Genomic DNA, 55,873 nt, shown 5'->3' on the forward strand with positions numbered 1-55,873 from the left:
GAGAAGGTCCGCCACACGCACCGCATCCATCACGCCCAGGTCATGCCCACCACCCGAGCACGGTCGGCACGCACCCCTCAATCAGCGACAGAGCCACTTTCCGTGCCAGGGCCACGGAGCGTCACCGGAACCGCGATCATGAACGATTGTGGCTGACGATCTTCTCCAAAACCTCTGGCTCCGCAGTGCCGACGTCGCGGTCAACACCCTGACCATCCGTGCCGACCGCGTGACCGTCCACGCCGCCACGACCGGCAGCGAGGCGGGCTGTCCGTCGTGCGAAACCGTCTCGACCCGGGTGCACAGCAGCTACGTGCGGAGGTTGGACGACAGTGCGGCGGGCGGGCGTCGGGTGGTGGTCGAGTTACGGGTCCGACGGTTCCGCTACGGTGAACGAGCTTGCCCCAGGGCCACGTTCGTCGAGCAGGCGGCGGGGCCGACCTTCCGTCACGGTAGTCGGAGCCAGGGCCTGCAGACCGTGCTGCAGCAGCTCGCCCTTGCCCTGGCGAGCCGGCTCCGGCTGTCGCCTTGGCGTCCGTCAGCTCCGAGCCCCGCCGGACCGGCCGGCTGTCCGACCGGGTCCGCGAAAAGCACGCCGCCGTCCATGCGCTCATCCAGGATGGGTTCAGCCTGCGCGCCATCGGCCGACGACGGGGCCTGGCCCGCAATACAGTCCGCCGGCTGGCCGGCGCGAAGGACCCGGACGAGCTGCTGGTCGGCCGCTGGACCGGACGCACCAGCATCCTCGACCCCTGCAAGCCCTACCTCCACCAGCGGTTGGCCGAGGGCCACACCATCGCCCGGCGCCTGTTCGAGGAGATCCGACAGCGCGGCTACCCGGGCCGAGGACTGGGGCCGTACCGCGCGGGTGGGTGCCGGGCCCGGATTCGATCTGATGCGCATGCGGTATCGGTGTGTTGATGGGACCGTCCCCAGAGAGCGCTGGCGGGCTGGGATACTCCAGGCATGGTGAATCGACTGGTGCACGCCCAGTCGCCGTATCTCCAGCAGCACGCCACCAATCCTGTGGACTGGTGGGAGTGGGGAGAGGAGGCGATGTCAGAAGCAGCAAGGCGGGACGTACCCATCCTCCTCTCGGTGGGGTACGCATCCTGCCATTGGTTACCGCTTCTGACGACAAGTCAACTGGCGTCCCGTGATGGCACACAAGTTGCGCCGCTCGGGGTTCGCGAGCCGAGGCGGATCGGGCCGGTTGGAGTTGGTTCGCCGACGGGCCGCAGAGTGCGGCTTGACCCGACGCGTGCGGTCTGGCGCGCAGGCGGAGTCTCTGGGACACAGATGGTCAGCTCGGGACGCCTGGTGATGGACGCTGAGGACTTGATTGCGGCTTCGCAAAAGCGCTCGGTTGGGAGACCCCGGTCGAGCGCGCAGCGGCGGGGACAACGGCGCACAGCTGACGACTACCCATCGTCACGTGGTCAAGAGTGCTTTGTGGCGGTTCAGGCCAGTGAGAGGTCCTGTGTCGAGATCGAACTCAGTGCACTCCCCTTTCACATCGCGAGCCCCAGGGCCTATCGACACGAGTCGGCCGAACGCGTTTCCGCAGGTCAGCGAAGCGCTGACCTGCGGAAACGATGAGAGATCGAACTGCGTTTCCGCAGGTCAGAGGGGGTTCTACAGGTCGTAGTACAGCTCGAACTCGTGCGGGTGGGGGCGCAGGGCGATGGGGGCGATCTCGTTGGTGCGCTTGAAGTCGATCCAGGTCTCGATCAGGTCCGGGGTGAAGACGTTGCCAGCGAGCAGGTACTCGTGGTCGGCCTCCAGGGCGTCGAGGACGGCCGGGAGGGAGGAGGGCACCTGCGGGACGTTGGCGTGCTCCTCGGGGGCCAGCTCGTAGAGGTCCTTGTCGACCGGCTCCAGGGGCTCGATCTTGTTGCGGATGCCGTCGAGGCCGGCCATCAGCATGGCGGAGAAGGCCAGGTACGGGTTGGAGGAGGGGTCGGGCGCGCGGAACTCGATGCGCTTGGCCTTGGCGTTGGAGCCGGTGATCGGGATGCGGATCGCGGCCGAGCGGTTGCGCTGGGAGTAGACGAGGTTGACCGGCGCCTCGAAGCCCGGGACCAGGCGGTGGTAGGAGTTCACCGACGGGTTGGTGAAGGCCAGCAGCGAGGGGGCGTGCCGGAGCAGGCCGCCGATGTAGTAGCGGGCGATGTCGGAGAGGCCGGCGTAGCCCTGCTCGTCGTAGAAGAGCGGCGAGCCCTCGGTCCACAGCGACTGGTGGACGTGCATGCCCGAGCCGTTGTCGCCGAAGATCGGCTTCGGCATGAAGGTGGCCGTCTTGCCGTTGCGCCAGGCGACGTTCTTGATGATGTACTTGAACAGCATCAGGTCGTCGGCGGCGTGCAGCAGGGTGTTGAACTTGTAGTTGATCTCGGCCTGGCCGGCCGTGCCGACCTCGTGGTGCTGGCGCTCTACTTCGAGGCCGGACTTGGCCAGTTCGAGCGACATCTCGGCCCGCAGGTCGGCGAAGTGGTCCACCGGCGGGGTGGGGAAGTAGCCGCCCTTGTACTTGACCTTGTAGCCGCGGACGTCGCCCTCGGCGGCGCCGGAGTTCCAGGCGCCGGCCTCCGAGTCGATGTGGTAGAAGGACGCGTTGGCGCTGGTCTCGAAGCGGACCGAGTCGAAGACGTAGAACTCGGCCTCGGGCCCGAAGAACGCGGTGTCGGCGATGCCGGAGGAGGCGAGGTAGGCCTCGGCCTTCTTGGCGACGTTGCGCGGGTCGCGGCTGTAGGCCTCGCCGGTGACCGGGTCCTGGATGAAGAAGTTGATGTTGAGGTGCTTCTCGACCCGGAAGGGGTCGAGCCGGGCCGTGGCGAGGTCCGGGACCAGGGCCATGTCGGACTCGTGGATGGCCTGGAAGCCGCGGATCGACGAGCCGTCGAACATCAGGGTCTCGGACGGGTCGAAGGTCGCCGCAGGTACGGAGAAGTGCTGCATGACGCCCGGCAGATCGCAGAAGCGGACATCGACGAACTTCACGTCGTTGTCCTGAATGAACTGCTTCACTTCGGCGGCGTTGTTGAACATCCATCCTCCTCGGCGTGCGAATGGGGCTCACCCTAGGAACGGGCCGTTTCCAGCCGGTGACCCGGTCGTTTCGTAAATGTTAACCACGCCCGCCGATCGGGTGGCAAAGACGTACGGGACGGGGCAAAATGCACCGCCGCCAGGCCCGGCTTCCCGCGAGTGGTCTGGACCACTCGGAAAGCTCCGGCGGTGCGATTCACCCGCCCGTGGCGTTCGGGGGAGGCGGTGGCGGTGCGGACGGGTCGCCCGGTTAATGTGGATTCGTGGACACCAGAGAAGCGTTGGGATCGTGGATCGACGGCCCGAAGGCGGCCGCCGAGAAGATGGGAGCCGACTTCGGCTACCGCGGCGAGCGCCTCGGCCTGCCCGAGGAGAGCCCCGGCTCGATCGCGGGCCCCGGCCGCCGGGTCGGCGCACTGTTCGTGGACGGCTGGCTGGTCGCCCTGATCGCCTACGGGCTGATCGGCAAGGGCAGCCCGGCCGAGGCGAACCTGTGGACCAGTCCGCTCTACTTCCTGGTCGCGGCGGTGCTGCTCGCCACCACCGGTACGACGGTCGGCAAGCGACTGTTCGGCCTCCGGGTGATCCGCCTGGACGGCGGCCGCGCGACCATCCCGCAGGTGCTGCTGCGCACCCTGCTGCTCTGCCTGGTGGTGCCGCCGCTGGTCTGGGACCGCGACACCCGCGGTCTGCACGACAAGGCGGTCGGCACCGTCGAGGTTCGGATCTAGGGCAGGTCCGGTGTCGCGGGGCCGGCAAGATCCGCCGGACACGCCCTGGGTCCGACGGTTCCCAGCGGTCCCACTGCTCAACAGCCGTGCCGCACAACGCTGAACGGCCCCGACGCGGGATCTCCGCGGCGGGGCCGTTCAGCGTTGTGGTCGGGGGAGCGTCAGCGGGCCTGGCCGCCCTTGGGCATCCGGGCGCCCTTGGGCATCGGGCCCTTGGGGATCGGCGCCTTGGAGAGCAGGTCGCCCAGGGCCCGCAGACGGTCGTTGGTCTCGGTGACCTGGGAGGCGGTGATCGCGCGGGGCAGTCGCATCAGGTGGATCTGCAGCTTCTTGAGCGGGATCTCGCCCTCGCCGGTGCCCACCACGATGTCGTGCACCGGCACGTCGCCGACCACCCGGGCCATCTTCTTCTTCTCGGAGGCCAGCAGCTGGCGCACCCGGTTCGGGTTGCCCTCGCCGATCAGCGCGATCCCGGCCCGGCCCACCGCGCGGTAGACCGCGTCCTGGTTGCGGGTGACCGCGACCGGGGTGGAGTTGGAGCTCCAGCCGCGTCGGATGTTGTTCAGCACCGCCGCAACGGCGCCCGGCTGCCCCTCCATCTGTCCGAACGCCGCGCGTTCGGCCCGGCGCCCGAAGACGATCGCCATGGCCAGGAAGGCCACGATGAAGCCCAGGATGCCCAGGTAGATCGGGTGGTCGATTGCGAAGCCGATGGCGAGGAACACGCCGAAGGTCAGCAGGCCGACGCCGGCGATGATCAGGCCGATCTTGGTGTCGACCTTCTTGGTCATGGTGTACGCCAGACGGATCTGCTTCAGTCGCCCGGGGTTCTCGGATGTTTCCCTCGCCATAACGCTCATGGTACGTGGCACGGGTGCGGGATATCCAAGCCCGGGTACCCGTTCGCCCGATCCGTAACCCGAGTGCCCTGTGTCGTCGCACACAGCGACCGGCGGCGGCGTCGACGGCGCCCGTCACCGCCGGGGTGGTGAGGTCCCCGCCGCCCGCGCGTCGTGCCGGCGGTCCGCCGCGTACCGGCGGTTCTCGCAGACCGCCGCCCAGGCGTTGCGCCGGGCCTGCCGCTGGCCGCCCGCCAGCAGGACGCTCTCGGCGAACCGCAGCGCGACCCCCACCGACCGGATGCGCATCCGCATGCCGAACAGCTCCCCTCGTGGCTGAGAAGAATCGAACGATCGCAACGAATCCATCGTCACCACTCCGTGTTACCAGGCGGTGACAGGCCAGTCAAAGCGCGGTGAAACCGAAAGGGCGGAGCCGAGGCCCCGCCCTTCGCCCGCATGCGGGTGGCTCAAAAGCGCCGGATCGGCCGGACCAGCCGACCAGCCCGATCGGCCAGATCGGCCGGATCAGCCGGATCAGACCGCCGCGGCCTGCTCGCGCCGCTCCAGCGCCTGCCGGTACAGCCGACCGGCCCGGTAGGAGGAGCGCACCAGCGGGCCCGACATGACCCCGGCGAAGCCCAGCTCCTCGGCCTCCTGCTGGAGCTCGACGAACTCGTGCGGCTTGACCCAGCGCTCCACCGGGTGGTGGCGCAGCGAGGGGCGCAGGTACTGGGTGATGGTGATCAGCTCGCAGCCGGCGCCGACCAGGTCGGCCAGCGCCTGGCTGACCTCCTCGCGGGTCTCGCCCATGCCGAGGATCAGGTTGGACTTGGTCACCAGCCCGGCCGCGCGGGCCTGGGTGATGACGTCGAGCGAGCGCTCGTAGCGGAAGGCCGGGCGGATCCGCTTGAAGATCCGCGGCACCGTCTCGACGTTGTGCGCGAGCACCTCGGGACGGGAGGAGAAGACCTCGGCCAGCTGCTCGGGCACCGCGTTGAAGTCGGGGATCAGCAGCTCGACGCCGGTGCGGCCGCTCTCGCGGTCGGCGGTCATCGCGTGCACCTGGCGCACGGTCTCGGCGTACAGCCAGGCGCCGCCGTCCGGCAGGTCGTCGCGGGCGACGCCGGTGATGGTGGCGTAGTTGAGGTCCATCGTGACGATGGACTCGGCGACCCGGCGCGGCTCGTCCCGGTCGAACTCGGCGGGCTTGCCGGTGTCGATCTGGCAGAAGTCGCAGCGGCGGGTGCACTGGTCGCCGCCGATGAGGAAGGTCGCCTCGCGGTCCTCCCAGCACTCGAAGATGTTGGGGCAGCCGGCTTCCTGGCAGACGGTGTGCAGCCCCTCCTTCTTCACCAGCGACTGGAGGGCGTTGTACTCCGGGCCCATCTTCGCGCGGGTCTTGATCCACTCGGGCTTCCGCTCGATGGGGGTCTCGCTGTTGCGGACCTCCAGGCGGAGCAGCTTCCTGCCGTCGGGCGCGACAGCGGACACGTGCGACTCCTAGAACTAGACGGGGTACCCCCAGGGTACGCCTGTGGTTGTACGGCCTTCGCGGGGCCCGTTGCCCCGCAATCGCAGGGCAACAGCGCTACTGGCCGGTAGATTCCCGGGAAATGTCCGGGTCGGGGGTCAGCGGGCGAGAGCCGGTTCGGGCAGCTCCGCGAACACGTCCGCGAGGTGGCGCTCGACCACCGGCAGCGCCTCGCCGACGGTGAAGTCGCGCCCCAGCTCGCCGGCGAGCGAGGCGACGCCGGCGTCCCGGATGCCGCACGGCACGATCCGGTCGAACCAGGTCATGTCCGGGTCGCAGTTGAGCGCGAAGCCGTGCATGGTGACCCCGCGGGCGACCCGGACGCCGATCGCGGCGAGTTTGCGGTCGTCGCCGCGCTGGCCGGCGTTGGACGGCGCGTACTCGGGGCCGGCCAGCCGGGGGTCGATGCCCAGGGGCAGGCCCATCCGCAGGGTCAGCTTGCCGATGTCCACCACCTGCGCCGGGTCCACCACGGCGTCCGGGATGGACTCGCCCAGCACCCAGACGCCGCTGCGGCCCTCGACCCGGGTGGTCCCGACGCCGAACTCGGCGCAGGCGCGGATCAGCGCCTCCTCCAGCCGGCGGACGTACGCGACCACGTCGATCGGGTCGGGCAGCTTGACGATCGGGTAGCCGACCAGCTGGCCGGGGCCGTGCCAGGTGATCTCCCCGCCCCGGTTGACCTCGACCACCGGGGTGCCGTCCAGCGGCAGGTCGGCGGGGTTGGTGCGCTTGCCCATCGTGTAGACGGGCTGGTGCTCCAGCAGCAGCACGGTGTCGGGGATCTCGTCCGCGACCCGCAGCGCGTGCAGGCGCTGCTGCTCCTCCCAGGCCTCCTGGTAGGCGATGGCGCCCTCGCCTATCCCCATTCGAACGAAACGCACGTTCTCGCTCACCGCTGCCGCTCCTTGCCAGGCGTTCGAGACCAACCTCGCCACTGTACGCCCACGCCCGTACGGACGGTTCAGCCGCCCGTACGGGCCGCTCAGCCCCCCCGTGCGGGCCCTTCAGCCCCCCGCGAGCAGTTGCAGCCGCAGCGCCAGCTGGAGTTCGAGCGAGCGCTCGGGGTGGTTCCAGTCCGGGCCGAGCAGCGCCTCGACCCGGTCCAGCCGCTGGACGACGGTGTTCACGTGGACGTGCAGTTCGTCCTTGGCACGGGTGAGGCTGCCCCCGCAGTCGAAGTAGGCGCGCAGGGTGCGGACCAGTTCGGTGCCGCGCCGGGCGTCGTAGGCGAGCAGCGGGCCGAGCGCCGAGCCGACGAAGCCGTCCACGTCGTGCCCGTCGCCGAGCAGTACCCCGAGGAAGCCCAGCGCGCGGGCCGAGGCGCCCTCCCCGGCGCGGCCGAGCACCCGCAGTGCCCGGACGCAGCGCAGGCCCTCGGCGTACGAGGCGGCCAGCGCAGGCGGGCCGGCGGCCGGGCGGCCGGCGCCCACGGTGACCGGGAACCCGGCCAGCCGGGCCAGCCGCTCGGCGGCCTGCCGCGCGGCCTCCTCCGGGTCGCCGGCCTCCGGGACCAGCAGCACCACCGCCTCGCCGTGCTCGGCGCTGACGCCCCGGGAGCCGAACAGGTACCGCCGGGCGGCCCCGGCCAGCCGGCCGCGGTCGGGGACGGGGGGCCCGGCGGGTTCGGCCGGTTCGGCGACCAGGACCAGGTGCGGGCGGGCGAGGTCGACGCCGAGCCGGCGGCCGCGCGCGGTGAGCCCGGCCGGGTCGCGGTCGGGGGCGGTCAGCAGGTCGGTGAGCAGTTCGCCGCGGACCCTGTTCTCGGTCTCGGCCACCGAGCGGCGCAGCAGCAGGAGCAGCGCGGTCACCACGCTGGCCCGCTCGAACAGCCGCCGGTCCGCGTCGTCGAGGCCGGGGCGTCCGCGCAGCACCAGGGTGCCGAGCGCGTCGTGCCCGGCCAGCACCGCGCACACCCACAGCTCGCCGTGCCGGACGGACCGCCCCTCGGCCCGGGACGCGGCGACCGCCTCCGCCAGTTCGCCGGCGGGCGTGGACCGCCCGGCCAGCGGCTCGCCCTCGGCGTCGAGTACGGCTATCTCGCCGCCCAGCAGGGCCGCGACGGCGGCGGCGACATCCGGCACCTCGGCGCCGCGCAGCACCAGGTCGGTGAGCCGGTCGTGGGCCTGTTCGGCGCGCTGGACGGCGGCCGAGTGGGCGCGGACCAGTTCGTTGGCGCTGTTCAGTTCGGCGAGCGCGGCCCGGGTGTCGGCCAGCGACTTGGCGGTGTCCAGGGCGATCGCGGCGTGCGCGGCCAGCGTGCAGAGCAGCGCGACCTCGTCGGGGGAGAAGGCGCGGGGTGAGCGGTCGGCGGCGAACAGCACCCCGATGACCTCGCCGCCGAGCAGCAGCGGCACCCCGATGATCGCCACCAGGCCCTCGTCCAGCACGCCCGCGTCGATCGTGCCGGTGTGGTGGAACCGTTCGTCGGTGCGGTAGTCGGGGGTGGCGTACGGGCGGGCGGTCTGCGCGACCAGGCCGCCCAGGCCGTGGCCGAGGCTGAGCCGCAGGGTCTGGAACAGGACGGAGACCGAGCCGTCGGTGACCCGCATGTAGGTGTCGCCGGCGGCCTCGTCCGGCAGGGTCAGGTACGCGGTGTCGGTGCCGAGCAGCATCCGGGCGCGGCGGACGATCGCCTGGAGCACGGTGTCCAGTTCCCGGGAGGCGGCGAGGTCCCCGGCGGTGTCGAACAGGGCGGTCAACTCGGCTTCGCGGCGCCGGTGTTGACGCAGCGTGCGGTGCACCCGGAGGGCCTGCCAGGTGGCGTCGTCGATCTCGGCGAGGACGGCGGCCGGCGCCCCGCGGCGGCGGGCGTCGGCCAGCACGTCGGCGAAGTCCTCGGTGGCGGCGCCGGAGGCGAGCAGGTCGAGCAGCCGCCGCAGCGCGGGCGCGGCGCTTTCGTGAGGGTCGTTCATGGTGCGTGCCGCCAATCGGCGTCGTGTCCGGCGCAAGCGCGATCGTAGCGGCTCGGCCGTCAGGCGGTGGCGGGCTTGGCGACCACGGCGGCGGCCTCCGGTTCCACCGCCCCCTCCACGTCCGTCAGGTCGGTGTTCCTGGTCTCCCGCCCGCACAGCACCGCCAGCACGGTGATCGCCGCCGCGATCGCCACGTAGACCGAGATCGGGGTGGCGCTGCCGTAGTCCTTGAGCAGCGCGGTCGCGATCAGCGGCGCGGGCGCGCCGGCCGCCACCGAGGCGAACTGGGCCCCGATCGAGGCGCCCGAGTACCGCATCCGGGTGGCGAACAGCTCGGAGAAGAACGCCGCCTGCGGTGCGTACATCGCGCTGTGGAAGACCAGCCCGACCGTCACCGCGACCACCAGCTGTCCGAACGACCTGGTGTCCACCAGTCCGAAGAAGACGAACGCCCAGACGCCCACCCCGACCGCGCCCACCAGGTACACCGGCTTGCGCCCGACCCGGTCGGACAGCGCTCCGAACAGCGGGATCAGCGCGAACTGGATCGCCGAGCCGATCAGCACGGCGTTCAGCGCGGTCTGCTTGGAGAAGTGCGCGTGGGTGACGGCGTACGTCAGCACAAAGGTGGTCATCACGTAGTACGAGATGTTCTCCGCCATCCGTGCGCCCATCGCCACCAGCACCTCCCGCCAGTGGTTCCGCAACACCGCCACCAGCGGCGGCTGTTCGACGACCGCCCGCTGCCGCTGGGCCGCCAGCGCCTGCTTGAACAGCGGCGACTCGTCGACCGCCAGCCGGATCCACAGCCCGACCCCGACCAGCACCGCCGACAGCAGGAACGGCACCCGCCACCCCCACGACAGGAACGCGTCCTCCGACAGCACCGCCGTCAGCAGCGACAGCACCCCCGCCGCCAGCAGGTTCCCGGCCGGTGCCCCGCCCTGTGGCCAGGACGCCCAGAACCCGCGCCGCCGCTGGTCCCCGTGCTCCGACACCAGCAGCACCGCCCCGCCCCACTCCCCGCCGAGCGCGAAGCCCTGCACCAGCCGCAGCACCGTCAACAGCACCGGTGCCGCCGCCCCGATGGAGCTGTAGGTGGGCAGCACCCCGATCAGCGTGGTCGACCCGCCCATCAGCAGCAGGCTGACGACGAGCAGCTTCTTCCGTCCGACCCGGTCCCCGAAGTGCCCGAACACCAGCGCCCCGATCGGCCGCGCCGCGAACCCGATCGCATAGGTGAGGAAGGACAGCAGCGTCCCCGTCAGCGGATCGGTGTTCGGGAAGAACAGCTTGTTGAACACCAGCGCGGCCGCTGTTCCGTACAAGAAGTAGTCGTACCACTCGATCGTGGTCCCGATGAGACTGGCGGCCACGACCCGTGGGAGTGAGCGGGTGGCTGCCGTGGCTGGTGCGGAGGCGTTCATGGTCACCACTTCCGGGCCGGGGGGAGGATGTCGTCACAAGGGATGTCGCCACAAGGTAGGAAGGCGCGTCCCCCGGGACTATGTGGGTCGCCCACATAGTCCCGGGGGTCGGCCTGGGGAGGGCGGCCAGGTGCCGCCGCTCAGTGCGCCGTCCAGCCGCCGTCGACGGGGAGGCTGGCGCCGGTGATGTAGGAGGCGGGCGGGGAGCAGAGCCAGAGGGCGAGTTGGGCGATTTCGTCGGGTTCGATGAGGCGCTTGACGGCCGTGCGTTCGAGCATGATCCGCTCGACGACCTCGTCCTCGCGGATGCCGTGGGCGAGCGCCTGGCTCGCGATCTGCTGCTCCACCAGCGGAGTCCGGACGTAGCCCGGGTTGATGCAGTTGCTGGTGACGCCGTAGGGGGCGCCCTCCAGGGCGACGGTCTTGCTGAGGCCCTCCAGGGCGTGCTTGGCGGTGACGTAGGCGGACTTGAAGGCGCTGGCGCGCAGGCCGTGGACGGAGGAGATGTTGACCACCCGGCCCCACTCCCGCTCGTACATGTGCGGGAGAGTGCGGCGCAGGATGCGGAACGGCGCCTCGACCATGACGCGTTGGATGAGGGTGAAGCGGTCGGGCGGGAACTCGTGGACGGGCGCGACGTGTTGGAGACCGGCGTTGTTGACCACGATGTCGGCGTCGGCCGGCAGGGCCTCCACGGCCTCCGGGTCGGCGAGGTCCGCGACGACGGCGCGGCCGCCGATCCGCTCCGCGAGCTCCCGGGCCGGGCCGGCCGCGAGATCGACGACGTAGACCCGGGCGCCGGCCGCGGCGAAGGCCTCGGCGCAGGCCCGGCCGATGCCCGAGGCGGCCCCGGTGACCAGGGCCGTCCGGCCGTCGAGCGGGCGGGCTGTAGTGGTGTCCATGGCCGAGAACGCTAGGAAATCCGGGGGCCCGGCTCCCATGTGGTGGGCCGCTACAGCATCCCGGCGGGCTGTGGTGTCCACCGCTATGACGGCCGATCGACGGTTCGACCGCGGAAGGCCAAACCCGTGCCATCCGTGCTTCCCCACAATGGGCGCGGTTGCTTCACCCGTTCGGAGGATTGCTCGGTCAGATCCACCCATAGCGCCCGAATGCTCGCTACATTCACGCCGATTCCCGACAGGGGGCGCCGCCCCAGGCAGCCGAAGTGCTGGTAGAGCCCGGTGCGACGTCCGAGAGGTGTTGACTGACATGCCCCAACGGCCTGCAACCGACAGCCCGGCGTACGGACCGCTCGACCCGCTCGGCCACCACCGAGGCCCGGTCGGCCGGACCCTGCCGGACGCCCCCGACGCCCTGACCGCCGACGCCCCGACCGCCGACGAACTGCGGCTGCCCGCGCAGGCCACAACCGACCGGCACGAACCCGCCGCCCCCGCGCCCGCGCCGGTCGGCGGCCACTCCGGGCACTCCGGACCGGCCCCGCAGAACGGCCAACTCGCCGCGCTCATCGAGGAAGCCGGCTTCTCGCACGCGGGCCTGGCCCGCCGGGTCGACCAGCTCGGCCTGGAACACGGCCTCGACCTGCGCTACGACAAGACCTCGGTCACCCGCTGGCTGCGCGGCCAGCAGCCGCGCGGCGCCACCCCCGCGCTGATCGCCGAGGTCTTCACCCGCCGCCTCGGCCGCCGCCTCACCGCCCAGGACCTCGGCCTGGACGCCTGCGCCCCGGTGTACGCGGGCCTGGAGTTCGCCGAGACCCCGCAGGAGGCGGTGGACATCGTGGCGAGCATGTGGCGCAAGGACAACGGCCCGCAGTCCGAACTCCGCCGGATCGCCTTCACCCCGGCCGGCCTGGTCGTCCCCAGCCGGGACTGGCTGATCGGCCGCACCGACGAGCGCGTCGCCCGGGACGGCTCGACGATGGCCCGCCCCGACGCCGCCACCGGTCCGCCCTCCGTCACCGCCGCGGCCTCCCAGGGTGCCCCCGCCCCGACCGGCCCGCCGGGCACGCCCGGTACGCCCGCCGCGCCCGGTACGCCCGGCGCTTCCCCCCTGAGCCCGGCGCGCGGCCAGGCCCCCGGTGCCGCCGGCCTGCGCCCCGTGCCGGGGGCGGCCGGCCCCGCCGTGCCCACCATCGGCCGGGTGCCCACCCAGAGCCGGCGCCCGCCGGCCGCCGTCGAGCCGCCGTACACCGAACCGGCCCGCGAGCCGCGCCCCGCCCTGCGGGTCGGCCGCGGCGACATCGCCGCCATCCGCGCCGTCGGCGACCTCTTCCGGGCGCTCGACCACGCCTACGGCGGCGGGCACGCCCGGCAGGCGCTGGTCCGCTACCTGGAGAGCGAGGCCGAGCCGATGCTGCGCGGCCGCTACGGCGAGCAGATCGGTCGGGCGCTGTTCGGCGCCGTCGCCGACCTGACCAGGCTGGCCGGCTGGACGTCCTTCGACATCGCCGCGCACGGCCTCGCCCAGCGCTACTTCGTCCAGGCGCTGCGCCTGTCCCAGGCGGCGGGGGACCGCGCGCTCGGCGGGTACGTCCTGGTGACGATGAGCCAGCAGGCCGTCCACCTGGGCCACGGGCGGGAGGCCGTCCAACTGGCCCGGGTCGCCCAGCAGGGCGTGGGCACCACCGTGCCGCCGGTGGTCCAGTCGCTGATGCACGCCGCCGAGGCGCGCGGGCACGGCCTGCTGGGTGACGTCCGGGCCTGCACCACCGCCCTGGTGCGCTCCGAGCGGGCGCTCGCCGCGGCCCGGGCCGGCGACGAACTGCCTTCCTGGGCACGGTACTTCGACGAGGCTCAACTCTCCGACGAGTTCGCCCACTGCTACCGCGACCTCCAGCAGTGGCGCACCTCCGCGCAGCACGCCGAGAAGTCGCTGCGGCTGCGCTCACCCGCCTACGCGCGCAGCCGGATCTTCTGCCGGCTGGTGCTGGCCACCGCCCGGCTCGGCATGGGGGACCTCGACGAGGCCTGCACCATGGCGACCGACGCGCTGCGGGCGGCGGGGGAGATGCGCTCGGCCCGCTCGCTGGAGTACGTCCGGGACTTCCACCGCCGCCTCACCCCCTACCGGGGCAGCCCGGTGGCCCGCGCCTTCGAGGAGACGGCCCGCCAGGCGGGCGTGATCTAGGGCGTGTCCGGCGGATCTTGCCGGACACGCCCTAGGGAAGGCCGGGGCCGGTCGGGCGAGCCCCGGCGGCCCTGGAGACCCGTCCGGCCCGGGCCTGCCCCGGGCCGAAGGGCCCACCCGTCCGGCACCGGCTCCCAGCGGCCCGGAGACGGCCGGGAGCGAAGCGGCTCACCAGCTCTCGGCCCGGACGCGCGGCTGCCCGGCCGCCGTCGAGGGTGGCCGGACGCCGCCGCGCACCCGCTGCGCCACCAGCGGGAACACCAGCACCGAGAGCATGCCGGCGCCGACCAGCGCGGCCGCCGTCGAGGACGGCAGGTGGCCGTCGTCCACCTCGATGGTGGTGATCACCACGACCAGCGGCAGCGCCGTCGCGCCGTACAGTCCGAGCGCCGCGCGGTCCCGCCGGCCGAGTCCGGCCGGGGCGAGCAGCCCGGCGGGCAGCCCGCGCACGGCCAGGAGCAGCAGCAGGAACACCGGGACGAGCAGTATCGTGCCGGGGTCGTCCAGCAGGGCGGTCAGGTCGAAGTTCATCCCGCTGACCACGAAGAACACCGGCACCAGGAAGCCGAAGCCGATGCTCTCCAGCTTGGCCTCGATCACCTCCTCCTCGGCCTGGCGGATGTCGGAGAGCAGCAGCCGGGAGACGATCCCGGCGGTGAAGGCGCCGAGCAGCATGTCCAGGTCGAGCCAGATCGCGGCGGCCACCATGACGGCGAGCACCAGGATCACCGCCCGGATCGCGAACTGCCCGGAGGTGCGCAGGGTGCGCTCGATGAGCCGGGTGGCCCAGGCGGGCCGGGGGCGCCGGGCGCCGAGGACCGCGACGGCGGTGATCACCGCGAAGGCGCCGAGGATGGCGGCCGTCCGGGCCGGGGAGTTGCCGCTGAGCAGGATGGCGATCGCGATGATCGGCCCGAACTCGCCGACCGCCCCGGTGGCCATCACCAACGAGCCGAAGGGGGTGGGTAGTTCGCCGGAGTCGCGGAGGATCGGCAGGATGGTCCCGAGGGCGGTGGTGGTGAGCGCGAGGCCGGCGAAGGCGCCGTTCAACGGGTCCCGGTTGACCAGCGCGCCCACGCCGAGCGCCACCACGAGGGAGACCGACCACGCGGTGCCCGCCCGTTTCAGCGGGCCGCCGCGCAGCTTGGCGAAGTCGATCTCGTACCCGGCCAGGAACATCAGCATGGCCAGGCCGAACTGGGAGAACGCGTTGACCAGGTCGTCGACGTGCGCCCAGTTCAGGACATCGGGGCCGATCAGGACGCCGAGCACGATCTCGAACACGACGGTCGGGACGGCGATCCACCGCAGCAGGCGGTCGGCGAGCAGCGGCGCGGCGACGGCTGCGGCGGGGATCAGGATCAGGGCCACCGGCTGGACGGCGGCGCTCACCGCGCAACCGGCCGTACCGTGGAAATCATCCGATGAGCGGTCATATCGGCATCCTGGCATGCCGCCGGTCCGTCACTCCGGCAGACCGTCAGCGTGTTCCGGGCACCCAGTCGGTCAGGGATTCAGCCGGCCGAGGACCCGACGGGCCGGGAGCCCAGCCGGCCGAGGACCTAGTCGACCGAGGACCCAGTCGACCGAGGGCCCGACAGGCCGGGAGCCCGTCAGGCCGCCGCCTCGGCCTCCCGGGCGTCGGCCGGGACGCCGAGGTCGCGCAGCACCGCCTGAGCCGCCCGCCGCCCGGAGACCAGCGCGCCCTGCACGCTGCTGGTGTCCCGGTGGTCCCCGGCGACGTACAGCCCGGCCAGTACCCGCACCGGGCGCCGGGGATTGTGTGGCGGGGGCATCGTGGGCAGTGCGTCCGGGACGTGCCGCACGTTCAGGAACTGCCAGCCGGTGGTCGAGGCGCCGTACAGCTCGGCGAGCCGGGCCCGGACCGCCGGTTCCAGTCCGGCCGGGCCGCTCGCGTCGAAGGAGCGCCGCCCGAGCACGGTGGTGGCGATCAGCGCCTGCCCGGCGGGGGCGTAGGAGGGGTGCAGTTCGCTGAGCACCAGCGAGTGCGAGACCAGCGGCGGCTGCCCGCCGGGCCGGTCGCCGTCGAGCAGCAGGACGGCCTCGCCCAGTGGGGTGCGGTCGGCCGCGTGGTAGAAGGTCGTGACGGGGTGGAAGTCCGGCAGCCGCAGCCCGGGTAGCAGTTCGGCGGCGGAGCGGGCGTCGGTGGCGAGGACGACGGCCTGGGCGCCGATCCGCCCGTGGGCGACGGTCTCCACGCCGTCGGCGGCGATCGAGGTGACCTGCACTCCGGTGCGTACGGTGCCGGCGGGCAGGGCGGTGGCCAGTTGGGCCGGCACGGCCGCGATCCCGCCGGCGGGCAGACAGAGCCGTCCGCGGGCGTAGGAGCGCAGCACGAGGTCGGCGATCCGGCTGCTGGTGCCGAGGGCCGGGTCGCTCAGCAGCGCGCTGAGCAGTGGCCGCAGGAAGCCGTCGAGGGTGCGCGGGGCGAGCCCGTGGCCGGCGAGCGCTCGGGTGGTGGTGGTCTCCGGGCGGGCCTGGAGCCGGTTGGCGGGGGTGGTGGCGAGCCGGCCGAGCCAGCTGCCGAGCCGGGCCTTGTCCAGCGGGCTGCCGAGTGGGGCGCGGGTGGCGGCCTGCCGGGCGGTGGTGAGCTGCGGGTCCCCGGTGCGGTAGCGGCGGCCGCCGCTGTGCACGAGGACTCCGGGGGCGAGCGGACGCAGGTCGAGGCGATCGAGGTCGAGGACGCGGCGGAGTTCGGGGAAGGCGGTGTTCAGCAGGTGGCTGCCGTCGTCGAGCCGGAATCCGTCCAGTTCGCGGGTGGCCATCCGGCCGCCGATCCGGTCCGTGGCCTCAAGGACCTGGACGGTGAGGCCGCGGCCGGTGAGCGTGCGGGCGGCGGCCAGGCCGGCGAGTCCGGCGCCGACGACGATGACGTCAGGGTCGGACGGGTGGCGGGCGCGGCGGGTGAAGTCGTATGTGGGCACTGGCGTGCTCCCTCCCTGGTCCCGGGGCTCCGGCCGACGCAGGCAGCGGGGTGCCGGGACACGGTCCGACGGTGTGATGCCCAGTCAGTGTGAGCATCAGACAAGCGCATCGGGCCCGATCCAAGGGTCGGGATGGGGCGTGCGGCACCGGGCAGGGGCGCGGTCACGGACAGTGCGCCGTTGGGGCCGGGTTCCGGGGTCGGCGGGCGCGTACGGTCACCAGGGGCGTGCGACGCGCCTGGTGTGTGCTCCCATGCGCCCCCTCCCAGAGCCCCGTCCGACTCCCGACCCATCTCCGCCCGGCATATGCCCCTGGCCAGGGCGAATGCCGTAGCCGTCGTACGCAGCGGGACGCACCGGAGCCCATGCCGAAGCCCGCCGCGGAGCCCCGCCGCGGACCGCAGGGCTCCGCGGAGCCGGTCGCTCACAGCGCGACTCACAGCGCGGCTCACACCGCCGCTCACGGCGCGGTCCGCACCGCCAGTCACACGCCGCCCGAACCGCCGCTCAGAGCGCGGCCCGCACCGCCGCGTCCACGTCCGGGTGCGCGAAGCGGAAGCCCGCGTCCAACAGCCGCCGCGGCACCACCCGGTGGCTGCCGACCACCTCGACCGCCAGCTCGCCGAGCACCACCTTGAGCACCGCCTCCGGCACCGGGAACGGGGTCGGCCGTCGCAGCGCCCGTCCGAGCGCCGAGGTCAGCTCGGCGTTGGTGACGGGGTCCGGCGCGGTGAGGTTGACGGCGCCGGAGAGGTCGTCCCGGTCGATCAGGAACCGCAGCGCGGCGACCTGGTCGGCCAGCGAGATGAAGCTCCAGTACTGCCGCCCGTCGCCGAGCCGCCCGCCCAGCCCCAGCTTGAACAGCGGGAACAGCCGCCCCCCGGCCCCGCCGGCCGCGGACAGCACCATCCCGGTGCGCGGGTGGACGACCCTGATCCCGGCCAGTTCGGCCGGCCGCGCGGCCCCCTCCCACTCCACGCAGACCTCGGCCAGGAAGTCGTCGCCGGCGGGGGAGTCCTCGTCGATCACCCGGTCGCCGGTCTGCCCGTACCAGCCGACCGCGGAGGCGCTGACCAGCACCCGGGGCGGCTCCTTGAGCGCGGCCAGCGCGACGGCCAGCGTTTCGGTGCCGAGTGCCCGGCTCTCCCGGATCTCCCGCTTGTAGGCGTCCGTCCAGCGGTGGTCGCCGACCCCGGCACCGGCCAGGTGCACGACCGCCTCGACCCCGGTGAGCCCGTCCTGCTCGACCTGGCCGAGCAGCGGGTTCCAGCCGATGGCCGTACTGCCGTCGGGCTGCGGGCCCGTCCTGGAACGGCGCCGGACCAGCCGGACCACCTCGTGGCCGTCCGCCAGCAGGGAGCGGACGAGAGCCGAACCGATCAATCCAGTGGAGCCTGTGACAGCGATGCGCATACGTCCATCCTCCCAGTTCCCAAAGCCCTGTCATGTCGGTGTGCGTCTCATTAGCATGACGCGCATGCACGAGGACGATCTGATCATCCGCCCAGCTCGGCCCGAGGACGAGGGCGACCTCGCGGTCCTCAACCGCGCCGCCTGGTCCCCGCTGTCCGACGTCGCCCCGCAGCCGCCCGAGGAGGACGGCGTCTTCGACGAGCGGCACACCCCGGAGCAGTTCCTGCTCGCCCTCCTGGACGGCCGGGTCGTCGGCTACGTCCGCCAGGTCCCGGCGACCCCGCTGGCCAGCAACCGGCACGTCCGGCAGATCCAGGGCCTGGCCGTCGACGGTACGGTCCGCGGCCGGGGCGTCGGTCGGCGCCTGGTTGAGGCGGCCTGCGAGGCCGCCCGGGCCGCGGGCGCGCGCAAGATGACCCTGCGGGTGCTCGGCTGGAACACCCCGGCCCGCCGGCTCTACGAGGGCTGCGGCTTCGTCGTCGAGGGTTCGCTGGCGGAGGAGTTCCTGATCGACGGGTCCTACGTGGACGACATTTGGATGGCCCGCCGCCTGGTGCACTGACGAGCCCGACCGGCCTTGCCGCCCAGCCGATTTGACGCATCATCAGGTCGGTCAGGCGGTGCGGAGTCGTGACCGACCCGCCCTGTCTGGACCAAGGCCCCGCCGGGTACCGTACGGCCGTGAGCAACTCGACGCCCCCCGGGTGGTACCCGGTCCCCGGTGCGGACGGCACCCCCGGTCACGAGCGCTGGTGGGACGGCAACGCCTGGACCAGCGAGGTGCGCCCGCTCCAGGGCGGCGCCGGTCCACTCGCCGACGCCCCCACCCAGGGCTGGCAGCCCCCCGGCCAGCAGCCCGGGTACGGCTACGGCGGCCCGCAGGACGCCCCCGGCTACGGCTACCCGGGCAGCGCCCCCGCCCCGGGCTACGGCTACCCGGGCCAGGACGGCTACTACCCGGCCCAGGGCGCGGGCTACGGCTACCCCGCGCCGGGCTACCCGCAGCAGCCGGCGCCTGGCCGGATGAGGCCCGGCCTGGTCGTCGGCATCGCGGTCGCCGTACTGGCCGTGGGCGGGATCATCGCCGGGATCGCGCTCAGCGGCGGCGGCTCCCCGCAGGCCGACCCGACCCCGAACCCGACGGTCACCGTCACCCGGAGCGCCGGCCCCGCCCTGAGCCCCAGTCCGACGGTGGGCACGTCCGCCCCGACGCCCACGGTGCCCGCGCCCAAGCCGGCGCCGGCCGTCAAGAGCACCGTTCCGGACGCCCAGCACGCGATCACCGTCCCGGTGCTCGACGGGTGGGACGTGGCACCCAACTCCCCGCACTCCACGGTCTACCTGGGCACCGGCCGCTACACCTGCCCGGACGGCGGCTCCTGCATCCGCGGCCAGTTCTCGGTCGAGCAGGACACCGTCCAGGGCGGCACCGCCAAGGCGGCCGCCGAGGCCGCGATGCCCGGGTACGCCGGCCAGATCTTCACCGGGATCAGCTCGCACACCGACTCCGGCTCCGGCTACACGACCGTCGCGGGCGTGTTCGGCTACGCGGTGCGCTGGCACATCCGCACCTCGGACGGCACCCAGGGCTACATCCTGCTGGCCGCCGTCCCGGCCAAGGGCGGCGGCTTCGTGGTGTTCGAGGGCGGGGTGGACGACAATCCGAGCGCGCCGGACGCGTCCGTGCTGGACCAGATCCTCAAGGGCGTCCAGCAGGACGGCACGTCCGGCGGCGGCAGCACCGCCTGACGCGTCCGGCCCCGCTCACCGACACGCCCGAGGGCAGGTCTTCAAACCCCCGCCTGCGCGGCGGCGTTGACGACAGGCCTCAGGGTCTGTCCGACAAGATCCGCCGGACAGACCCTAATCCCCGTAGCGCTCCCAGAGCTTGGGAAACCGTTTCGCCATGACGTCCGGGTCGTCGAAGTCCAGCGCGGCCCCAGTCGGTCGGCCGGACTGCCGCCCGCCGACCTCGGGCAGCGGCAGCCCGGTCAGCTGCTCGTAGGCCTCGTCGGCGGCGTAGCCGAGGTCCTCGGCCTCGCCGTCCTCCTCCTCGTCGAACTCGGGCAGCAGGTCCGCCAGGTCGTCCGGCTCGGCCAGGCCGCCTTCGAAGACGTCCCGGCCCTGGCCGATCAGCCAGCAGCGGAAGTAGTCGAAGGTGTCGTCGGAGGCGCCGTCCAGCAGCAGGTAGGCGGCGCCCCAGAGGTCGTGGCGGTAGGCCCGCTGGAACCGGGCCTCGAACAGCCGGGCGAAGTCGATGACGTCGTCCGGGGTCAGCTGGACCAGCCGTTCCACCAGCCGGTCGGCCTGCTCGTCCGGATCGCCGTCGGCGTCCTCCCGGGTCTCGTCGATCATCTGCCAGAAGTCGGTCTCGTCCATCACCGCTCCAGCATCCCCGTTCGCCAGCCCCCGCGCATGCCATGGCCCGGCGAAACGCTGGTGATGTTCGACGCAGCCAGCAGCAGCCAGCAGCAGCCAGCGGTGGCCAGAAGCGGCCCGGCCGTCAGCGGGCGGAGGCGGGCGGACCCCGGGCAACGGCGGAGCCCCGCGCCGTCCAGGGACGACGCGGGGCTCCGTGCAGCCGAAACCGCGGACCGGCAGAGGTGCCTTACAGGCCGAGCTCGACCTCGAACTCGCCGGCCTCCAGGATCTCCTTGACCGCGACCAGGTAGCGGGCGGCGTCGGCGCCGTCCACCAGGCGGTGGTCGTAGGAGAGCGACAGGTAGGTCATGTCGCGGATGCCGATGGCAGTGCCGCCGTCGGCCTCGATGACCACCGGGCGCTTGACGGTGGCGCCGATGCCCAGGATGGCGACCTGGTTCGGCGGCACGATCACGGTGTCGAACAGCGCACCGCGCGAGCCGGTGTTGCTGATGGTGAAGGTGGCGCCGGACAGCTCGTCCGGGGTGATCTTGCTGTCGCGGACCTTGGCGGCCAGCTCGGCGGTCTTCTTCGAGATGCCGGCGATGTTGAGGTCGCCCGCACCCTTGATGACCGGGGTCATCAGACCCTTCTCGGAGTCCACCGCGATACCGATGTTCTCGGTGTCGAAGTAGGTGATGGTGCCCTCGGCCTCGTTGATCCGGGCGTTGACGACCGCGTGGGTCTTCAGCGCCTGGGCGGCGGCCTTGACGAAGAACGGCATCGGGGACAGCTTGACGCCCTCGCGGGCGAGGAAGCCTTCCTTGGCCTTGCCGCGCAGCGACATGATCTTGGTGACGTCCACCTCGACCACGCTGGTCAGCTGGGCCTGCTCGTGCAGGGCCTTCAGCATGTTGTCGCCGATGACCTTGCGCATGCGGGTCATCTTGACCGTCTGGCCGCGCAGGGCGGACGGCGCGGCGGCGGCCTTCGGCGCAGCGGCCGGAGCGGCGGCGGCGACCGGGGCCGGGGCGGCCTTGGCGGCCTCCGCGGCGGCGACGACGTCCTGCTTGCGGATGCGGCCGCCGACGCCGGTACCGGCGACGGAGGACAGCTCGACACCGTGCTCGGCGGCGAGCTTGCGCACCAGCGGGGTGACGTAGGCGTCACCGGCGTCGGCCACCGGGGCGGCCGGCGCGGCCGGGGCGACGGGAGCCGGGGCGGCGACCGGAGCGGGCGCGGCCGGGACCACCGGAGCCGGGGCGGCGGCGACCGGAGCCGGGGCGACCGGAGCCGGCGCGACCGGGGCGGCCGGAGCGACGGGGGCCGGGGCAGCCGGGGCCGGAGCGGCGACCGGAGCCGGAGCGGCCACCGGAGCCGGGGCGGCGGCGACGGCACCCGCGGCACCGATCAGCGCGAGCTGGGCGCCGACCTCGGCGGTCTCGTCCTCGCCGACCAGGATCTTCACCACGACACCGGCGACCGGCGACGGGATCTCGGTGTCGACCTTGTCGGTGGAGACCTCGAGCAGCGGCTCGTCGACCTCGACCGTCTCACCCTCGGCCTTCAGCCAGCGGGTGACGGTGCCCTCGGTGACCGACTCGCCCAGCGCGGGCAGCAGGACCGGGGTGGCGTCGGCAGCCGGAGCAGCCGGAGCGGCAGCAGCGACCGGAGCGGCAGCCGCGACCGGGGCGGGGGCGGCGGGCGCCTCCACGACCGGAGCCGGGGCGGCGACGGGCGCGGCCTCGGCGACCGGGGCCGCAGCGGCGACCGGGGCACCGGAGCCGTCGTCGATGATCGCCAGCTCGGCGCCGACGTCGACGGTCTCGTCCTCGCCGACCTTGATCGAGGCCAGGATGCCGGAGGCCGGCGACGGGATCTCGGTGTCGACCTTGTCGGTCGACACCTCGAGCAGCGGCTCGTCGACCTCGACACGCTCACCCTCGGCCTTCAGCCAACGGGTGACGGTGCCCTCGGAAACGCTCTCGCCCAGCGCGGGCAGTGTTACTGAGACCGCCATGGTTTCAGCGACTCCTATCAAGTCTTGCGTACTGGAAATGGGGGGTGGGGGCGTGATCAGTCGTGCGCGTGCAGCGGCTTGCCGGCCAGCGCCAGGTGCGCCTCGCCCAGGGCCTCGGACTGGGTCGGGTGCGCGTGGATGAGCTGCGCGACCTCGGCCGGCAGGGCCTCCCAGTTGTAGATCAGCTGAGCTTCGCCGACCTGCTCGCCCATGCGGGCGCCGACCATGTGGACGCCGACCACGGCGCCGTCCTTGACCTGGACGAGCTTGATCTCGCCGGCGGTCTTCAGGATCTTGCTCTTGCCGTTGCCGGCCAGGTTGTACTTGACGGTGACGACCTTCTCCTTGCCGTACAGCTCGACGGCCTTGGCCTCGGAGATGCCGACGGAGGCCACCTCGGGGTTGGAGTAGGTCACGCGCGGGACGCCGTCGTAGTCGATCGGCACCGGCTTGAGGCCGGCCAGGCGCTCGGCGACCAGGATGCCCTCGGCGAAGCCGACGTGGGCCAGCTGCAGGGTCGGGGCGAGGTCGCCGACGGCCGAGATGGTGGGCACGTTGGTGCGCATGTACTCGTCGACCAGGACGTAGCCGCGGTCCATCGCGACGCCGTTCTCCTCGTAGCCGAGGCCGGCCGAGACCGGGCCGCGGCCGATGGCGACGAGCAGCAGGTCGGCGTCGATCTGCTTGCCGTTCTCGGTGGAGACGCGGACACCGGACTCGGTGTACTCGACGCCCGAGAAGCGGGCCTTCAGCTCGAACTTGATGCCGCGCTTGCGGAACGCGCGCTCCAGCAGCTTGGAGGAGTTCTCGTCCTCCAGCGGGACGAGGTGCGGCAGCGCCTCGACGATGGTGACCTCGACGCCGAAGGACTTCCAGACCGAGGCGAACTCGACGCCGATCACGCCGCCGCCGAGGATGACGGCCGACTTCGGGATGCGGTCGAGCTTGAGCGCGTGGTCGGAGGAGATCACGCGGTTGCCGTCGATCTCCAGGCCCGGGATCGAGCGCGGCACGGAGCCGGTGGCCAGGAGGATGTGGCGGCCCTCGATGCGCTGGCCGTTGACGTCCACCGAGGTCTGCGAGGAGAGCTTGCCCGCGCCCTGGATGAAGGTGACCTTGCGGGAGGCGACCAGGCCCTGGAGGCCCTTGTACAGGCCGGCGACGACGTCGTCCTTGTACTTGTGGACGCCGTTGATGTCGATGCCCTGGAAGGTGGCCAGCACGCCGAACTCGGCGGCCTCCTTCGTCTCGTCCGCGATCTCGGCGGCGTGCAGCAGAGCCTTGGTCGGGATGCAGCCGCGGTGCAGGCAGGTGCCGCCCAGCTCCCCCTTCTCGACCAGGGCGACGCTCAGGCCCAGCTGAGCGGCGCGGAGCGCCGCGGCGTAACCGCCGCTTCCGCCTCCGAGAATGACTACGTCGAAAACGGTGCTGGCGTCGTTCGCCACGTCACGTCCTCCATGCAATGGGGTGGGTCGCCGGGCCGGTCGCGGTCCGGTGGGTCGGAAGCCTTTGTGAGGCGCCCAGTCGTGCCGGAAATACATCTTCGCACTTGTTCGCGGTGGCTGATGTCCGGGTCCACCCCAGGGGCGTCCCGCAGAGTGGTCACCGGGGCGGGAATACCCCCGACGGAAGGGCATCATCGCAGCTCAACGCGGGGTTGACAGCCGCCGTACGGGCGTCGGCGCGGCCCTGTGGCGCCACCTCTTCCGCAGTGTGGAACAAAGTTTCGCCCGCAGCGAACAGAGGTGCGGGGCGGGGCCCCGGCCTACTCGCGGGTAACCGGCGCCGGCGCGCGAACGCCGACGGGGGCCCTGCGCACGCGCGCCGGACCCCCGTCGACTCGGTGCCTGATCAGGCCTTGTTGCCCGCCGCGGTCTGCTCGGCGAACCGGACCAGGGTGCGCACCGCGCTCGCGGTGCCGCCCTTCGGGGTGTAGCCGAACGGCGCGCTCTCGTGGAACGCCGGGCCGGCGATGTCCAGGTGCGCCCAGTCGATGCCCTCGGCCACGAACTCCTTCAGGAACAGGCCGGCCACCAGGCCGCCGCCCATCCGGTCGCCCATGTTCGCCAGGTCGGCGATGGTCGACTCGGTCATGCCCTTGCGCAGCTCGGCCGGCAGCGGCATCGGCCAGGACTGTTCGCCGACCTCGCCCGAGGCGGTGTGCAGGGTCTCGCGCAGCTCGTCGCTGTTGGACATCACACCGAAGGTGCGGTTGCCCAGGGCCAGCACCATGGCGCCGGTCAGGGTCGCCACGTCGACGATGACGTCCGGGTTCTCCTCGCCGGCGCGCACGATCGCGTCGGCCAGCACCAGGCGGCCCTCGGCGTCGGTGTTCAGCACCTCGACGGTCTTGCCGCCGTACATGCGCAGCACGTCGCCGGGGCGGGTGGCGGAGCCGGACGGCATGTTCTCGGCCAGCGCCAGCCAGCCGGTCACGTTGACGGCCAGGCCCAGGCGCTTGGCGGCCACCACGGCGGCGAACACGGCGGCGGCGCCGGCCATGTCGCACTTCATGGTCTCGTTGTGGCCGGCCGGCTTCAGCGAGATGCCGCCCGAGTCGTAGGTGATGCCCTTGCCGATGAAGGCCAGCGTGGCCTTCGCCTTCGGGTGGGTGTAGGCCACCTTCACCAGCCGCGGCGGGTTGGCCGAGCCGTTGCCGACGCCCAGCAGGCCGCCGAAGCCGCCCTTGAGCAGCGCCTTCTCGTCCAGCACCTCGACCTTGAGGCCGTGCTCCTTGCCGGCCGCCTGGGCGATCGCGGCGAAGCTCTTCGGGTTCAGGTCGTTCGGCGCGGTGTTGACCAGGTCGCGGGCCCGGTTCATCTCCTCGCCGACCGCGGCGGCGCGCTCCACGGCCGCCTTGGAGTCCTTGCTGCCCTTGCGGGGGGCCAGCACGATCAGCTCGCCGACCGGCTCCTTGCCGCTGCCGTCGGCCTTGTACGTGCCGAAGGCGTACGAGCCGAGCAGGCCGCCCAGGGCGACCGCCTCGACCTCGTCCGCGGACTCGGTCGGCAGGGCCAGCGCGGCCTTCTTGGCGCCGGCCAGGGTGCGTGCGGCGACACCAGCGGCGCGGCGCAGCGCCTCCAGCTGGTAGCCGGCCTCGGCGGCCTCGCCGAGGCCGACCGCGAGCACGAGCGCGGCCTTCAGGCCGGCGGGGGAGGGCACCTTGACGGCCTCGCCCTCGGCGCCGGTCGCGCCCAGGGTGCTGAGGACCTCGGTCAGCTTGCCCTCGAACGCCTCGTTCACGGCCTCGGAGCCGGGGGCCAGCACGATGCCCTTGGGGCCCTTGGCGACACCGACCACCAGGGCGTCCGCGCGCAGCGAGGCGGCGGAGGAGGTGCTCACAGACAATGCAGTCACGTAATGCGTCCTGTTCTTTCGCGGTCCACGGCCGGTTGCGGCGAGGCTGCCGCACCGGCGCAACCCGCCGTCGCAGGCCGGACCGCCCGGCGCGCCCCGGGTCCGGGCCCCCTGGCGCGCGCACCCGCGCAGGTCGCGGCCGCGCACACCAGAGGCCCCGGCTCCTCGGTCGCGCCGGGCGGGCAGGACCTGCCACGGTGCAGGGCTGCGGTGCTCCCCGCATGGTAGTCCGCATGGTGGGATCACGCGCCGCCCGGTGTCAGCCGAGCAACGCCAGGGCGAACAGCGAGGCGGTCGCGGCGGTTTCCGCCATCGCGCCGAGCGCGTCCCCGGTGATTCCGCCGAACCGCCGTACGCAGCGCCGGAGCAGCAGCCGTGCGCAGCCGACGCCGAGCACAACGGCCAGGGGCAGACGAAGGATTGACGATCCGTCAAACAGCCCGAGCGCGGCCAGGGCGAGCGCCGCGGCGGCCGTCCCCGCGACCGCCCCGGCGGGCGGCACGGTGCCCGCCACCATCGCGCCCAGGCCGCCCGGCCGGGCGGCCGGCACCGACCGCAGGCAGCCCCAGGCGAGCGCGCACCGCGCGGTCACCGCCGACGCCAGCACCGCGAGCGCCCCGCGCGTGGTCGACTCCGCGAACTGTCCGGCCAGCGCGGCGATCTGGGCCAGCAGCACGAGAACGAGGGTCAGGACGCCGAACGGGCCGATGTCGGACTGCTTCATGATGCGCAGCGCGTCCTCGGCCGGCTTCCCGCTGCCCAGGCCGTCGGCCACGTCCGCCAGACCGTCCAGGTGCAGCCCCCGGGTGAGCGCGGCCAGCACCCCCACCGCCGCCGTCGCCCCGAGCAGCCCGCCGGCCCGCCAGGCCACCAGCGCGCCCACCCCGGCGGCCGCCGCGCCGAGCACCAGCCCCACCACCGGGGCCGCCGTCATCGCGCGCGCCGCCGCGGCCCGGTCCCACCGCTCCACCCGTACCCGCAGCACGGACAGCGTCCCGAACCCGAACCGGAGCCCCTCGGCCCAACTGGCGCCCTGCACGACGTGTTTCCCTTCCACCGGAAGCGCCCCGCCCGGGGTGCCGGGGTTTGCCCCGGCGCCCGGACGGGGCGCCATCATTCTGGTGCCGCAGGCTCCTACAGCCGCCGCAGCAGGTCCGCCGCCGACGGCAGCTTCGGCTGCTCCTTCGGGGCCGACGGCACGTACGGCCGCGGGGCCTCGTCCGCGAGCGCGTCGCCCGCGGCCTGGAGCAGCGGCAGGGCCAGCAGCGCACCGAGGCCCTCGCCCATGGTGATCCCCTGGTCCTGCAACGGCGTCAGGGTGAGCCGGTCGTAGGCCTTGGCCTGGGCGGGTTCGCCGCTGGACTGCCCGGCCCGCCACCACTCCGGCGCCCGGAAGGCGATCCGCTGCGCGACCAGCGCGCAGGCCGCCGAGACGACGCCGTCCAGTACCACCGGGAGCCGTCGCACCGCGGCCTGGAGCAGGAAGCCGGTGATCGCCGCGAAGTCGGCCCCGCCGGTGGCGCCGAGCAGCGCCAGCTGGTCGCCGAGGACGGGCCGGGCCCGTCGCAGGGAGTCGCGGATGGTGGCGCACTTGACCATCCAGACCCGGTCGTCGATGCCCGAGCCGCGCCCGGTGACGGCGGCCGCGTCCGTTCCGCACAGCGCGCCGACCAGGACGGCGGCGACGGTGGTGGCGCCGACGCCGAGGTCGCCGAGCAGCACCAGGTCGGTGCCGGCGTCGGCCTCCTCGTCGGCGACGGCCATGCCGGCCCGGAAGGCCCGCGCGGTCTCCTCGGGGGTGAGCGCGTCCTCGATGTCGATCCGGCCGGAGCCGCGCCGGATCCGGTGGGTGACCACCTCGTCGGGGAAGTCGGCGGGGTCGGTGTCCACCGCGACGTCGACGACCCGCACCTCGGCGCCGTAGCGCCGGGCCAGCCGGGTGATCGGCGCGGTGCCGTCCAGGACGGCGCGCACCCGCGCGGCGGTGCCGCCCTCGGCGGGCAGCCGGGACACCCCGAGCGCGGCCACGCCGTGGTCGGCGGCGAACAGCAGCACCTTGGGGGCCGACACCGGCCGCACGGGGGAGCGCCCCTGTACGGACGACAGCCAGCTGCCCAGCTCCTCCAGCTTGCCGAGCCCGCCGCGCGGCCGGCCGGCCTCCTGCCAGCATTCCTCGGCGGCCCGTCGGGCGCTTTCGTCGGGGCGCTCGACGAGCGAGGAGAACGTATCGAGATCCACGGTCGTGTCCATCGTCCGGAAGGCTACACGCCGCGGATGTTCAGGCCGCGGCTGGCTTGACCGTCAGAACCTGCCCCGCCACGACCAGCAGCACACGCTCGGAGGCGTCCGCCACGGCCATGTTCAGCCGGCCCAGGGTGTCGCGGAAGCGGCGGCCGGCCGCGGTCGCCGGGACGACGCCCATCCCGACCTCGTTGCTGACCGCGACGACCGTCCGCCCGGTGGCCGCCCAGGCCCGCGCCAGGGCCTCGCAGCGCCGCTGGACGGCGGCCTCCCCGCCGTCCGTCCAGACCGCGTCGTTCCAGGCGCCGCACTCGTCCATCACGGCGGTCAGCCACAGCGCCAGGCAGTCGACCAGCACCGGTGCCGGGTCGGCCGGGTCGGCCAGCACGGTCTCCAGGTCGCAGGTCTCGGCGGTGCGCCAGCTCGTCGGCCGCCGCTCGCGGTGCAGCGCGACCCGCTGGGCCCACTCGGCGTCGCCGTCCCGGGTGCCGCCGGTGGCCACGTACAGGACGTCCGGGTGGTCGGCGAGCAGCTGCTCGGCCCGGGTGGACTTGCCGGAGCGGGCGCCGCCGAGCAGCAGCGTGCGGGGGAGCGGGTGGTGGATCGCCATGCCGCCCATCCTGCCCGACCGCCCATCCTGCCCGACCGCCCATCCTGCCCGACCGCCCATCCGGACCGTCCGCCCATCCGGACCGACCGGGCATCCGAACCGTCCGGCCAGGCATACGGAAGATCGGGCCGGGCAGGCTAAGGTGCGCAGCACACAGGCAGCGTCGTCGGTGGGAGGAGCCGGGCATGGTCTGGACGTGGCGGTACGAGAAGGCGGACGGCACCGCGGTGGTGCCGGAGGGCGGGCCGGAGGAGTTCGCCGGCCAAGGGGACGCCGAGACCTGGATCGGGGAGTCCTGGAAGCAGCTCGTCGGGGACGGCATCGACACGGCGGTGCTGCTGGACGACGACCGGGTGATCTACTCGATGAGCCTGCACGAGGCGTAACCGCCGCAGCAGGGCCGCTACTTGGCCCCGACCACGTGCAGCAGCGCGGCGACCTGCCGGTACGGGTCGGTGCGGCCGGCCCGGTCCTCGGCCTCCAGCAGCTGGGCCAGCTGCCGCCCGTCCACCGGCGGGGTCGCGTCGTCGGGCGCGTTGTCGGTGAAGACCCGTACGCCGTACCAGTGCTTCAGCGGCACCGACACCTCGGAGAGGGTGACGGTGAGGTCGGCGAGGCGGTCGGCGCGGGCGGCCAGCCCGAGCCGGTTGTAGTACCGGTCGCTCTCGAAGGCGTGCAGGGCGGCCCGCCAGTCCCCGGCGGCGGCGGGCCGCAGGGCGAGCGCGTCGCGGTTGCGGACCAGCAGCGAGAGCAGCCCGCCGGGGGCCAGCAGCCGGGCCAGCGAGGCGATCATCGGGTCGGGGGCGGGCAGGTACATCAGGACGCCGTGGCAGAGCACCACGTCGAAGCTGCGCGGGCCGAACCAGCGCCCGCACTGGTGGGCGTCGCCGCTGAGCAGTTGCAGCCGGCCGGCAACCTCCGGCGGTTCCTCGGCGAGCGCCCCCTGGGCGACGCCGAGTGCGACCGGGTCGGAGTCGATGCCGGTGACGTAGTGGCCGGCCCGGGCCAGGCGCAGCGCCTGGGTGCCCTGGCCGCAGCCGATGTCGAGGACGCGCTGCGCGGTGCGGCCGGCCAGTTGCTCGGCGAGCTGCCGGGAGACCAGCTCCTGGCGGACGAAGTCGCGCAGTCCGCCGAGCCGGTCCAGCCAGGCGCCGGTACCGCCGGCGAAGGAGCCGCTGCGCGAGGGCAGCCGGCGTTCCTGGCCGATCCGGTCGTGGCCGCCGTCCCCCTGCCCCGGCAGCGCGTACAGGCCGGGCCCCTCCCAGGAAGGCGGGGCCCAGCCGGAGTCCACCGGTTCGGCGGTCAGGGCTTCTCCCCGCGCCGCACCTGCGGCTTGGGCAGTCGCAGCCGGCGCATCTGCAGGATGCGCATCAGGCCGTAGGCGACCGCGCCGCGGGTGTTCTGGCCGGCGAAGCGCTCGGCGAACTGCTTGCGCAGACCGAAGCCGAGGCGGACGAAGTCCAGGATCACCAGCACGAAGAACAGCAGGAACAGCAGCGTGGACAGCAGCTGGATGGCGGGCACCTTGATGATGCTCAGCACCAGGATGACCACGGCGGCGGGCAGGAAGAACTCGGCGAGCGACCAGCGGGCGTCCACGTAGTCGCGGGCGAACTTGCGCACCGGGCCCTTGTCACGGGCCGGCAGGTGGCGCTCGTCGCCCTCCAGCAGCGCGGTGCGCTGCTTCTCGCGCTCGGAGCGCATCCGCTCGCGGGCCTGGCGGGCGGCCTCCTTGCGGTCCTTGGGCACCGTCACCCGGGTGCGCCGGTGGGCCTCGGCCTCACTGCGCTTGGGCGTCGGCCGGCCCTTCTTGGCCTGGGGGTGGCGGGTCTCGTCCGGCTTCTCCAGCACGGTGGCGGAGGCGGCTGCATCATCTGAACGGCGTCGGAACACACCACCAGCGTACGGGGTGCCGGGCGGCTTCTCGGGGTCCCCTCGGACCCAAACGCGTATCAATCCGCGAGGTCGGCGCCCGCCGGGGTTTCCCGGCCCCTTCCCGTAGGGGATCAATCGGATGGACTATGGAGGGGATGAGAGGCGGATCCACCCGGGGGAGGAGGAACTCCGCTGGTCGCTGTAGCAGTCTTGTAGCAGGCAGGTGCACTGCGGCGACGGGCTCGCTGCACATACACTCGTCGTGTCTGGTATCGAGATAGAGACCGCAGGCCGGAGAAGGGGGCACCCGAGGCCCATGAGCGACGGAATCATGAAGCGTATGGGGTTGATCTTCCGCTCCAAGGCGAACAAGGCCTTGGACCGGGCGGAGGATCCCCGAGAGACGCTCGACTACTCCTACCAGAAGCAGCTCGAACTGCTGCAGAAGGTACGGCGTGGCGTCGCGGACGTCGCGACCTCGCGCAAGCGCCTGGAACTCCAGCTGACCCAGCTCCAGCAGCAGTCGGCGAAGTACGAGGACCAGGGCCGCAAGGCGTTGTCCCTGGGCCGCGAGGACCTCGCGCGCGAGGCGCTGACCCGCCGGGCCAACATGCAGTCCCAGATCACCGACCTGGAGACGCAGTACCAGGCCCTCCAGGGCGAGGAGGAGAAGCTCACGCTCGCCTCCCAGCGGCTGCAGGCCAAGGTGGACGCCTTCCGCACCAAGAAGGAGACCATCAAGGCCACCTACACCGCCGCCCAGGCGCAGACCCGCATCGCCGAGTCCTTCTCCGGGATCTCGGAGGAGATGGGCGACGTCGGCCTGGCCATCCAGCGGGCCGAGGACAAGACGGCCCAGATGCAGGCCCGGGCCGGTGCGATCGACGAGCTGCTGGCGTCCGGCGCGCTCGACGACTCCAGCGGTCTCGGCCGCAAGGACGACATCGAGGCCGAGCTGGAGCGGGTGGCCGGCGGCACCGACGTCGAGCTGGAGCTGGCCCGGATGAAGGCCGAGCTGGGGGGCCCGTCCTCCGGTCCGGCCGCGATCGAGCAGGGCACGCCGCAGCAGCCGGAGGCCCACCCCCAGCAGGACACCCCGCGCATCAACTACAACAAGTGATCTGAGCTCCATCCCACGAACCAGGGAGACGCACGGCATGATCATGAGGGTCATGGGTGAGGGGCAGTACGAGGTGGGCGAGTCCCACCTGAACCTGCTCAACGAGCTCGACGCCGAGCTCGTCACCGCAGTGGAGTCGGGGGACGAGGAGCACTTCCGTCGTGCCTACGGCAAGCTGCTGGACGCGGTGAAGAAGTTCGGCACTCCGGTGCCGCTGGATTCACTGGCGCCGTCCGAGCTGATCCTGCCGAGCGCCGAGGCGACGATCGACGAGGTCCGCGAGATGTTGATGGCCGACGGCGAGGGTGTGATCCCGGGCTACCCCGAGTAGCCGCCGCGGCCGGTGCCAGACGAAAGGGCGGGTCCCCTCCGGTGGGAGGGGACCCGCCCTTCGTCGTGTCCCGGCGGCAGGGCCGGCCCGGGCCGGCTACGGCAGGGCCAGCATCCGGTCCAGCGCCGCCTTGGCGTACTTCTCGGTCTCCGGGTCGACGGTGATCACGTTCGGCACCCGGCCCTCGACCAGCGACTCCAGCGCCCAGACGAGGTGCGGCAGGTCGATCCGGTTCATGGTGGAGCAGAAGCAGACCGTCCGGTCCAGGAAGACGATCTCCTTGTCCGGGTGGGCCTTGGCCAGGCGCCGGACCAGGTTCAGCTCGGTGCCGATGGCCCACTTGGAGCCGGTCTCGGCGGCGTCCAGCGCCTTGATGATGTACTCGGTCGAGCCCACCATGTCGGCGGCCGAGACGACCTCGTGCTTGCACTCGGGGTGCACCAGCACGGTGACGCCGGGGATCCGCTCGCGCACGTCGTTCACCGAGTCCACGCTGAACCGGCCGTGCACCGAGCAGTGGCCGCGCCACAGGATCATCTTGGCGTCCCGCAGCTGCTCGGCGGTCAGGCCGCCGTTCGGCTTGTGCGGGTTGTACAGGACGCAGTCGTCCAGCGAGAGGCCCAGATCGCGCACCGCGGTGTTGCGGCCGAGGTGCTGGTCGGGCAGGAACAGCACCTTCTGCCCCTGCTCGAAGGCCCACTCCAGGGCGCGCTCGGCGTTGGAGGAGGTGCAGATGGTGCCGCCGTGCCTGCCGGTGAAGGCCTTGATGTCGGCGGAGGAGTTCATGTACGAGACCGGGACGGTGACGTCGGCTATGCCGGCGTCGGTCAGCACGTCCCAGCACTCGGCGACCTGCTCGGCGGTGGCCATGTCGGCCATCGAGCAGCCGGCCGCGAGGTCCGGGAGGACGACCTGCTGGGCGTCGCCGGTGAGGATGTCGGCGGACTCGGCCATGAAGTGCACGCCGCAGAAGACGATGTACTCGGCCTCCGGGCGGGCTGCCGCGTCGCGTGCGAGCTTGAAGGAGTCCCCGGTGACGTCGGCGAACTCGATCACCTCGTCGCGCTGGTAGTGGTGTCCGAGGATGAAGACTCGGTCACCGAGCGCGGCCTTGGCGGCGCGGGCGCGCTCGACGAGGTTCGGGTCGGAGGCCGGGGGGAGGTCGCCCGGGCACTCGACGCCGCGCTCGCTGTTCGGGTCGGCCTCGCGGCCGAGCAGCAGCAGAGCGAGCGGCGTCGGAGTGGGGTCGACGCCGTAGGTCTCGGTGATGGTGGTGGTCACGGGCGGGTGCCCTTCTGTGCGGCCGATCGAGCGGTGACGCCTTTTCGTCTATCTGACGCTATCTATGATAGCCGGTTAGCGTCAGAGTGACGATGGCCATCCTGTCGATGTGACGAGAACCGCTCGCCGAATCGGACTCCCGGCGGAGCCGGATGACCGATTCGGGGCAGTCCTTGCGTGGCCGAATCGGTATCCGGCCCCGGCCTGGGTATGGCTCGGGGCCATGAAGGCAATCGCGATCAACCGCTACGGCGGCCCCGAAGTGGTCGAGTACACCGACCTGCCCGACCCCAAGGTCGGTCCGGACTCGGTCCTGGTGCAGATGCGGGCGGCCGGGGTGAACCCGGTGGACTGGAAGATCCGGGACGGCGCCCTGGACGGCCTGCTGGACGCGCACTTCCCGCTCGTCATGGGCTGGGACCTGGCCGGCGTGGTCCGGGCCGTCGGCGGCGCCGTCACCGAGTTCGCGCCCGGAGACGAGGTCTACGGCTACGTCCGCAAGGACACCGTCGAGCACGGCACCTACGCCGAACTCGTCTCCGCCCCGGTCCGCACCCTCGCCCGCAAGCCGACCGCACTGGACTGGGCGCAGGCCGGCGGCCTGCCGCTGGCCGGGCTCACCGCGCTGCAGAGCCTCAGGGCGCTGCGGCTGCGGGCGGGGGAGACCCTGCTGGTGCACGCCGCGGCCGGCGGGGTCGGGCACCTGGCCGTCCAGATCGCCCGGGCCCTCGGCGCCCGGGTGATCGGCACCGCGGGCGAGCGCAACCACGACTACCTGCGCGGCCTCGGCGCCGAGCCGGTGGCCTACGGCGAGGGCCTGGCCGACCGGGTCCGGGCGCTCGCCCCGGGCGGGGTCGACGCGGCCCTCGACCTGGTCGGCCACGGCGCCGTCCCGGTCTCGGCGGGCCTGGTGGCGGACCGGAGCCGGATCGCCTCGATCACCGATTTCGGCGTGAAGGCCCTCGGCGGCCACTACGTCTGGGTCCGCCCGGACGCCGCGGACCTCGCCGAGCTGGCCGCGCTCGCCGACGACGGCCGGCTGACCGTCACCGTCGCCTCGACCTTCCCGCTGGCCCAGGCGGCCTCCGCCCAGGCGCTCAGCGCCGAGGGCCGCACCCGGGGCAAGATCGTCCTCCTGGCCGACTGACGGCGGACCGGCGGCGGACCGGCAGCGGACCATCGGTTGTCATCTGCCAGCGGTGAACTCGCTCCTGACATCCGCCAGAATGGTTGGCGAACCGTTTCGGCAGCGGCCGCAACCGCCCTCCGCCCGAGGGCCTGCCGCCCGAGGCCGCAACCGACCCGTACGACCCGTGGAGCCCCGCACCGATGACCAGCAGCCGAGCGCACGAGGTGGTCGGGGCCGACCTGGACGAGACCGACCGGCTCCTGCTCGCCCGGCTCGGCCGCGACGGCCGCGCCTCGTACGCCGAGATCGGCCTGCAGGTCAACCTCTCCGCCACCGCCGTGCGCCGCCGGATCGACCGGCTGCGGGCGCGCGGCGTGGTGCGGGGCTTCACCGTGGTGCTCGACCCGTCGGTGCTCGGCTGGCAGACCGAGGCCTTCGTCGAGGTCTACTGCCGCGAGCGGACCGCCCCCGAGGAGATCCTCGCCAGCCTGCGCCAGTTCCCCGAGGTGGTCGCCGCCTGGACGGTCACCGGCGACCCGGACGCCCTGGTCCACCTGCGCGCCGCCGACATGCGCCACCTGGAGGCCGTCATCGAGCGCATCCGCCGCGAGCCCGGCGTCCAGCGCAGCCGCTCCTCGGTCGTCCTCTCCCAGCTCATCGGCTGACCCCGTCCTGACCGCTCCCCGGCCGCGTCCGGCCCCGTTAGGCCCCGTTAGGCCGGTGCGCAGGAATCCTGCGCGGACCGGCCCGAAGACGCCCGAAAGCTGCCTGACCAGCCGCGTTCCGACGCGCGGCGAACCCCTCCCGCTGCCTACGCTGATCAGGTCCGGTCCACGCGGTGAACCGCCCCGCCGACCGGGCATCCCCCGACACCCCACAGCCGAGAGGGACAGCCGTGTCCGCAGCCCCCGACCGCATGCACCGGCCCGACAACGAACTGGTCGACCTGGTTTTCGACTACATGCGGGACCGGCTGCAGTACGACCCCGTCCCGCTCGACCACCCCGGTGACGGCGAGCACCTGCGCGCCCAGCTGGCCGGTCTGCTGAACCAGGACGGCAACGCCCCCGCCGACGTGCTCAAGCTCTACGACCACGAGCTGTCCCGCGCGGTGATCTCCGCCGACAGCCCGCGCTACCTGTCGTTCATCCCCTGCGCCCCGACCAAGGCCGCGCTGCTCTTCGACATGGTGGTCTCCTGCGCGTCCCTCCAGGGCATCTCCTGGTTGGAGGCGGCCGGCGCGATCGCGGCCGAGAACCAGGTGCTGCGCCTGATCGCCGACCGGGCCGGCCTGCCCTCCTCGGCCGGCGGCACCTTCGTCTCCGGCGGCTCCGCCGGCAACCTCTCCGCCCTCGTCGTCGCCCGTGACACCGCCCGCCGCAAGCTGGGCGTCGGACCGGAGGCGCGGCTGCGGATAGCCGTCGCCGACCAGGTCCACTCCTCGGTCAAGAACACCTTCAACATCATCGGTGTCGAGGCCTTCAAGGTCCCCACCGTGAACCGCCGGTTCACCGGTGAGGCGCTGCGCGCCGCGCTGGCCGCCGACCCGAACCCGGAGACCGTCATCGCGGTCGTGGGCACGGCCGGGACGACCAACGAGGGCATCATCGACGACCTCAAGGGCCTGGCCGAGGTCGCCCGCGAGCGGGACCTGTGGTTCCACGTCGACGGCGCCTACGGCGGCGCCGGCCTGTTCGCCCCCTCGGTGCGCGAGCGCTACAACGGCATCGAGCACGCCGACTCCTTCGTCGTCGACCCGCACAAGTGGCTGTTCGCCCCCTTCGACTGCGCCGCGCTGATCTACCGTAACCCCCAGCTCGCCCGGGCCGTGCACACCCAGGACGCCTCCTACCTCGACGTCCTGCACACCGAGGGCGACGAGTGGAACCCCACCGACTACGCCTACCACCTCACCCGCCGCGCCCGCGGCCTGCCGCTGTGGTTCTCCCTCGCCGTCCACGGCACCCAGGCCTACACCGACGCCATCGAGGCCGGCCTCACGCTCGCCCGGGACACCGCCCAGCTCATCCGCGACACCGACCACCTGGAGCTGCTGTTCGACCCGCAGCTCTCGGCCGTCTGCTTCAAGCGCAAGGGCTGGACCGGAGAGGACTACTACCGCTGGTCGCAGCAGTTGCTCGCGGACCAGATCGGCTTCGTCACCCCCACCGGCTGGGACGGCGAGACGGTCGCCCGCTTCGCCTTCCTGCACCCGGGTACGACGATGGACATGGTCCGGGAGATCCTGGACACCATGGCCTGATCGGCCCCCGGTGACCCGTGGCCCCCGCTGGAGCAACCAGCGGGGGCCACGCCGTCCGGTCCGGTCACAGGAAGGCGCCGCTCGGCAGGTACGGCGCCGGCGGCCGCATCCCGCGCAGCCCGACGAAACCCCGGCTCTGCGGGGTCAGCCCCACCTCCAGGCCGACGTCCAGCGCCCACTCCTGCTCGGCGGTCAGGAACTCCACCCGTGCCTCGACCCCGTCCGGCACCCGGGCCAGCGCCTCGCGCAGCAGCCGGGCGGCGATCCGCTTGGTGGTGGCCGCCAGCAGCTTCACCTCGCCGCCGTCCCGGTAGCAGTAGCCGCTGCCGGCCAGCGCGTCGGCGATCAGCAGTTCCTCGAAGTGGCCCAGCATCAGCTCGTGGTCCGGGCCGTGCGCGGACCCGCGCAGCCGCCGGTCCACCGAGTCCAGCAGGTGCCGGTGGACGGCGCCGCCCCGGTGCACCGGGATGTCCCCCGGATCGAGCAGCCCGGCCCGGTCCACCGGGCCGGTCAGCCGCATCGCCGGGTGCAGGGTGAACCCGGCCAGCCGGTAGCGGCGGGCCGCCGCCGGGGACGCCGACGCGCAGACCATCCCGCGCAGGCAGCCCCGCGAGTGCGCCGCCGCCCGCTCCAGCAGCAGCCGGCCGACGCCCTTGCCCTGCGCCTGCGGCCGGACCGCGAACAGCGACGGCGCCCACAGGCCCTCCCGGCGCATCGACAGCACCGCACCGACCGGCTCCCCGCCGTTCTCCGCCAGCCAGCAGCCCTCCGGGTCGGTGCGCGCCAGGTGTCTGGTCCTGGCCAGCTGCAGCGGGGTCGGTACGGCGGCCGACCCGGGCCGGGCCGGATCGGCGAGCGCGGCGAGGGAGAGCTCCTGGACGGCCTCCGCGTCGGCGGCGGTGTCCCTGACCTGGCGCAGGATCATGGCCACCATCCTGGCGCCCGGCGGCCCGGCCCGGGGCCGGTTCCCCCGGATTCCGCGACTCGGGCGGTGACCCGCCCTCCCGGGTTGTGCGAGCATGGGGAGCGTAGGGGACGCGGGTGCACACCCGGCCCACGGAAATTCCGCCGCCGACAGGCCGACGAAGACAACCGCCGTTCGGGAAATGAATCCGGACGGCCGTTGGTTGGCACTGGCGGCAAACCGTCGTCAAAGACCGGGAGAAAGCAGATGACCGTCCAGGACGAGACCACCGTCGAGAGTGGCATCCTCCTTACCGATGCCGCCGCGGCCAAGGTCAAGGGCCTGCTGGAGCAGGAGGGCCGTGATGACCTCGCGCTTCGCGTCGCCGTCCAGCCCGGTGGCTGCTCCGGCCTGCGTTACCAGCTGTTCTTCGACGAGCGCTCGCTCGACGGCGACGTGATCAAGGACTTCAACGGTGTCAAGGTCGTCACCGACCGGATGAGCGCCCCGTACCTGGGCGGCGCCACCGTCGACTTCGTCGACACCATCGAGAAGCAGGGCTTCACGATCGACAACCCGAACGCCACCGGCTCCTGCGCCTGCGGCGACTCGTTCAGCTAGGCAGCACCGCTCGACGCTCGTTCGAGCTGCGGTACGAAGGCGGCCCCGGGGAATCCCCGGGGCCGCCTTCGCGTTCCACCGCCGCCGCGGCTACTGGCCGGCGACGTCCGGAGTGACCGGGTCCGGCCCCATGTGCGGATCGGCCTCCATCGGCACGTCCTGGCCGCTCGACTGGTCGGTCACCGTCCGCCCGGCCAGCGGCGAGCGCAGATCGGCGGACACCGTCTGCCGCTTGGCCAGCGCGTTGCAGACCTGCCCGGGCTGCACCGGCGCCGCCACCACGATCCTGACGTCCACCCGGCCGGGGTGCGACTCGTCCGCCTTCAGCGCGTACTTCTGGCAGACCCCGCCGAAGAAGTAGACGGTCAGCCGGTTGCTGCCGTCCGCCCGGTAGGAGACCGCCGGGCGCGCCCCCGACCCGGCCGGGTCGGGCTCGCCCACCGCGATCCCGTTGCCCGGGGGAGTGCCCGGCGAGGTGGCCGCCGACGGCTGCCCCGGGGCGGGCGCGGCCGGGGTGGGGGCCCAACCGGTCGGCGGTTTCTGGGCGGGCTGGTCCGTCCCGGCCGACGGGCTCGCCGTCGGAGCCGGCGCGGACGGGGCGCCGGAGGCCGAGGCCCCCGGGGAGGCGGTCGCGCCCGCCGAGGTCGTGGCCGCGCCGCCCGCCGCCGAGTCCGAGGAGGCCTTGCCGTCCCCGTTGCACCCGGCCACCGTCACCACCGCCGCCAGCGCCAGGCCCGCCAGGGCCACCGTCCGCCGACCGCGCCGGGGCATCGTCTCCAGGTCCATCTGTACATCCTCCCGAGGGCTCAGCGGCGCCGCCCGCTCGGCCGCTCCGCGCGGATGTGACGTGACCCGGACGGATCCGGTTCCACCCGCCCCGGGCCGGGGCGGGGCGCCGGGTCACATGCCGTACTCGGCCATCCCCGCGACCAGCCGCTGCGCGTCGGACGGCACCCGGACCCGCTCCCGGGCGGGCGCGGCCGGCTCGGGGCCGGTCGCCAGCAGCGGCCAGAACCGGCGCAGCCGCCGGGACGAACTCACCAGCGCGTCGAGGGTCTCGCCGTCGGCCTCGGTCCGGAGGGCGGTCAGCGGGGGGTGGCTGGGCATCATCGGGCATCGCTCCGATCCATGGCCGTGGCCGCACTGCCACGGTCGACGACGGGGCCCGCCCGGCTCGGCGGGGCCCCTGTCGCGACCCTAGGCCGGGGTTCGGCCCGCCCACCAGTGCTACCCGGAGGTAGTACACGTTCGACGGCGACGGGTGCCACGATGGCACTGCGGGCCGGCGGATTGCGGCGGTCTTGCTGCCGCCCGCCCCGAGCCCGGTACCGTGTGTGGGTTCACCCGTGCTTGCCCGTTGGCCCCGCAGCCATCCTGAGGAGACCTCCCGTGCGTATCGCCGTCGCCGGCTCGATCGCCACCGACCATCTGATGACGTTCCCCGGTCGGTTCGCCGACCAGCTCGTCGCCGAGCAGTTGCACACCGTGTCGCTGTCCTTCCTGGTCGACACCCTGGACATCCGCCGCGGCGGAGTCGCGCCGAACATCGCGTTCGGCATGGGCGTGCTCGGGCTCCGCCCGATCCTGGTCGGTGCGGCCGGCGCGGACTTCGCCGAGTACCGCAGCTGGCTGGAGCGCAACAACGTGGACTGCAACTCCGTCCACATCTCCGAGACCCGGCACACCGCCCGTTTCATGTGCACCACGGACGAGGACCACAACCAGATCGCCTCGTTCTACACCGGCGCCATGGCGGAGGCCCGCAACATCGAGCTCAAGCCGATCGCCGACCGCGTCGGCGGCCTCGACCTCGTCCTGATCGGCGCCGACGACCCGCAGGGCATGGTGCGCCACACCCAGGAGTGCCGTACCCGCGGCTTCGCCTTCGCGGCCGACCCCTCCCAGCAGCTGGCCCGCCTGGAGGGCGACGACATCCGCGACATCGTCGACGGCGCCGCGTACCTCTTCACCAACGAGTACGAGGCCGCGCTGATCGAGAGCAAGACCGGCTGGGGCGCCGAGGAGCTCCTCACCCGGGTCGGCACCCGGATCACCACCCTGGGCAGCAAGGGCGTGCGGATCGAGCGCAAGGGCGAGGCGCCGATCGTGGTCGGCTGCGCCGCCGAGGAGGCGAAGGTCGACCCGACCGGCGTCGGCGACGCCTTCCGGGCCGGCTTCCTGACCGGCCTGTCCTGGCAGCTCGACCTGGAGCGCTCCGCCCAGCTCGGCTGCATGCTCGCCACCCTGGTGATCGAGACCGTCGGCACCCAGGAGTACGAGCTGCGCCCGACCGCCTTCCTGAAGCGCTTCGAGGACGCCTACGGCGCCGAGGCCGCCGCGGACATCCGCGCGCACCTGGTCAAGTAGTCCGCCGGACGACGAGGTAGGCCGAGCCCCGGTCGCCGCCGAAGTCGGCGGCCGGGGCCTCGCCCGCGTACTCCTGACCGCGCATCCCGCACCAGGCCGGGATGTCCAGCCGGGCCGCCTCGTCGTCCGCGAGCACGGCGACCGTGCCGCCCTCCGGCACCTCGCCGATCCGCTTCGCCAGCTCGATCACCGGCAGCGGGCATCGCTTGCCCAGCGCGTCGATCACCAGCAGGGGCCCGGCCGCCGGCTCCGGCTCCGGGGCGGGCAGGTCCAGCCCGAGCGGCGCCCGGACGCCCGCGACCAGCTCCGGCAGCACGGTGAGGAAGCGTTCGACGTCCGCCTCGGTCGTCCCGGACGGCAGCGAGACCCGGACGTTCCCCTCGGTGAGCACCCCCATCGCGGCCAGCACATGGCTCGGCGTCAGGGTGGAGGAGGTGCAGGAGGAGCCGGAGGAGACCGCGAAGCCCGCCCGGTCCAGTTCGGTGAGCAGCACCTCGCCGTCCACGTACAGGCAGGAGAAGGTGACGATGTGTGGCAGCCGCCGCACCGGGTCGCCGACCACCTCGACCTCGGGCACCAGCTGTGGCACCCGGGCCCGGATCCGCTCCACCAGTGCGTGGAGCCGGGCGTTCTCCCGCGCGGCCTCGGCCCGGACGGCCCGCAGCGAGGCGGCCGCGGCGACGATCGCCGGGACGTTGACGTAGCCGGGCACCCGCCCGCCCTCGCGTTCGTCGGCCGGCAGCGGCGAGACGTACCGGACGCCCTTGCGCACCGCCAGCACCCCGACCCCGGGCGGCCCGCCCCACTTGTGCGCACTGGCGGTCAGCAGCGACCAGCCGGCCGGGACGTCCACCCGCCCGACGCTCTGCGCGGCGTCGACCAGCAGCGGGACGCCGGCCTCGCGGCAGTGCCCGGCGACCTCGCCGACCGGCTGGACCGTCCCCACTTCGTGGTTGGCGCTCTGCAGGACGGCCAGCGCGGTGTCCGCGCGCAGCAGCGCGGCGAACCCGTCCGGGTCGACCCGTCCGGTGCGATCCACCGGCGCCACCGAGACCGTGCCCCCGCCCACCTCCTGACGCTCGGCGACGTGCAGCACGCTGGAGTGCTCGACCGCCGAGTGCACCAGGTGGCCGCCGCGCCGCCGGTGGCCGGCCAGCGCGCCCAGCATGCCGAGTTGCACCGCCTGCGTCCCGCTCGCGGTGAAGGCGATCTCGTCCGCCCGGGCGCCGAGGGCCTCGGCCACCGTCTCGCGGGCGGCGTCCAGCAGCATCCGGGCCTGCCGGCCGGAGCGGTACAGCCGGGCCGGGTCGGCCCAGCCCTCGTCCAGGGCGGCGGTCAGCGCCTGCCGTGCGACGGGGTGCAGAGGGGCCGTCGAGGCCGCGTCGAAGTACACGGTCACATTTAACGACACACCCGGTGGCGTTCCGGTCCGACGACATCGCTTACCGGCCGTCAGTCGATCACCCCGAATGTCCGCTTCGTCCGCGTCCGACGGACCGTCACCCGCGTTGTTCGAGGTCATCCCCCGATCGGGCGTAAGGACCTCGAATGCCTACGATGACCTGCGGCGCAGCCCCTGCCGGGCCTGATCGGGCGACCGGGCGGCGCGTTACCGGGGGCTGCCCGTCAGGAGCGCATAAGGCTGGAGTAGGGTTTGGCCCGCATAAGCATTCAAACCGTGCCCGTGGACGGGTCGCCGGGGAGGCTCACAATCCTCCGCGGGGCGACGCGAAGGCGGGCGAGACTTCGGGAAGGCGCTACGTGAGTCCCAACGGCTCCGACCGCTCGCCGCGGCGCACGATGCGGCGGAAGCTGCCTCAGGCGCTGGCACTGGGCCTCGTCATCGCGACCGCCACCGGCTGCTCGGCCAACGACCTCCCCAGGCTTGGCCTCCCGAGCCCCGTCACCAAGGAAGGGCCGATGGTCCTCCAGATGTGGCAGGGCTCCTGGATCGCGGCTCTGGTGGTCGGCGTACTGATGTGGGGTCTGATCATCTGGAGCGTGATCTTCCACCGGCGCAGCCGAACCGGCGTGGAGGTCCCCCCGCAGACCCGGTACAACGTGCCCATCGAGGCGCTCTACACCGCGGTCCCCATCATCATCGTGTCGGTGCTCTTCTACTTCGTCGCCCGCGACGAGTCGAAGCTGATCGCCGTCTCCGAGAAGCCGCAGCACACGGTCAACGTGGTCGGCTTCCAGTGGAGCTGGGCGTTCAACTACGAGAACACCGAGAACCCCGACCCGGCCAACAAGGACGCCGCGTACGACGTCGGTACGCCCAGGGACGTTCCGACGCTCTGGCTGCCGGTCGACGAGTCGGTCCAGTTCCGGCTGACCTCGCGCGACGTCATCCACGACTTCTGGCCCGTCAACTTCATGATGAAGATGGACGTCGTGCCGGGCGTGGTGAACAGGTTCGAGGTCACCCCCACCGTCAAGGGCGAGTACATGGGCAAGTGCGCGGAGCTCTGCGGCACCGACCACTCGCGCATGCTGTTCAACGTCAAGGTCGTCGACCGCGCCGACTACGACAAGCACCTGGCGGACCTCCGGGCCAAGGGCCAGACCGGCGCGTTGCCCTCCGGCATCACGACCATGGGAAGTGAAGAGAAGTGACCATCCTCAACGAGCCCGCCGCGGCCGGCGGGGGCGCCGGGGCCGTCACGGTCGGGGCGCAGCGGACCCGCAAGCCGGGTTCGACCATCATCAAGTGGCTGACCACCACCGACCACAAGACGATCGGCACCCTGTACCTGGGCACGTCGTTCGCCTTCTTCCTGATCGGTGGCATCCTCGCCCTGGTCATGCGCGCCGAGCTGGCTCGTCCCGGGACTCAGATCCTGTCGAACGAGCAGTTCAACCAGGCGTTCACGATGCACGGCACGATCATGCTGCTGATGTTCGCGACGCCGCTGTTCGCCGGCTTCGCGAACTGGATCATGCCGCTCCAGATCGGCGCCCCGGACGTGGCGTTCCCGCGTCTGAACATGTTCGCGTACTGGCTGTACCTCTTCGGCTCGACCATCGCGGTGGCGGGCTTCCTGACCCCGAACGGCGCGGCCAACTTCGGCTGGTTCGCCTACTCCCCGCTGTCGGACGCGGTCCGCTCGCCGGGCGTCGGCGCCGACATGTGGATCATGGGTCTGGCCTTCTCCGGTTTCGGCACGATCCTCGGTGCGGTCAACTTCATCACCACGATCATCTGCATGCGCGCCCCCGGCATGACGATGTTCCGGATGTCGATCTTCGTCTGGAACGTCCTGCTGACCGCCGTGCTGGTCCTGCTGGCCTTCCCGGTCCTGGCCGCCGCGCTGTTCGCCCTGGAGGCGGACCGTAAATTCGGGGCCCACGTATTCGACCCCGCCAACGGCGGGGCGATGCTATGGCAACACCTGTTCTGGTTCTTCGGTCACCCCGAGGTGTACATCATCGCGCTGCCGTTCTTCGGCATCGTGTCGGAGATCATCCCGGTCTTCAGCCGCAAGCCGATGTTCGGCTACTCCGGCCTGATCGCGGCCACCATCGCGATCGCCGGTCTGTCGGTGACGGTGTGGGCGCACCACATGTACGTCACCGGGCAGGTGCTGCTGCCGTTCTTCTCCTTCATGACCTTCCTGATCGCCGTCCCGACCGGGGTGAAGTTCTTCAACTGGGTCGGCACCATGTGGAAGGGCTCGCTGAGCTTCGAGACGCCGATGCTCTGGACGGTCGGCTTCCTGGTCACCTTCCTCTTCGGTGGTCTGACCGGTGTGCTGCTGGCCTCCCCGCCGATCGACTTCCACGTCTCGGACTCGTACTTCGTCGTCGCCCACTTCCACTACGTGGTCTTCGGCACCGTCGTCTTCGCGATGTTCGCCGGCTTCCACTTCTGGTGGCCGAAGATGACCGGCAAGATGCTGGACGAGCGCCTCGGCAAGATCACCTTCTGGACGCTGTTCTTCGGCTTCCACACCACCTTCCTGGTCCAGCACTGGCTCGGCGCGGAGGGCATGCCCCGCCGCTACGCCGACTACCTGGCCTCGGACGGCTTCACCACGCTGAACACCGTCTCGACCATCGGCTCGTTCGTGCTGGGCGCCTCGATGCTGCCGTTCCTCTACAACGTGTGGAAGACGGCCAAGTACGGCGAGAAGGTCGAGGTTGACGACCCGTGGGGCTACGGCCGCTCGCTGGAGTGGGCGACCTCCTGCCCGCCGCCGCGGCACAACTTCCTCACCCTGCCCCGGATCCGCTCCGAATCCCCGGCCTTCGACCTCCACCACCCGGAGATCGCCGCGCTGGACTACCTGGAGAACCACGGTGAGCCGGCCAAGCACCTCGCCGGCGTGACCCCGGCGAAGTACGACGCCCCGAAGCTGGACAAGGGCAAGAAGGAGGGCGACGTCTGATGAAGGAACAGGGAAAGATCTTCCTCGGCCTGGCGGTCTTCGTCCTCGCGATGGCCATCACCTACGGCCTGTGGACCAACCACTCGGACCACGGGATCGAGGCGGCCGGCACCACCGCGCTGTTCCTCGCCTTCGCGCTCTGCGCCTTCATCGGGTACTACCTCGCCTTCACCGCCCGCCGGGTGGACAGCGGCGCGGGTGACAACCCCGAGGCCGAGGTCGCGGACGACGCCGGCGAGCTGGGCTTCTTCGCCCCGCACAGCTGGCAGCCGCTCTCCCTGGCGATCGGCGGCTCGCTGGCGTTCCTCGGAGTGATCTTCGGCTGGTGGCTGCTGTACTGGTCGATCCCGATCATCCTGATCGGCCTCTTCGGCTGGGTCTTCGAGTTCTACCGGGGCGAGAACCAGAACCAGTAGGTTCCCCGGTTCCGCCGCCGACGACAGGGCCGGTCCTCCCGCACGGGGAGGACCGGCCCCGTTGCTTCTCCAGGGTGACGGAATCACTCACCCGGGTGAACGCGGAGTGCCTCGGATGTCGCTTCGGCGGCCTCCGTTCCTACGATCTGAGCAATCGTGCGGACCCTCGGAGGCGGTCATGGCCGACAGGCGCGGAATCGCGGGTATCGGTGGCATCTCGCTGGCCCTCGCAGTGCTGGCCCCACTGGCCGCCTGCTCGTCCGGCGGCGACGAGGCGACCGGTCCCCACCGGATCGACGCGGCTCCGCTGGTCCATCTCTCGGTCGAGGGCGAGGGCAAGGCCGACCCCTCCAAGCCGGTCACGGTGACCTCCGTGCCCGGCAGCCGGCTCACCGACGTCACCGTGGTGGGCCCGGACGGCGGGGTGGTGGCCGGCCAACTCGCCGACGACCAGCGCAGCTGGCAGACCACCGGCCGGCTGAAGGCCGACACCGACTACTCGGTGCGGATCGCCGCCGACGACGGCAAGGGCGGCCGCGGCGACACCACCGCGGACTTCAGCACCCTCGCCGCGCAGCGCCTGCTCACCGCCAAGCTGGGCCCGGACTCCTCGGGCAGCGGCATCTACGGCGTCGGCCAGCCGCTCACCGTGCAGCTCTCCGAGGCGGTGAAGGACCCGCAGGCCCGCCAGGAGGTCGAGCGGGCCCTGACCGTGACCTCCCAGCCCGCCGTCACCGGCGCCTGGTACTGGGTCGGCGACAAGGAACTGCACTTCCGCCCGGAGGAGTACTGGCCGACCGGCACCACCGTCTCGCTGGCCTTCGACGGCACCGGCAGCCGGATCGAGGACGGCCTCTACGGCGGTGACCGCAGCGCGCTGAGCCTGCGGATCGGCCCCCGGGTCGAGACGGTGATCGACGCGGCCGCCCACCTGCTCACCCTCAGGCGCGACGGCGAGACGGTCCGGACCATCCCGGTGACCACCGGCAAGCCCGGCTTCGACACGCGCAACGGCGTCAAGGTGGTGCTCGGCCAGGAGCGGTCCGTCCGGATGAACGGCGAGACGATCGGGATAAAGGCCGGCAGCTCGGAGTTCTACGACCTCAACGTGGAGTGGGCCACCCGGGTCACCTGGAGCGGCGAGTACGTCCACGCGGCGCCCTGGTCGGTCGGTTCGCAGGGCCTGGAGAACGTCAGCCACGGCTGTACCGGCATGAGCACCGAGAACGCCAAGTGGTTCTACCAGAACACCAGGGTGGGGGACCTGGTGACGGTGGTGAACAGTCGCGGCGCCGCCATGGAGCCGTTCGGCAACGGCTTCGGGGACTGGAACATCTCCTGGACGGACTGGGTCAAGCACGGCGCCCTCGGACAGCCCGTCAGCACCATCGCGCCGCCCTCCCAGGCCCGCGCCTCGGGGATCATCCGTCCGGAGGGCTGAGGGCCCCTGGAGGGGCTTCCTCAGGCCTCCTGGTAGGCCAGCCGCAGCGCGGCGGCCACCGAGGCCAGCGCGTCCGCCTGCGGGAGCCCCAGCCGGATCGCCCGCTCGGCGTACTCGGCGGCGGCCGCGGCGGCCAGCCGGTGCGCGGTGTCGCCGGTGGCCGCGATCAGCGTGCCGCGCCGGCCGTGGGTCTCCACCACGCCGTCCGCCTCCAGCTCCCGGTACGCCCGGGCGACCGTCCCGGCGGCCAGCCCCAGCTCCTCGGCCAGGGCCCGGACGGTGGGCAGCCGCAGCCCGGTCGGCAGCTCGCCGGAGCGGGCCCGCTCGGCGATCTGGGCCCGGATCTGCTCGTACGGGGGAGTGGCGGCGGCGGGGTCGACGGACAACTGCACGGGAGCTCCTGGAGGGTGCGGACGGGGGGACGGGAAAGCCCGAGGGCCGCTGACCAGAAGAACTCTGGTCAGCGGCCCTCGGGTGTGACGCTGCGGGGCGTACGGGATCAGTGGTGGCCGTGGCCGCTGGTGATCTCGTGGTGCTCCTCGGAGGTCGGCTTGGGGATCTGGCTGCCGCCGCCGTAGAAGCCGCGGGACAGCTTGGCCCGGGTGCGGGTGACCAGGCCGGCCTTGCGGGCCACGCCGTTCTCGTCCGCCTGGGCCGGCAGCTCGACCGGCTGGACCTGCTCGTGCGCGGTGAGCTTGTACAGGTCCTTCTGCGGCAGCTGGGCGTGCACCTCGACGAACTCGCCGTGCGGCAGGCGCTTGATGACGCCCGTCTCGCGGCCGTGCAGCACCTTCTCCTTGTCCCGGCGCTGGAGGCCGAGGCACCAGCGCTTGGTGATGATGAAGGTGATGACCGGCACCGCGAAGAAGCCGACGCGGACGAAGTAGGTGATCGAGTTGATCGACAGGTGCAGGTGGGTGGCGAACAGGTCGTTGCCACCACCGACCAGCAGCACCAGGTACAGGCTGATCCAGGCGGCGCCGAGCGCGGTGCGGACGGGCGCGTTGCGCGGGCGGTCCAGGATGTGGTGCTCGCGCTTGTCGCCGGTGATCCAGCCCTCGATGAACGGGTAGACCGCGATCGAGACCAGGACCAGCGGGAAGATCATCAGCGGGATGAAGACACCCAGGTTCAGGGTGTGGCCCCACAGGCCGACCTCCCAGCCCGGCATGACGCGGATCAGACCCTCGGAGAAGCCCATGTACCAGTCGGGCTGGGCGTCCGTGGACACCTGGTCCGGGCGGTACGGGCCGTACGCCCAGATCGGGTTGATCGTGGCGATCGCCGAGATGGCGGCGATCAGACCGAACACCAGGAAGAAGAAGCCACCGGCCTTGGCCATGTAGACCGGCATCAGCGGCATGCCGACGACGTTCTTCTCGGTCTTGCCCGGGCCCGCCCACTGGGTGTGCTTGTGGTAGAAGACCAGGATCAGGTGCGCCACCAGCAGCCCGAGCATGATGCCCGGGATCAGCAGCACGTGGATCGTGAAGAAGCGCGGCACGATGTCGTGGCCGGGGAACTCGCCCCCGAACAGGAACATCTGGATGTAGGTGCCGACCAGCGGGACGGCGAGGATCGCGCCTTCCATGAAGCGGATACCGGTACCCGACAGCAGGTCGTCCGGCAGCGAGTAGCCGAAGAAGCCGTCGAACATGCCCAGGATCAGCAGCAGGAAGCCGAAGACCCAGTTGATCTCACGCGGCTTGCGGAACGCGCCGGTGAAGAACACGCGCATCATGTGCACGAGCATCGCGGCCACGAAGACCAGGGCGGCCCAGTGGTGGATCTGCCGGATCAGCAGACCGCCGCGGACCTCGAAGCTGATGTCCACCGTCGAGGCGTACGCCTCGGACATCCCGATGCCCTTGAGCGGCACGTACGAGCCGTTGTAGACGACCTCGGCCATCGACGGCTTGAAGAACAGCGTCAGGTAGACACCGGTCAGGATGATGATGACGAACGTGTAGAGGCAGATCTCGCCCAGCATGAAGGACCAGTGGTCCGGGAAGATCTTGCGCAGGTTGGCCTTGGCGAGGGAGTAGATCCCCACCCGGCCGTCCGTCCAGTCAGCAGCGGCCTCCCACTTGTTGGCGGGCTTGGCGCGCGTGCTGGCGGGCTTGGCGGCACCGGTGGTGCTGCTCGTACTCATCGAGCACGCTCCCAGTAGCTCGGGCCGACGGGCTCCTCGAAGTCGCCGGTGGCGACCAGGAAGCCCTTCTCGTCAGTGGTGATCTTCAGCTGCGGCAGCGGGTGGCCGGCCGGGCCGAAGATCACGCGCGCGCCGTCCGCCAGGTCGAAGGTCGACTGGTGGCAGGGGCAGAGCGCGTGGTGGGTCTGCTGCTCGTACAGGCTGATCGGGCAGCCGACGTGGGTGCAGATCTTGGAGTAGGCGAGGATGCCCTCGAAGCCCTTCTCCCGCGACCGGTCGTCCTTGATGTCGTCCGGCGCGATGCGCACCAGCATCAGGGCGTCCTTGGCGATCGCCTGCTGGAAGTCCTCGTCGTGGACGTGCAGGCCCTCGGGCATGGCGAAGGTCAGCGAGCCGATGACGATGTCGTCGGCCTTCATCGGCAGGCTGGTGCTCATGTTGATGAGCTGCAGCGGCTTGACCGGGGTCGCCTCGTTCCAGCCCGTCTCCTTCAGCTTCTTCTCGGGCAGCGGCCCGAGGTCGCGGAGCAGGACCACGCCGGAGAGCGGGACCAGCGCCATGGAGCCGATGAGCGTGTTGCGGATCATCTTGCGGCGGCCGAAGCCGGACTCGGCGGCACCGGTCTTGAACTGCTCGATGACGTCCGCGCGGACCTCGTCGTCAGCCTCGATCGGGTGACGCTCGGCCGGCAGTTCGACGTCCGACATCAGCGTGCGGGCCCAGTGGACCGCACCCGCGCCGATCATGAACAGCGCGACGCCCAGGGTCAGGCCGAGCGCGAAGTTCAGCGCGCTGACGTGACCGAGCGGGAAGATGTAGACGATCTTGTCCGGGTCGATGGCCACGTAGGAGGCGATGAAGCCGACGGTGGCGAGCATCGAGACCACGAACATCAGCGAGACCTGGCGCTCGGCCCGCTTGGCGGCCCGCTCGTCGATGTCGGTGCGGCGGGGCTCGTGAGCCGGCAGGCCCGGGTCGGCGAACGCGTCGCCGTGTGCGGCGACGTCGCCGGCGGAGCCGTGTGACTCCGGAAGCTTCTCTTCTGACATGTCGTGGCTCATGACTTCTTGGCCTTGGTGGTGTGGGCGGCGACCCAGATCGCGACCGCGATGAGCGTGCCGAGACCGAAGATCCAGCCGAACAGACCCTCGGTCACCGGACCGAGGCTGCCGAGCGTGAGACCACCGGGATTGGGCTCATCGGAGGTGGTGTGGCGGACGAAGGCCACGATCTGCTTCTTCTGCTCCTCGGGCATGGTGGTGTCCGGGAACGACGGCATGTTCTGCGGGCCGGTCTGCATGGCCTCGTAGATGTGCTTGGCGTCCACGCCCTCCAGCGACGGGGCGTACTTGCCCTTGGTCAGGGCACCGCCCTGGCCGGCGAAGTTGTGGCACTGGGCGCAGTTGGTGCGGAACAGCTCGCCACCCTTGGAGATGTCATCGGGGTTGGTCGAGGTGTACTGCTCCGAGGTCGGCGTCACCGGGCCGGGGCCGAGCGAGGCCACGAAGGCGGCGAGCTGGTCGATCTCCGCCTGCGAGTAGATGTTCTTCTTGCGCGGCACCTGGGCGCCGGGCTGCTGGGCCGGCATGCGGCCGGTACCGACCTGGAAGTCGACGGCGGCGGAGCCGACGCCGACCAGGCTCGGACCGTCGCTGCTGCCCTGGCCGTTCAGGCCGTGGCACGAGGAGCAGCCCACGGCGAAGAGCTTCTTGCCCTCATCGATCGCGAGCGACTGCGCGGAGACGTCGGCCTGCGCCTTGTCGGCGGGCGCGAACGCGGCGTACAGCCCCCCGGTTGCCGCCAGGGCGAGAAGTAGGACGACCAGCGCCGCCAATGGGTGGCGCCGTCGTGCGGAGAGCTTTTTCACGGAATAACCCCGGTGTCAGGATCTGGTCGACTGGTGGGTGCACCCGGCGGCCGGTCTGGCCGGCACGAGGCTGCCTGTCTAGGGCTGCGCGCGCGGTCGGTCGGTGGGAGCGTCGCCACCGGCAGAATCGGCCCGACGCCGGTGAGGGCGGGGACCGAAGCCGGTGGCCAGCGACCTGATCAGCTGGTTACTTGATCAGGTAGATGGTCGCGAACAGGCCGATCCACACGACGTCGACGAAGTGCCAGTAGTACGACACGACGATCGCGGCGGTGGCCTGCTCGTGCGTGAAGCGCTTGGCTGCGTACGTCCGTCCCAGGACCAGCAGGAAGGCGATCAGACCACCCGTCACGTGCAGACCGTGGAAGCCGGTGGTCAGGTAGAACACCGTGCCGTACGGGTCGGAGGACAGCGAGAGGCCGTCCTTCTTGACCAGCTCGGTGTACTCGAAGATCTGGCCGCCGATGAAGATCGCGCCCATCGCGAAGGTGATGACGAACCACGAGCGGAGCTTCTTCACGTCCCCGCGCTCGGCAGCGAACACGCCGAGCTGGCAGGTCAGCGAGGAGAGCACCAGGATCGTGGTGTTGACCGAGGAGAAGGGCACGTTGAGGGCGTGCGCCTTCTCGGTCCAGAACTCGGCTCCCTTGACGGAGCGGAGCGTGAAGTACATCGCGAAGAGGGCCGCGAAGAACATCAACTCGGAACTGAGCCAGACGATCGTTCCGACGCTGACCATGTTCGGCCGGTTGACCGATCCGTGCGCGTGCCCGGTTTCTACTGCTGTTGCTGTCGCCACGACGGACATTATGTCGGTCCCTTATTCCGTCTTCACGCCGGGGGGTGTCCCTCGGAGTGTCCGGTGCGTGCGGTATGCCCCCCTGGGGGGCGGTGGGGGGCCCGGATGGCGGCTGAGCAGCGGCGTGTCCCTTTTCTGACGGTTCCTCGGAGGGGCCTACGACCCCGTTGCCCAGCGCGTCGTTGCACGCTTGGCGGAGCCTCCGGCGGTAATGCGCGGGCCCCGTATCGGCCGTACGGGTGGTCTGGACGGGTCCGGGTGACGGGCCGTCCTCCGGGCGGGTGAGTCGCGGGCGCGGCGGCTTGAGGAGGAAGGTCCGCGAGGGGGACTCGGCGAGGGGTGATCGGGAGTAGCATCCGGATCAGGCGAACGTGGTCCGGATCACACTTGAGGGAGCAGGGCCCATGGCGTACACGACCGACGAGACGCTCACCGTCCTCGTCTACAGCGACGACCGCAACACCCGCGAGCAGGTGCTGACGGCACTCGGCCGCCGGCCCGCCGAGGACCTTCCGGAACTGTCCTACCTGGAGTGCGCGACCACCCCCGCGGTGCTGAAGGCACTGGAGAAGGGCGGCGTGGACCTCTGCATCCTGGACGGCGAGGCGGTGCCGGCCGGCGGGCTCGGGCTCGGCCGCCAGCTCAAGGACGAGATCTACGGCTGCCCGCCGGTGCTGGTGCTGATCGGCCGGCCGCAGGACTCCTGGCTGGCCGCCTGGAGCCGGGCCGACGCCGCGATCTCCCGCCCGGTGGACCCGGTGGCGCTGGCCGAGGCGGTCGCCACCCTGCTGCGGGCGCGGCTGGCCAAGCGGGCCCCCGTCAGCCGCTGAGCGATGTCGTCTCACGACTAGAGAAGACGCCGCCGCGGGAACCCCGCCGGTCGATAGGCTGACTCCATCCGTACGGACGTCCCCCCGACGCGGGGAACCCGACAACAGCTGGAGTCAGCCATGGTGAACGTGAACCCTGCGAACGGTGGTACCGACCCCGCGCAGGTGGTCCGCACCTGGCCGGACGTCCTGGCGGTGCTGTTGAAGGGGGAGGACCTCGACCGCTCGGCCACCGCGTGGGCGATGGACCGGATCATGAGCGGCGAGGCGTCCCCCGTCCAGGTGGCCGGGTTCATGGTGGCGCTGCGGGCCAAGGGCGAGACGGTCGACGAGATCACCGGCCTGGTGGACGCGATGTACGCGCACGCCGAGCCGCTGGACATCCCCGGCCCGGCCGTGGACATCGTCGGTACCGGCGGCGACCGGGCCAAGACCGTCAACATCTCCACCATGTCGGCGATCGTCGCGGCCGCGGCCGGCGCCAAGGTGGTCAAGCACGGCAACCGGGCCTCCTCCTCGGCCAGCGGCTCCTCGGACGTGCTGGAGAAGCTCGGCGTCCGCCTCGACCTGTCGGCCCGGCGGGTCGCCGAGATCGCCGAGGAGGTCGGGCTGACCTTCTGCTTCGCGGCCAAGTTCCACCCGTCGATGCGGCACGCCGCCACCGCCCGGCGCGACCTCGGGGTGCCGACCGCGTTCAACATCCTCGGCCCGCTGACCAACCCGGCCAAGGTCACCGCGCACGCGATCGGCTGCTTCGACACCCGGCTCGCCGGGCTGATCGCCGGCGTGCTCGCCCGGCGCGGCTCGACCGGCCTGGTCTTCCGGGGCGACGACGGCCTGGACGAGCTGACCATCACCACCACCTCGCAGGTGTGGATCGTGCGCGACGGGACCGTCACCGAGACCACCTTCGACCCGCGGGACGTCGGCGTCGAGCTGGTCGGCATCGAGGCGCTGCGCGGGGCGGACCCCTCGTACAACGCCGAGGTCGCGCGCCGGCTGCTGGCGGGCGAGCGCGGGGCCGTGCGGGACGCCGTCCTGATGAACACGGCGGCGGCGCTGGTCGCGCTCGACCTGGGCGAGGCGCCGCTCGCCGAACAGCTCGCGGCCGGCATGGCGCGGGCGGAGCGGGCCATCGACTCGGGCGCGGCGCAGGAGCTGCTGCGGCGTTGGTCGGAGGCCACCAGCCGGGTGTGAGGCGGTAGTTGGGAGCCCGTGCCGGACCGTCGGCGCGGGCTCCTCGGCTGTCCGGATGGTGGATGCCCGTTTGACCACTCGCTGGACGCGACCTAGAGTCTTGGCCAGGTCATGAGTGACAGCGTCAAGCCCCAGCTGGCTGTCCGGCAACCCTCCGTCCGTGGCGGGGTGCCCTGGGTGAGGACCGGGTCGCTCGGCGAATCGTCCGTGCGGCAAGCGCGGACACCCGACGACTAGCACTCCCGGGGTCCCACACCCCCGAAGGAGTGCATCCTCATGTCCGTTGCCGTTGAACTCTGCGCCCCCCTCGCCGTCCTCGGCCACGACGTCCAGGTCCCGCTCGCCAGCGGTGAGAAGGTCGGGTACGCGGCCCTCGACTACGCGGCCAGTTCCCCGGCGCTCCAGCGGGTCTGGGACGACGTCTCCGCCTACGCCCCCTACTACGGCAGCGTGCACCGCGGCGCCGGGTACCTCTCCCAGCTGTCCACCGACCTGTTCGAGCAGAGCCGCCGCACCGTCGCCGAGTTCCTCGACCTGCGCGAGGGCGACCAGGTGGTCTTCACCCGGGCCACCACCGACTCGCTCAACCTGCTCGCCTCGGCCGTCCCGGCCGGGACCCGGGTGTTCGCCTTCGAGACCGAGCACCACGCCTCGCTGCTGCCCTGGGCGCACGCCGGGCTCGACGTCCACTACCTGCGCGCACCGCGCTCGCACGCCGAGGCGGTCGCCGCCCTGGACGCCGCGCTCGCCGAGGCGCCCGAGGGCCCCAAGCTGCTCTGCGTCACCGGCGCCTCCAACGTGACCGGCGAGCTGTGGCCGGTCGCCGAGCTGACCGGGACCGCGCACCGGCACGGCGCCCGGGTGGTGCTGGACGCCGCCCAGCTGGCCCCGCACCACCGGGTCTCGGTGCGCGAGCTGGACGTCGACTGGATCGCCTTCTCCGGCCACAAGATCTACGCGCCGTTCGGCGCCGGCGTGCTGGCCGGCCGGGCGGACTGGCTGGACGCGGCCGACCCGTACCTGGCCGGCGGCGGGGCGACCCGGACGGTGGCCCGGGAGGCCGACGGCTCGGTGGCCGTCCAGTGGCACTCCGGCCCGGCCCGGCACGAGGCCGGCTCGCCGAACGTCATCGGCGCCTACGCGATCGCCTCGGCCTGCCGGGCGCTGGGCGAGGCGGGCTTCGACGCGCTGGAGGCCCGGGAGCGGCAGCTGATCGCCCGGCTGACGGCGGGGCTGGCGGAGATTCCGCAGGTCAAGGTGCTGAACCTGTTCGGCGCCGAGGCGGCCCGGGTGGGCGTGCTGTCCTTCGTGGTCCAGGGCTGGAACAGCTCGCACTTCTCGGCCGCGCTGTCCGCCGAGTACGGCATCGGGGTCCGCGACGGCCTGTTCTGCGCGCACCCGCTGCTGCGCACCCTGCTCGGGGACGAAGAGGTCTCCCCCTCCGAGTGCGGGGCGCCCGAGCCGTCGCTGCCCGGCGAGCGCAGCCTGAACGCGATCCGGGTGAGCTTCGGGGCCGGGACCCCGGACGAGCACGTCGACCGCTTCCTGACCGCCGTCCGCGAGCTGGTGACGGACGGTGCCGCGTGGAACTACCGCAACGAGGGCGGCCGCTGCGTCGCCACCGTGCAGGTCGACCGCGGGCGTCGGCAGGGCTGAGGGGGGCCTACTCGTCCAGGCCGAGGGCGAAGGCGGCTTCGAGGTCGTGCTGGGAGTAGGTGCGGAAGGCGATCTGGGTCTCGGTGTGGGCCACGCCCGGGACCTTGTTCAGCCGGCCCGGGATGACCGCGGCCAGATCGTCGTGCCGGCGCACCCGGACCATCGCCACCAGGTCGTAGCCACCGGTCACCGAGTACACCTCGCTGACGCCCTCGATGGCCGCGATGGCCTCGGCGATCTCCGGGATGCGGTCGACACTGGTCTTGATCAGGACGATGGCGGTGATCACTGTTCGGGCTCCTTTGTGGGGTGCCGCCAGCGTATCGGGCGTCAGCCGGGTCGTCTCGGGGGGTGGCTGACCACCGTGCAGGCGTAGAGGAAGCCCGCCGAGAAGCCGATCACGTGGACCAGATAGGCCACCCCGGGCCCGGCCGAGTGGACCGACCACCACTGCAGGCCGAACCAGAGGCCGAGCACCAGCCAGGCCGGGAAGCGCAGCGGCAGGAACAGCAGCAGCGGGACGAGCGTCGTCACCCGGGCGCGCGGATGGAAGCGCAGGTAGGCGCCGAGGACGGCGGAGATCGCGCCGGAGGCGCCGATCAGCACCCGGGTGGAGTCCGGGGAGTGCGCCTCGGCGAGGGCGAAGCCGTACGTGGCCAGGCTGCCGGCGGCCAGGTAGAAGACGGCGAACCGGGCCCGGCC

Annotated in this window: 52 protein-coding genes, 2 pseudogenes and 1 riboswitch (1 of these 55 cut by a window edge); of the genes and pseudogenes, 22 read left to right on the forward strand and 32 right to left on the reverse strand. The window is 72.3% G+C overall.

Annotation, left to right across the window (positions count from 1 at the left end):
* Positions 1–229: 229 nt before the first annotated feature.
* From ACIPLC_RS08475 to ACIPLC_RS08485, 3 genes and pseudogenes are all read left to right on the forward strand, one after another.
* Positions 230–373 (forward strand): annotated as a pseudogene (locus ACIPLC_RS08475) (hypothetical protein); the annotation flags it as partial.
* A 155-nt stretch (positions 374–528) separates the two neighbouring features.
* Positions 529–921 carry a hypothetical protein gene (locus ACIPLC_RS08480; RefSeq protein ID WP_400472473.1) on the forward strand — a complete coding sequence of 131 codons (393 nt, stop codon included), beginning with the start codon at positions 529–531 and terminating at the stop codon, positions 919–921.
* Between the two features lie 45 nt (positions 922–966).
* Positions 967–1,122, forward strand: a pseudogene (locus ACIPLC_RS08485) (DUF255 domain-containing protein); the annotation flags it as partial.
* 513 nt (positions 1,123–1,635) lie between these two features.
* Here ACIPLC_RS08485 and glnA read toward each other — a convergent pair.
* Entirely contained in the window at positions 1,636–3,048 is a 1,413-nt protein-coding gene (gene glnA / locus ACIPLC_RS08490; protein WP_400472190.1) for a type I glutamate--ammonia ligase, read from the reverse strand.
* Between the two features lie 263 nt (positions 3,049–3,311).
* Between glnA and ACIPLC_RS08495 the strand changes: the two genes are divergently transcribed.
* Complete coding sequence (locus tag ACIPLC_RS08495; RefSeq protein WP_400472191.1) at positions 3,312–3,779, forward strand: RDD family protein; 468 nt, start codon at positions 3,312–3,314, stop codon at positions 3,777–3,779.
* Between the two features lie 161 nt (positions 3,780–3,940).
* Here ACIPLC_RS08495 and ACIPLC_RS08500 read toward each other — a convergent pair whose 3' ends face one another.
* From ACIPLC_RS08500 to ACIPLC_RS08530, 7 genes are all read right to left on the reverse strand, one after another.
* Positions 3,941–4,630, reverse strand: a complete 690-nt coding sequence (locus ACIPLC_RS08500; protein ID WP_063347321.1) for a DUF4191 domain-containing protein — start codon at positions 4,628–4,630, stop codon at positions 3,941–3,943.
* A gap of 123 nt (positions 4,631–4,753) precedes the next feature.
* On the reverse strand, positions 4,754–4,933 hold the full coding sequence (locus tag ACIPLC_RS08505) for a hypothetical protein (RefSeq protein WP_400472192.1): 180 nt from the start codon (positions 4,931–4,933) through the stop codon (positions 4,754–4,756).
* Between the two features lie 222 nt (positions 4,934–5,155).
* Positions 5,156–6,112, reverse strand: a complete 957-nt coding sequence (gene lipA, locus ACIPLC_RS08510) for a lipoyl synthase (RefSeq protein WP_400472193.1) — start codon at positions 6,110–6,112, stop codon at positions 5,156–5,158.
* A gap of 138 nt (positions 6,113–6,250) precedes the next feature.
* On the reverse strand, positions 6,251–7,021 hold the full coding sequence (gene lipB, locus ACIPLC_RS08515) for a lipoyl(octanoyl) transferase LipB (protein ID WP_400472460.1): 771 nt from the start codon (positions 7,019–7,021) through the stop codon (positions 6,251–6,253).
* 138 nt (positions 7,022–7,159) lie between these two features.
* Positions 7,160–9,067, reverse strand: a complete 1,908-nt coding sequence (locus ACIPLC_RS08520) for a helix-turn-helix domain-containing protein (RefSeq protein WP_400472194.1) — start codon at positions 9,065–9,067, stop codon at positions 7,160–7,162.
* A 59-nt stretch (positions 9,068–9,126) separates the two neighbouring features.
* Positions 9,127–10,494, reverse strand: coding sequence for an MFS transporter (locus ACIPLC_RS08525; protein WP_400472195.1), 1,368 nt, complete (start codon positions 10,492–10,494; stop codon positions 9,127–9,129).
* A gap of 140 nt (positions 10,495–10,634) precedes the next feature.
* Positions 10,635–11,396: a 3-hydroxybutyrate dehydrogenase gene (locus tag ACIPLC_RS08530; RefSeq protein WP_400472196.1), complete on the reverse strand. Its 762-nt coding sequence runs from the start codon at positions 11,394–11,396 to the stop codon at positions 10,635–10,637.
* Positions 11,397–11,706: 310 nt separating this feature from the next.
* On the opposite strand from ACIPLC_RS08530, the gene ACIPLC_RS08535 reads away from it, so the two are divergent.
* Entirely contained in the window at positions 11,707–13,587 is a 1,881-nt protein-coding gene (locus ACIPLC_RS08535; RefSeq protein ID WP_400472197.1) for a regulator, read from the forward strand.
* A gap of 168 nt (positions 13,588–13,755) precedes the next feature.
* On the opposite strand, the gene ACIPLC_RS08540 is transcribed toward ACIPLC_RS08535, so the two are convergent.
* The 3 genes from ACIPLC_RS08540 to ACIPLC_RS08550 form a co-directional block, all read right to left on the reverse strand.
* On the reverse strand, positions 13,756–14,979 hold the full coding sequence (locus ACIPLC_RS08540; RefSeq protein WP_400472198.1) for a cation:proton antiporter: 1,224 nt from the start codon (positions 14,977–14,979) through the stop codon (positions 13,756–13,758).
* A 221-nt stretch (positions 14,980–15,200) separates the two neighbouring features.
* Positions 15,201–16,532, reverse strand: coding sequence for an NAD(P)/FAD-dependent oxidoreductase (locus ACIPLC_RS08545; RefSeq protein WP_400472199.1), 1,332 nt, complete (start codon positions 16,530–16,532; stop codon positions 15,201–15,203).
* Between the two features lie 507 nt (positions 16,533–17,039).
* Complete coding sequence (locus ACIPLC_RS08550; RefSeq protein ID WP_400472200.1) at positions 17,040–17,945, reverse strand: TIGR01777 family oxidoreductase; 906 nt, start codon at positions 17,943–17,945, stop codon at positions 17,040–17,042.
* Positions 17,946–18,009: 64 nt separating this feature from the next.
* Between ACIPLC_RS08550 and ACIPLC_RS08555 the strand changes: the two genes are divergently transcribed.
* Together ACIPLC_RS08555 and ACIPLC_RS08560 are read left to right on the forward strand one after the other, a co-directional pair.
* Complete coding sequence (locus tag ACIPLC_RS08555) at positions 18,010–18,507, forward strand: GNAT family N-acetyltransferase (RefSeq protein ID WP_400472201.1); 498 nt, start codon at positions 18,010–18,012, stop codon at positions 18,505–18,507.
* A gap of 119 nt (positions 18,508–18,626) precedes the next feature.
* On the forward strand, positions 18,627–19,694 hold the full coding sequence (locus tag ACIPLC_RS08560) for a DUF2510 domain-containing protein (protein WP_400472202.1): 1,068 nt from the start codon (positions 18,627–18,629) through the stop codon (positions 19,692–19,694).
* Positions 19,695–19,808: 114 nt separating this feature from the next.
* Here the strand turns inward: ACIPLC_RS08560 and ACIPLC_RS08565 are convergent, their stop codons facing one another.
* The 7 genes from ACIPLC_RS08565 to cobU all read right to left on the reverse strand — a co-directional run bounded on the left by ACIPLC_RS08565 (position 19,809) and on the right by cobU (position 28,534).
* On the reverse strand, positions 19,809–20,324 hold the full coding sequence (locus tag ACIPLC_RS08565) for a DUF4240 domain-containing protein (protein ID WP_400472203.1): 516 nt from the start codon (positions 20,322–20,324) through the stop codon (positions 19,809–19,811).
* Positions 20,325–20,553: 229 nt separating this feature from the next.
* Positions 20,554–22,326, reverse strand: coding sequence for a 2-oxoglutarate dehydrogenase, E2 component, dihydrolipoamide succinyltransferase (gene sucB / locus ACIPLC_RS08570; protein ID WP_400472204.1), 1,773 nt, complete (start codon positions 22,324–22,326; stop codon positions 20,554–20,556).
* Between the two features lie 56 nt (positions 22,327–22,382).
* A complete protein-coding gene (lpdA, locus tag ACIPLC_RS08575) occupies positions 22,383–23,771 on the reverse strand; it encodes a dihydrolipoyl dehydrogenase (protein ID WP_400472205.1) in 1,389 nt (462 codons plus the stop codon).
* Positions 23,772–24,177: 406 nt separating this feature from the next.
* Positions 24,178–25,683: a leucyl aminopeptidase gene (locus tag ACIPLC_RS08580; protein ID WP_400472206.1), complete on the reverse strand. Its 1,506-nt coding sequence runs from the start codon at positions 25,681–25,683 to the stop codon at positions 24,178–24,180.
* A 259-nt stretch (positions 25,684–25,942) separates the two neighbouring features.
* The gene (locus ACIPLC_RS08585) at positions 25,943–26,722 is read right to left on the reverse strand and encodes an adenosylcobinamide-GDP ribazoletransferase (protein WP_400472207.1); all 780 of its coding nucleotides are present in this window, start codon (positions 26,720–26,722) and stop codon (positions 25,943–25,945) included.
* A gap of 95 nt (positions 26,723–26,817) precedes the next feature.
* Positions 26,818–27,933, reverse strand: coding sequence for a nicotinate-nucleotide--dimethylbenzimidazole phosphoribosyltransferase (locus ACIPLC_RS08590; RefSeq protein WP_400472208.1), 1,116 nt, complete (start codon positions 27,931–27,933; stop codon positions 26,818–26,820).
* 28 nt (positions 27,934–27,961) lie between these two features.
* Positions 27,962–28,534, reverse strand: a complete 573-nt coding sequence (gene cobU / locus ACIPLC_RS08595) for a bifunctional adenosylcobinamide kinase/adenosylcobinamide-phosphate guanylyltransferase (protein ID WP_400472209.1) — start codon at positions 28,532–28,534, stop codon at positions 27,962–27,964.
* A 185-nt stretch (positions 28,535–28,719) separates the two neighbouring features.
* Between cobU and ACIPLC_RS08600 the strand changes: the two genes are divergently transcribed.
* Positions 28,720–28,920 carry a hypothetical protein gene (locus tag ACIPLC_RS08600; protein WP_400472210.1) on the forward strand — a complete coding sequence of 67 codons (201 nt, stop codon included), beginning with the start codon at positions 28,720–28,722 and terminating at the stop codon, positions 28,918–28,920.
* Positions 28,921–28,937: 17 nt separating this feature from the next.
* Here ACIPLC_RS08600 and ACIPLC_RS08605 read toward each other — a convergent pair whose 3' ends face one another.
* Entirely contained in the window at positions 28,938–29,678 is a 741-nt protein-coding gene (locus ACIPLC_RS08605; RefSeq protein ID WP_400472461.1) for a class I SAM-dependent methyltransferase, read from the reverse strand.
* 158 nt (positions 29,679–29,836) lie between these two features.
* Complete coding sequence (locus tag ACIPLC_RS08610; RefSeq protein ID WP_400472211.1) at positions 29,837–30,427, reverse strand: DUF3043 domain-containing protein; 591 nt, start codon at positions 30,425–30,427, stop codon at positions 29,837–29,839.
* A 298-nt stretch (positions 30,428–30,725) separates the two neighbouring features.
* Between ACIPLC_RS08610 and ACIPLC_RS08615 the strand changes: the two genes are divergently transcribed.
* Together ACIPLC_RS08615 and ACIPLC_RS08620 are read left to right on the forward strand one after the other, a co-directional pair.
* Positions 30,726–31,529, forward strand: coding sequence for a PspA/IM30 family protein (locus ACIPLC_RS08615; RefSeq protein WP_400472212.1), 804 nt, complete (start codon positions 30,726–30,728; stop codon positions 31,527–31,529).
* 37 nt (positions 31,530–31,566) lie between these two features.
* Positions 31,567–31,860, forward strand: a complete 294-nt coding sequence (locus tag ACIPLC_RS08620) for a hypothetical protein (RefSeq protein ID WP_400472213.1) — start codon at positions 31,567–31,569, stop codon at positions 31,858–31,860.
* 96 nt (positions 31,861–31,956) lie between these two features.
* On the opposite strand, the gene nadA is transcribed toward ACIPLC_RS08620, so the two are convergent.
* Entirely contained in the window at positions 31,957–33,141 is a 1,185-nt protein-coding gene (gene nadA, locus ACIPLC_RS08625) for a quinolinate synthase NadA (RefSeq protein WP_400472214.1), read from the reverse strand.
* Positions 33,142–33,364: 223 nt separating this feature from the next.
* Between nadA and ACIPLC_RS08630 the strand changes: the two genes are divergently transcribed.
* From ACIPLC_RS08630 to ACIPLC_RS08640, 3 genes are all read left to right on the forward strand, one after another.
* Entirely contained in the window at positions 33,365–34,288 is a 924-nt protein-coding gene (locus tag ACIPLC_RS08630) for an NADP-dependent oxidoreductase (protein WP_400472215.1), read from the forward strand.
* A gap of 182 nt (positions 34,289–34,470) precedes the next feature.
* Positions 34,471–34,935, forward strand: coding sequence for an Lrp/AsnC family transcriptional regulator (locus ACIPLC_RS08635; RefSeq protein WP_400472216.1), 465 nt, complete (start codon positions 34,471–34,473; stop codon positions 34,933–34,935).
* A 230-nt stretch (positions 34,936–35,165) separates the two neighbouring features.
* Positions 35,166–36,533: a pyridoxal phosphate-dependent decarboxylase family protein gene (locus tag ACIPLC_RS08640; protein ID WP_400472217.1), complete on the forward strand. Its 1,368-nt coding sequence runs from the start codon at positions 35,166–35,168 to the stop codon at positions 36,531–36,533.
* A 64-nt stretch (positions 36,534–36,597) separates the two neighbouring features.
* Here ACIPLC_RS08640 and ACIPLC_RS08645 read toward each other — a convergent pair whose 3' ends face one another.
* A complete protein-coding gene (locus ACIPLC_RS08645) occupies positions 36,598–37,458 on the reverse strand; it encodes a GNAT family N-acetyltransferase (RefSeq protein WP_400472218.1) in 861 nt (286 codons plus the stop codon).
* A gap of 246 nt (positions 37,459–37,704) precedes the next feature.
* Between ACIPLC_RS08645 and erpA the strand changes: the two genes are divergently transcribed.
* Positions 37,705–38,058, forward strand: a complete 354-nt coding sequence (gene erpA, locus ACIPLC_RS08650; RefSeq protein ID WP_280674605.1) for an iron-sulfur cluster insertion protein ErpA — start codon at positions 37,705–37,707, stop codon at positions 38,056–38,058.
* A 90-nt stretch (positions 38,059–38,148) separates the two neighbouring features.
* Here the strand turns inward: erpA and ACIPLC_RS08655 are convergent, their stop codons facing one another.
* Together ACIPLC_RS08655 and ACIPLC_RS08660 are read right to left on the reverse strand one after the other, a co-directional pair.
* The gene (locus ACIPLC_RS08655) at positions 38,149–38,844 is read right to left on the reverse strand and encodes a hypothetical protein (RefSeq protein ID WP_400472219.1); all 696 of its coding nucleotides are present in this window, start codon (positions 38,842–38,844) and stop codon (positions 38,149–38,151) included.
* A gap of 114 nt (positions 38,845–38,958) precedes the next feature.
* A complete protein-coding gene (locus ACIPLC_RS08660; protein WP_400472220.1) occupies positions 38,959–39,168 on the reverse strand; it encodes a hypothetical protein in 210 nt (69 codons plus the stop codon).
* Between the two features lie 279 nt (positions 39,169–39,447).
* Between ACIPLC_RS08660 and ACIPLC_RS08665 the strand changes: the two genes are divergently transcribed.
* Positions 39,448–40,425 (forward strand): carbohydrate kinase family protein, encoded by a 978-nt coding sequence (locus ACIPLC_RS08665; RefSeq protein ID WP_400472221.1) that lies wholly within the window; start codon positions 39,448–39,450, stop codon positions 40,423–40,425.
* Here ACIPLC_RS08665 and ACIPLC_RS08670 read toward each other — a convergent pair.
* Positions 40,418–41,818, reverse strand: a complete 1,401-nt coding sequence (locus ACIPLC_RS08670; protein ID WP_400472222.1) for a cysteine desulfurase/sulfurtransferase TusA family protein — start codon at positions 41,816–41,818, stop codon at positions 40,418–40,420. The genes ACIPLC_RS08665 and ACIPLC_RS08670 overlap by 8 nt on opposite strands.
* A 368-nt stretch (positions 41,819–42,186) precedes the next feature.
* On the opposite strand from ACIPLC_RS08670, the gene coxB reads away from it, so the two are divergent.
* The 4 genes from coxB to ACIPLC_RS08690 all read left to right on the forward strand — a co-directional run bounded on the left by coxB (position 42,187) and on the right by ACIPLC_RS08690 (position 46,670).
* On the forward strand, positions 42,187–43,041 hold the full coding sequence (gene coxB / locus ACIPLC_RS08675; protein ID WP_400472223.1) for a cytochrome c oxidase subunit II: 855 nt from the start codon (positions 42,187–42,189) through the stop codon (positions 43,039–43,041).
* Positions 43,038–44,813 (forward strand): cytochrome c oxidase subunit I, encoded by a 1,776-nt coding sequence (gene ctaD, locus ACIPLC_RS08680; RefSeq protein ID WP_063347291.1) that lies wholly within the window; start codon positions 43,038–43,040, stop codon positions 44,811–44,813. Before coxB ends, ctaD begins: the two co-directional genes overlap by 4 nt.
* Positions 44,813–45,229, forward strand: coding sequence for a cytochrome c oxidase subunit 4 (locus ACIPLC_RS08685; protein ID WP_400472224.1), 417 nt, complete (start codon positions 44,813–44,815; stop codon positions 45,227–45,229). The genes ctaD and ACIPLC_RS08685 overlap by 1 nt, the downstream gene beginning before the upstream one ends.
* Positions 45,230–45,407: 178 nt before the next feature.
* Positions 45,408–46,670, forward strand: coding sequence for an Ig-like domain-containing protein (locus ACIPLC_RS08690; RefSeq protein ID WP_400472225.1), 1,263 nt, complete (start codon positions 45,408–45,410; stop codon positions 46,668–46,670).
* Positions 46,671–46,690: 20 nt separating this feature from the next.
* On the opposite strand, the gene ACIPLC_RS08695 is transcribed toward ACIPLC_RS08690, so the two are convergent.
* The 5 genes from ACIPLC_RS08695 to ACIPLC_RS08715 all read right to left on the reverse strand — a co-directional run bounded on the left by ACIPLC_RS08695 (position 46,691) and on the right by ACIPLC_RS08715 (position 51,497).
* Positions 46,691–47,062, reverse strand: coding sequence for a GntR family transcriptional regulator (locus ACIPLC_RS08695; protein ID WP_400472226.1), 372 nt, complete (start codon positions 47,060–47,062; stop codon positions 46,691–46,693).
* A gap of 107 nt (positions 47,063–47,169) precedes the next feature.
* Entirely contained in the window at positions 47,170–48,822 is a 1,653-nt protein-coding gene (locus tag ACIPLC_RS08700) for a cytochrome bc complex cytochrome b subunit (protein WP_400472227.1), read from the reverse strand.
* Positions 48,819–49,871, reverse strand: coding sequence for a Rieske 2Fe-2S domain-containing protein (locus tag ACIPLC_RS08705; RefSeq protein ID WP_400472228.1), 1,053 nt, complete (start codon positions 49,869–49,871; stop codon positions 48,819–48,821). Before ACIPLC_RS08705 ends, ACIPLC_RS08700 begins: the two co-directional genes overlap by 4 nt.
* A gap of 8 nt (positions 49,872–49,879) precedes the next feature.
* Positions 49,880–50,689: a c-type cytochrome gene (locus ACIPLC_RS08710; protein WP_400472229.1), complete on the reverse strand. Its 810-nt coding sequence runs from the start codon at positions 50,687–50,689 to the stop codon at positions 49,880–49,882.
* Positions 50,690–50,876: 187 nt separating this feature from the next.
* Complete coding sequence (locus tag ACIPLC_RS08715) at positions 50,877–51,497, reverse strand: heme-copper oxidase subunit III (protein ID WP_400472230.1); 621 nt, start codon at positions 51,495–51,497, stop codon at positions 50,877–50,879.
* Between the two features lie 395 nt (positions 51,498–51,892).
* Between ACIPLC_RS08715 and ACIPLC_RS08720 the strand changes: the two genes are divergently transcribed.
* The 3 genes from ACIPLC_RS08720 to ACIPLC_RS08730 all read left to right on the forward strand — a co-directional run bounded on the left by ACIPLC_RS08720 (position 51,893) and on the right by ACIPLC_RS08730 (position 55,171).
* On the forward strand, positions 51,893–52,318 hold the full coding sequence (locus ACIPLC_RS08720; protein WP_400472231.1) for a hypothetical protein: 426 nt from the start codon (positions 51,893–51,895) through the stop codon (positions 52,316–52,318).
* A gap of 120 nt (positions 52,319–52,438) precedes the next feature.
* Positions 52,439–53,515, forward strand: coding sequence for an anthranilate phosphoribosyltransferase (trpD, locus tag ACIPLC_RS08725; RefSeq protein ID WP_400472232.1), 1,077 nt, complete (start codon positions 52,439–52,441; stop codon positions 53,513–53,515).
* A gap of 107 nt (positions 53,516–53,622) precedes the next feature.
* A riboswitch (SAM riboswitch) is annotated at positions 53,623–53,740 on the forward strand.
* A gap of 51 nt (positions 53,741–53,791) precedes the next feature.
* On the forward strand, positions 53,792–55,171 hold the full coding sequence (locus ACIPLC_RS08730) for an aminotransferase class V-fold PLP-dependent enzyme (RefSeq protein WP_400472233.1): 1,380 nt from the start codon (positions 53,792–53,794) through the stop codon (positions 55,169–55,171).
* A gap of 7 nt (positions 55,172–55,178) precedes the next feature.
* On the opposite strand, the gene ACIPLC_RS08735 is transcribed toward ACIPLC_RS08730, so the two are convergent.
* Together ACIPLC_RS08735 and ACIPLC_RS08740 are read right to left on the reverse strand one after the other, a co-directional pair.
* Entirely contained in the window at positions 55,179–55,460 is a 282-nt protein-coding gene (locus ACIPLC_RS08735) for an Lrp/AsnC ligand binding domain-containing protein (RefSeq protein ID WP_063347281.1), read from the reverse strand.
* Between the two features lie 41 nt (positions 55,461–55,501).
* Positions 55,502–55,873 carry the final stretch of a rhomboid family intramembrane serine protease gene (locus tag ACIPLC_RS08740; RefSeq protein WP_400472234.1) on the reverse strand. Its footprint extends 411 nt past the window's final position, so only the last 372 of its 783 coding nucleotides appear in the window; its start codon lies off the right edge, out of view — the gene reads right to left on this strand; it ends in the stop codon at positions 55,502–55,504.

Origin of the sequence: Kitasatospora sp. NPDC086801, from assembly GCF_044745805.1 — a bacterium.
Lineage (GTDB): Bacteria > Actinomycetota > Actinomycetes > Streptomycetales > Streptomycetaceae > Kitasatospora.

Excerpts from the sequence above, each read along its gene's own strand:
- glnA (WP_400472190.1), bottom strand. The coding sequence starts at position 3,048 with ATGTTCAACAACGCCGCCGAAGTGAAGCAGTTCATTCAGGACAACGAC.
- ACIPLC_RS08500 (WP_063347321.1), bottom strand. The coding sequence starts at position 4,630 with ATGGCGAGGGAAACATCCGAGAACCCCGGGCGACTGAAGCAGATCCGT.
- ACIPLC_RS08505 (WP_400472192.1), bottom strand. The coding sequence starts at position 4,933 with ATGCGGATGCGCATCCGGTCGGTGGGGGTCGCGCTGCGGTTCGCCGAG.
- lipB (WP_400472460.1), bottom strand. The coding sequence starts at position 7,021 with ATGGGGATAGGCGAGGGCGCCATCGCCTACCAGGAGGCCTGGGAGGAG.
- ACIPLC_RS08520 (WP_400472194.1), bottom strand. The coding sequence starts at position 9,067 with ATGAACGACCCTCACGAAAGCGCCGCGCCCGCGCTGCGGCGGCTGCTC.
- ACIPLC_RS08525 (WP_400472195.1), bottom strand. The coding sequence starts at position 10,494 with ATGAACGCCTCCGCACCAGCCACGGCAGCCACCCGCTCACTCCCACGG.
- ACIPLC_RS08530 (WP_400472196.1), bottom strand. The coding sequence starts at position 11,396 with ATGGACACCACTACAGCCCGCCCGCTCGACGGCCGGACGGCCCTGGTC.
- ACIPLC_RS08535 (WP_400472197.1), top strand. The coding sequence starts at position 11,707 with ATGCCCCAACGGCCTGCAACCGACAGCCCGGCGTACGGACCGCTCGAC.
- ACIPLC_RS08550 (WP_400472200.1), bottom strand. The coding sequence starts at position 17,945 with ATGCGCATCGCTGTCACAGGCTCCACTGGATTGATCGGTTCGGCTCTC.
- ACIPLC_RS08555 (WP_400472201.1), top strand. The coding sequence starts at position 18,010 with ATGCACGAGGACGATCTGATCATCCGCCCAGCTCGGCCCGAGGACGAG.
- ACIPLC_RS08565 (WP_400472203.1), bottom strand. The coding sequence starts at position 20,324 with ATGGACGAGACCGACTTCTGGCAGATGATCGACGAGACCCGGGAGGAC.
- sucB (WP_400472204.1), bottom strand. The coding sequence starts at position 22,326 with ATGGCGGTCTCAGTAACACTGCCCGCGCTGGGCGAGAGCGTTTCCGAG.
- ACIPLC_RS08590 (WP_400472208.1), bottom strand. The coding sequence starts at position 27,933 with ATGGACACGACCGTGGATCTCGATACGTTCTCCTCGCTCGTCGAGCGC.
- cobU (WP_400472209.1), bottom strand. The coding sequence starts at position 28,534 with ATGGCGATCCACCACCCGCTCCCCCGCACGCTGCTGCTCGGCGGCGCC.
- ACIPLC_RS08600 (WP_400472210.1), top strand. The coding sequence starts at position 28,720 with ATGGTCTGGACGTGGCGGTACGAGAAGGCGGACGGCACCGCGGTGGTG.
- ACIPLC_RS08615 (WP_400472212.1), top strand. The coding sequence starts at position 30,726 with ATGAGCGACGGAATCATGAAGCGTATGGGGTTGATCTTCCGCTCCAAG.
- ACIPLC_RS08620 (WP_400472213.1), top strand. The coding sequence starts at position 31,567 with ATGATCATGAGGGTCATGGGTGAGGGGCAGTACGAGGTGGGCGAGTCC.
- ACIPLC_RS08630 (WP_400472215.1), top strand. The coding sequence starts at position 33,365 with ATGAAGGCAATCGCGATCAACCGCTACGGCGGCCCCGAAGTGGTCGAG.
- ACIPLC_RS08635 (WP_400472216.1), top strand. The coding sequence starts at position 34,471 with ATGACCAGCAGCCGAGCGCACGAGGTGGTCGGGGCCGACCTGGACGAG.
- ACIPLC_RS08645 (WP_400472218.1), bottom strand. The coding sequence starts at position 37,458 with ATGATCCTGCGCCAGGTCAGGGACACCGCCGCCGACGCGGAGGCCGTC.
- erpA (WP_280674605.1), top strand. The coding sequence starts at position 37,705 with ATGACCGTCCAGGACGAGACCACCGTCGAGAGTGGCATCCTCCTTACC.
- ACIPLC_RS08655 (WP_400472219.1), bottom strand. The coding sequence starts at position 38,844 with ATGGACCTGGAGACGATGCCCCGGCGCGGTCGGCGGACGGTGGCCCTG.
- ACIPLC_RS08660 (WP_400472220.1), bottom strand. The coding sequence starts at position 39,168 with ATGATGCCCAGCCACCCCCCGCTGACCGCCCTCCGGACCGAGGCCGAC.
- ACIPLC_RS08685 (WP_400472224.1), top strand. The coding sequence starts at position 44,813 with ATGAAGGAACAGGGAAAGATCTTCCTCGGCCTGGCGGTCTTCGTCCTC.
- ACIPLC_RS08690 (WP_400472225.1), top strand. The coding sequence starts at position 45,408 with ATGGCCGACAGGCGCGGAATCGCGGGTATCGGTGGCATCTCGCTGGCC.
- ACIPLC_RS08700 (WP_400472227.1), bottom strand. The coding sequence starts at position 48,822 with ATGAGTACGAGCAGCACCACCGGTGCCGCCAAGCCCGCCAGCACGCGC.
- ACIPLC_RS08705 (WP_400472228.1), bottom strand. The coding sequence starts at position 49,871 with ATGTCAGAAGAGAAGCTTCCGGAGTCACACGGCTCCGCCGGCGACGTC.
- ACIPLC_RS08715 (WP_400472230.1), bottom strand. The coding sequence starts at position 51,497 with ATGTCCGTCGTGGCGACAGCAACAGCAGTAGAAACCGGGCACGCGCAC.
- ACIPLC_RS08720 (WP_400472231.1), top strand. The coding sequence starts at position 51,893 with ATGGCGTACACGACCGACGAGACGCTCACCGTCCTCGTCTACAGCGAC.
- trpD (WP_400472232.1), top strand. The coding sequence starts at position 52,439 with ATGGTGAACGTGAACCCTGCGAACGGTGGTACCGACCCCGCGCAGGTG.
- ACIPLC_RS08730 (WP_400472233.1), top strand. The coding sequence starts at position 53,792 with ATGTCCGTTGCCGTTGAACTCTGCGCCCCCCTCGCCGTCCTCGGCCAC.